General features: G+C 59.9%; 64 protein-coding genes (2 of these 64 running past the window's edge). 52 read left to right on the top strand and 12 right to left on the bottom strand.

The annotated features are described in order from the left end of the window. On the top strand, positions 1-197 hold the 3' portion of the coding sequence (locus EKM88_RS04600) for an HAD family hydrolase (protein WP_125703589.1). It extends 427 nt beyond the left edge of the window; the window shows 197 of its 624 coding nt (coding positions 428-624); the start codon falls outside the window, past its left edge; its stop codon occupies positions 195-197. Between the two features lie 255 nt (positions 198-452). On the opposite strand, the gene EKM88_RS04595 is transcribed toward EKM88_RS04600, so the two are convergent. Continuing rightward, entirely contained in the window at positions 453-1,778 is a 1,326-nt protein-coding gene (locus EKM88_RS04595; protein WP_164511992.1) for an N-acetylmuramoyl-L-alanine amidase, read from the bottom strand. A 196-nt stretch (positions 1,779-1,974) separates the two neighbouring features. Between EKM88_RS04595 and EKM88_RS04590 the strand changes: the two genes are divergently transcribed. The 11 genes from EKM88_RS04590 to EKM88_RS04540 all read left to right on the top strand — a co-directional run bounded on the left by EKM88_RS04590 (position 1,975) and on the right by EKM88_RS04540 (position 13,329). Next, positions 1,975-3,561 carry an ATP-binding cassette domain-containing protein gene (locus EKM88_RS04590; RefSeq protein ID WP_125703585.1) on the top strand — a complete coding sequence of 529 codons (1,587 nt, stop codon included), beginning with the start codon at positions 1,975-1,977 and terminating at the stop codon, positions 3,559-3,561. 18 nt (positions 3,562-3,579) lie between these two features. After that, complete coding sequence (locus EKM88_RS04585; protein WP_125703583.1) at positions 3,580-4,098, top strand: GNAT family N-acetyltransferase; 519 nt, start codon at positions 3,580-3,582, stop codon at positions 4,096-4,098. 252 nt (positions 4,099-4,350) lie between these two features. Next, positions 4,351-5,634, top strand: coding sequence for a histidine--tRNA ligase (hisS, locus tag EKM88_RS04580; RefSeq protein WP_125703580.1), 1,284 nt, complete (start codon positions 4,351-4,353; stop codon positions 5,632-5,634). After that, on the top strand, positions 5,634-7,439 hold the full coding sequence (gene aspS / locus EKM88_RS04575) for an aspartate--tRNA ligase (RefSeq protein ID WP_125703578.1): 1,806 nt from the start codon (positions 5,634-5,636) through the stop codon (positions 7,437-7,439). Before hisS ends, aspS begins: the two co-directional genes overlap by 1 nt. A 379-nt stretch (positions 7,440-7,818) precedes the next feature. Beyond that, complete coding sequence (locus tag EKM88_RS13235; protein WP_164511991.1) at positions 7,819-8,346, top strand: isopentenyl transferase family protein; 528 nt, start codon at positions 7,819-7,821, stop codon at positions 8,344-8,346. A 52-nt stretch (positions 8,347-8,398) separates the two neighbouring features. Then, positions 8,399-8,842: a peptide-methionine (R)-S-oxide reductase MsrB gene (msrB, locus tag EKM88_RS04565; RefSeq protein WP_164511990.1), complete on the top strand. Its 444-nt coding sequence runs from the start codon at positions 8,399-8,401 to the stop codon at positions 8,840-8,842. After that, complete coding sequence (gene msrA, locus EKM88_RS04560) at positions 8,832-9,365, top strand: peptide-methionine (S)-S-oxide reductase MsrA (protein WP_125703572.1); 534 nt, start codon at positions 8,832-8,834, stop codon at positions 9,363-9,365. Before msrB ends, msrA (EKM88_RS04560) begins: the two co-directional genes overlap by 11 nt. Positions 9,366-9,451: 86 nt before the next feature. Further along, the gene (locus EKM88_RS04555) at positions 9,452-10,360 is read left to right on the top strand and encodes a YitT family protein (protein ID WP_125703570.1); all 909 of its coding nucleotides are present in this window, start codon (positions 9,452-9,454) and stop codon (positions 10,358-10,360) included. 104 nt (positions 10,361-10,464) lie between these two features. Continuing rightward, positions 10,465-10,854: a hypothetical protein gene (locus EKM88_RS04550; RefSeq protein ID WP_125703568.1), complete on the top strand. Its 390-nt coding sequence runs from the start codon at positions 10,465-10,467 to the stop codon at positions 10,852-10,854. 5 nt (positions 10,855-10,859) lie between these two features. Next, on the top strand, positions 10,860-12,386 hold the full coding sequence (locus EKM88_RS04545) for a hypothetical protein (protein WP_125703566.1): 1,527 nt from the start codon (positions 10,860-10,862) through the stop codon (positions 12,384-12,386). Positions 12,387-12,417: 31 nt separating this feature from the next. Continuing rightward, positions 12,418-13,329, top strand: coding sequence for a deoxyribonuclease IV (locus tag EKM88_RS04540; protein ID WP_125703564.1), 912 nt, complete (start codon positions 12,418-12,420; stop codon positions 13,327-13,329). Between the two features lie 47 nt (positions 13,330-13,376). On the opposite strand, the gene EKM88_RS04535 is transcribed toward EKM88_RS04540, so the two are convergent. Continuing rightward, positions 13,377-14,207: a pyruvate, water dikinase regulatory protein gene (locus EKM88_RS04535; protein WP_125703562.1), complete on the bottom strand. Its 831-nt coding sequence runs from the start codon at positions 14,205-14,207 to the stop codon at positions 13,377-13,379. Positions 14,208-14,415: 208 nt separating this feature from the next. Between EKM88_RS04535 and rpsU the strand changes: the two genes are divergently transcribed. The 13 genes from rpsU (at position 14,416) to EKM88_RS04470 (ending at position 24,400) form a co-directional block, all read left to right on the top strand. Next, entirely contained in the window at positions 14,416-14,592 is a 177-nt protein-coding gene (gene rpsU / locus EKM88_RS04530) for a 30S ribosomal protein S21 (protein WP_054661478.1), read from the top strand. 138 nt (positions 14,593-14,730) lie between these two features. After that, a complete protein-coding gene (locus tag EKM88_RS04525) occupies positions 14,731-15,174 on the top strand; it encodes a GatB/YqeY domain-containing protein (RefSeq protein WP_125703560.1) in 444 nt (147 codons plus the stop codon). Between the two features lie 118 nt (positions 15,175-15,292). Further along, the gene (locus EKM88_RS04520) at positions 15,293-16,252 is read left to right on the top strand and encodes a PhoH family protein (protein ID WP_125703558.1); all 960 of its coding nucleotides are present in this window, start codon (positions 15,293-15,295) and stop codon (positions 16,250-16,252) included. 20 nt (positions 16,253-16,272) lie between these two features. After that, positions 16,273-18,402 (top strand): HD family phosphohydrolase, encoded by a 2,130-nt coding sequence (locus EKM88_RS04515; RefSeq protein ID WP_125703555.1) that lies wholly within the window; start codon positions 16,273-16,275, stop codon positions 18,400-18,402. A 12-nt stretch (positions 18,403-18,414) separates the two neighbouring features. Then, positions 18,415-18,873: an rRNA maturation RNase YbeY gene (gene ybeY / locus EKM88_RS04510; RefSeq protein WP_125703553.1), complete on the top strand. Its 459-nt coding sequence runs from the start codon at positions 18,415-18,417 to the stop codon at positions 18,871-18,873. Continuing rightward, positions 18,857-19,249: a diacylglycerol kinase family protein gene (locus tag EKM88_RS04505; protein WP_125703551.1), complete on the top strand. Its 393-nt coding sequence runs from the start codon at positions 18,857-18,859 to the stop codon at positions 19,247-19,249. Before ybeY ends, EKM88_RS04505 begins: the two co-directional genes overlap by 17 nt. A gap of 458 nt (positions 19,250-19,707) precedes the next feature. Then, positions 19,708-20,097, top strand: a complete 390-nt coding sequence (locus tag EKM88_RS04500) for a cytidine deaminase (protein WP_125703549.1) — start codon at positions 19,708-19,710, stop codon at positions 20,095-20,097. Continuing rightward, positions 20,094-20,996, top strand: a complete 903-nt coding sequence (gene era, locus EKM88_RS04495) for a GTPase Era (protein ID WP_125703548.1) — start codon at positions 20,094-20,096, stop codon at positions 20,994-20,996. Before EKM88_RS04500 ends, era begins: the two co-directional genes overlap by 4 nt. Continuing rightward, the gene (recO, locus tag EKM88_RS04490) at positions 20,996-21,778 is read left to right on the top strand and encodes a DNA repair protein RecO (protein WP_125703546.1); all 783 of its coding nucleotides are present in this window, start codon (positions 20,996-20,998) and stop codon (positions 21,776-21,778) included. The genes era and recO overlap by 1 nt, the downstream gene beginning before the upstream one ends. Before the next feature lie 114 nt (positions 21,779-21,892). Further along, positions 21,893-22,231, top strand: coding sequence for a PadR family transcriptional regulator (locus tag EKM88_RS04485; protein ID WP_125703544.1), 339 nt, complete (start codon positions 21,893-21,895; stop codon positions 22,229-22,231). Continuing rightward, complete coding sequence (locus tag EKM88_RS04480) at positions 22,218-23,048, top strand: DUF1129 domain-containing protein (protein WP_125703542.1); 831 nt, start codon at positions 22,218-22,220, stop codon at positions 23,046-23,048. The genes EKM88_RS04485 and EKM88_RS04480 overlap by 14 nt, the downstream gene beginning before the upstream one ends. A 12-nt stretch (positions 23,049-23,060) precedes the next feature. Continuing rightward, entirely contained in the window at positions 23,061-24,218 is a 1,158-nt protein-coding gene (locus EKM88_RS04475; RefSeq protein WP_125703540.1) for a MalY/PatB family protein, read from the top strand. Beyond that, complete coding sequence (locus EKM88_RS04470) at positions 24,215-24,400, top strand: hypothetical protein (protein WP_125703538.1); 186 nt, start codon at positions 24,215-24,217, stop codon at positions 24,398-24,400. The genes EKM88_RS04475 and EKM88_RS04470 overlap by 4 nt, the downstream gene beginning before the upstream one ends. A gap of 56 nt (positions 24,401-24,456) precedes the next feature. On the opposite strand, the gene trhA is transcribed toward EKM88_RS04470, so the two are convergent. Then, entirely contained in the window at positions 24,457-25,098 is a 642-nt protein-coding gene (gene trhA, locus EKM88_RS04465; RefSeq protein ID WP_125703536.1) for a PAQR family membrane homeostasis protein TrhA, read from the bottom strand. Between the two features lie 166 nt (positions 25,099-25,264). Between trhA and EKM88_RS04460 the strand changes: the two genes are divergently transcribed. The 16 genes from EKM88_RS04460 to EKM88_RS04385 all read left to right on the top strand — a co-directional run bounded on the left by EKM88_RS04460 (position 25,265) and on the right by EKM88_RS04385 (position 36,471). Further along, on the top strand, positions 25,265-26,107 hold the full coding sequence (locus EKM88_RS04460; protein WP_125703534.1) for a DegV family protein: 843 nt from the start codon (positions 25,265-25,267) through the stop codon (positions 26,105-26,107). A gap of 292 nt (positions 26,108-26,399) precedes the next feature. Next, positions 26,400-27,245 carry an SGNH/GDSL hydrolase family protein gene (locus tag EKM88_RS04455; RefSeq protein WP_125703532.1) on the top strand — a complete coding sequence of 282 codons (846 nt, stop codon included), beginning with the start codon at positions 26,400-26,402 and terminating at the stop codon, positions 27,243-27,245. Positions 27,246-27,247: 2 nt separating this feature from the next. Continuing rightward, a complete protein-coding gene (locus EKM88_RS04450) occupies positions 27,248-27,859 on the top strand; it encodes a YpmS family protein (RefSeq protein WP_125703530.1) in 612 nt (203 codons plus the stop codon). Between the two features lie 15 nt (positions 27,860-27,874). Further along, entirely contained in the window at positions 27,875-28,390 is a 516-nt protein-coding gene (msrA, locus tag EKM88_RS04445; RefSeq protein ID WP_125703528.1) for a peptide-methionine (S)-S-oxide reductase MsrA, read from the top strand. 2 nt (positions 28,391-28,392) lie between these two features. Beyond that, the gene (locus tag EKM88_RS04440; RefSeq protein ID WP_125703526.1) at positions 28,393-28,635 is read left to right on the top strand and encodes a YozE family protein; all 243 of its coding nucleotides are present in this window, start codon (positions 28,393-28,395) and stop codon (positions 28,633-28,635) included. Beyond that, on the top strand, positions 28,628-30,037 hold the full coding sequence (locus EKM88_RS04435) for a S41 family peptidase (RefSeq protein WP_404819959.1): 1,410 nt from the start codon (positions 28,628-28,630) through the stop codon (positions 30,035-30,037). The genes EKM88_RS04440 and EKM88_RS04435 overlap by 8 nt, the downstream gene beginning before the upstream one ends. A 139-nt stretch (positions 30,038-30,176) precedes the next feature. Continuing rightward, the gene (locus tag EKM88_RS04430) at positions 30,177-30,860 is read left to right on the top strand and encodes a hypothetical protein (protein ID WP_125703524.1); all 684 of its coding nucleotides are present in this window, start codon (positions 30,177-30,179) and stop codon (positions 30,858-30,860) included. Positions 30,861-31,066: 206 nt separating this feature from the next. Further along, positions 31,067-31,411, top strand: a complete 345-nt coding sequence (locus EKM88_RS04425; protein ID WP_125703522.1) for a hypothetical protein — start codon at positions 31,067-31,069, stop codon at positions 31,409-31,411. Next, positions 31,404-31,820 carry a hypothetical protein gene (locus EKM88_RS04420; RefSeq protein ID WP_125703520.1) on the top strand — a complete coding sequence of 139 codons (417 nt, stop codon included), beginning with the start codon at positions 31,404-31,406 and terminating at the stop codon, positions 31,818-31,820. Before EKM88_RS04425 ends, EKM88_RS04420 begins: the two co-directional genes overlap by 8 nt. A 171-nt stretch (positions 31,821-31,991) precedes the next feature. Then, positions 31,992-33,125, top strand: a complete 1,134-nt coding sequence (locus tag EKM88_RS04415) for a helix-turn-helix domain-containing protein (RefSeq protein WP_125703518.1) — start codon at positions 31,992-31,994, stop codon at positions 33,123-33,125. Beyond that, positions 33,115-33,321, top strand: a complete 207-nt coding sequence (locus EKM88_RS04410) for a PLD nuclease N-terminal domain-containing protein (protein WP_125703516.1) — start codon at positions 33,115-33,117, stop codon at positions 33,319-33,321. Before EKM88_RS04415 ends, EKM88_RS04410 begins: the two co-directional genes overlap by 11 nt. After that, positions 33,321-34,190, top strand: coding sequence for an ABC transporter ATP-binding protein (locus EKM88_RS04405; protein ID WP_125703514.1), 870 nt, complete (start codon positions 33,321-33,323; stop codon positions 34,188-34,190). The genes EKM88_RS04410 and EKM88_RS04405 overlap by 1 nt, the downstream gene beginning before the upstream one ends. Further along, complete coding sequence (locus tag EKM88_RS04400; RefSeq protein ID WP_125703513.1) at positions 34,187-34,537, top strand: hypothetical protein; 351 nt, start codon at positions 34,187-34,189, stop codon at positions 34,535-34,537. The genes EKM88_RS04405 and EKM88_RS04400 overlap by 4 nt, the downstream gene beginning before the upstream one ends. After that, positions 34,510-34,935 carry an ABC transporter permease gene (locus tag EKM88_RS04395; RefSeq protein WP_125703511.1) on the top strand — a complete coding sequence of 142 codons (426 nt, stop codon included), beginning with the start codon at positions 34,510-34,512 and terminating at the stop codon, positions 34,933-34,935. Before EKM88_RS04400 ends, EKM88_RS04395 begins: the two co-directional genes overlap by 28 nt. Before the next feature lie 119 nt (positions 34,936-35,054). Continuing rightward, positions 35,055-35,666 carry a hypothetical protein gene (locus tag EKM88_RS04390; RefSeq protein WP_125703509.1) on the top strand — a complete coding sequence of 204 codons (612 nt, stop codon included), beginning with the start codon at positions 35,055-35,057 and terminating at the stop codon, positions 35,664-35,666. Between the two features lie 139 nt (positions 35,667-35,805). Next, complete coding sequence (locus EKM88_RS04385) at positions 35,806-36,471, top strand: hypothetical protein (RefSeq protein ID WP_125703507.1); 666 nt, start codon at positions 35,806-35,808, stop codon at positions 36,469-36,471. Positions 36,472-36,588: 117 nt separating this feature from the next. Here EKM88_RS04385 and EKM88_RS04380 read toward each other — a convergent pair whose 3' ends face one another. From EKM88_RS04380 to EKM88_RS04370, 3 genes are read right to left on the bottom strand one after another with little or no spacing between them, the layout of a single operon-like run. Then, entirely contained in the window at positions 36,589-37,230 is a 642-nt protein-coding gene (locus tag EKM88_RS04380) for a nitroreductase family protein (RefSeq protein WP_225418428.1), read from the bottom strand. 23 nt (positions 37,231-37,253) lie between these two features. After that, entirely contained in the window at positions 37,254-38,093 is an 840-nt protein-coding gene (locus EKM88_RS04375) for an acetoacetate decarboxylase family protein (RefSeq protein WP_125703504.1), read from the bottom strand. A gap of 30 nt (positions 38,094-38,123) precedes the next feature. After that, positions 38,124-38,978 (bottom strand): SDR family NAD(P)-dependent oxidoreductase, encoded by an 855-nt coding sequence (locus EKM88_RS04370; protein WP_125703502.1) that lies wholly within the window; start codon positions 38,976-38,978, stop codon positions 38,124-38,126. 178 nt (positions 38,979-39,156) lie between these two features. On the opposite strand from EKM88_RS04370, the gene EKM88_RS04365 reads away from it, so the two are divergent. Then, positions 39,157-40,623, top strand: coding sequence for a PucR family transcriptional regulator (locus EKM88_RS04365; RefSeq protein WP_125703500.1), 1,467 nt, complete (start codon positions 39,157-39,159; stop codon positions 40,621-40,623). A 245-nt stretch (positions 40,624-40,868) separates the two neighbouring features. On the opposite strand, the gene EKM88_RS04360 is transcribed toward EKM88_RS04365, so the two are convergent. The 5 genes from EKM88_RS04360 to EKM88_RS04340 all read right to left on the bottom strand — a co-directional run bounded on the left by EKM88_RS04360 (position 40,869) and on the right by EKM88_RS04340 (position 43,211). Next, the gene (locus EKM88_RS04360; RefSeq protein WP_125703498.1) at positions 40,869-41,060 is read right to left on the bottom strand and encodes a hypothetical protein; all 192 of its coding nucleotides are present in this window, start codon (positions 41,058-41,060) and stop codon (positions 40,869-40,871) included. 148 nt (positions 41,061-41,208) lie between these two features. After that, positions 41,209-41,799, bottom strand: coding sequence for a DUF3278 domain-containing protein (locus EKM88_RS04355; protein WP_164511989.1), 591 nt, complete (start codon positions 41,797-41,799; stop codon positions 41,209-41,211). Between the two features lie 39 nt (positions 41,800-41,838). Further along, positions 41,839-42,405, bottom strand: coding sequence for a hypothetical protein (locus EKM88_RS04350; protein ID WP_125703494.1), 567 nt, complete (start codon positions 42,403-42,405; stop codon positions 41,839-41,841). Between the two features lie 49 nt (positions 42,406-42,454). Beyond that, positions 42,455-43,021 (bottom strand): DUF3278 domain-containing protein, encoded by a 567-nt coding sequence (locus EKM88_RS04345; RefSeq protein WP_125703492.1) that lies wholly within the window; start codon positions 43,019-43,021, stop codon positions 42,455-42,457. Then, positions 43,008-43,211 (bottom strand): helix-turn-helix transcriptional regulator, encoded by a 204-nt coding sequence (locus EKM88_RS04340; protein ID WP_125703490.1) that lies wholly within the window; start codon positions 43,209-43,211, stop codon positions 43,008-43,010. The genes EKM88_RS04345 and EKM88_RS04340 overlap by 14 nt, the downstream gene beginning before the upstream one ends. A gap of 325 nt (positions 43,212-43,536) precedes the next feature. Between EKM88_RS04340 and ylqF the strand changes: the two genes are divergently transcribed. The 9 genes from ylqF (at position 43,537) to EKM88_RS04295 (ending at position 53,901) form a co-directional block, all read left to right on the top strand. Continuing rightward, positions 43,537-44,388 (top strand): ribosome biogenesis GTPase YlqF, encoded by an 852-nt coding sequence (gene ylqF / locus EKM88_RS04335; RefSeq protein ID WP_125703488.1) that lies wholly within the window; start codon positions 43,537-43,539, stop codon positions 44,386-44,388. After that, entirely contained in the window at positions 44,372-45,133 is a 762-nt protein-coding gene (locus EKM88_RS04330; RefSeq protein WP_125703486.1) for a ribonuclease HII, read from the top strand. The genes ylqF and EKM88_RS04330 overlap by 17 nt, the downstream gene beginning before the upstream one ends. Before the next feature lie 100 nt (positions 45,134-45,233). Beyond that, a complete protein-coding gene (gene dprA / locus EKM88_RS04325; RefSeq protein ID WP_404819958.1) occupies positions 45,234-46,052 on the top strand; it encodes a DNA-processing protein DprA in 819 nt (272 codons plus the stop codon). A 138-nt stretch (positions 46,053-46,190) separates the two neighbouring features. Beyond that, positions 46,191-48,272, top strand: coding sequence for a type I DNA topoisomerase (topA, locus tag EKM88_RS04320; protein WP_125703484.1), 2,082 nt, complete (start codon positions 46,191-46,193; stop codon positions 48,270-48,272). Positions 48,273-48,452: 180 nt separating this feature from the next. Then, positions 48,453-49,760, top strand: a complete 1,308-nt coding sequence (trmFO, locus tag EKM88_RS04315; RefSeq protein ID WP_125703482.1) for a methylenetetrahydrofolate--tRNA-(uracil(54)-C(5))-methyltransferase (FADH(2)-oxidizing) TrmFO — start codon at positions 48,453-48,455, stop codon at positions 49,758-49,760. Between the two features lie 209 nt (positions 49,761-49,969). Further along, positions 49,970-50,866 carry a tyrosine recombinase XerC gene (gene xerC, locus EKM88_RS04310; RefSeq protein ID WP_125703480.1) on the top strand — a complete coding sequence of 299 codons (897 nt, stop codon included), beginning with the start codon at positions 49,970-49,972 and terminating at the stop codon, positions 50,864-50,866. A gap of 92 nt (positions 50,867-50,958) precedes the next feature. Further along, the gene (hslV, locus tag EKM88_RS04305) at positions 50,959-51,480 is read left to right on the top strand and encodes an ATP-dependent protease subunit HslV (RefSeq protein ID WP_125703478.1); all 522 of its coding nucleotides are present in this window, start codon (positions 50,959-50,961) and stop codon (positions 51,478-51,480) included. Between the two features lie 9 nt (positions 51,481-51,489). Further along, on the top strand, positions 51,490-52,893 hold the full coding sequence (gene hslU / locus EKM88_RS04300; protein WP_125703476.1) for an ATP-dependent protease ATPase subunit HslU: 1,404 nt from the start codon (positions 51,490-51,492) through the stop codon (positions 52,891-52,893). Between the two features lie 129 nt (positions 52,894-53,022). After that, positions 53,023-53,901: an aldose 1-epimerase family protein gene (locus EKM88_RS04295; RefSeq protein ID WP_125703474.1), complete on the top strand. Its 879-nt coding sequence runs from the start codon at positions 53,023-53,025 to the stop codon at positions 53,899-53,901. Between the two features lie 63 nt (positions 53,902-53,964). On the opposite strand, the gene EKM88_RS04290 is transcribed toward EKM88_RS04295, so the two are convergent. Next, positions 53,965-54,396 (bottom strand): CopY/TcrY family copper transport repressor, encoded by a 432-nt coding sequence (locus EKM88_RS04290; RefSeq protein WP_125703472.1) that lies wholly within the window; start codon positions 54,394-54,396, stop codon positions 53,965-53,967. A 235-nt stretch (positions 54,397-54,631) separates the two neighbouring features. Here EKM88_RS04290 and EKM88_RS04285 point away from each other — a divergent pair, with 235 nt between their 5' ends. Next, a protein-coding gene (locus EKM88_RS04285) for a TetR/AcrR family transcriptional regulator (protein WP_164511988.1) crosses the window boundary here: on the top strand, positions 54,632-54,962 show its 5' portion. Its footprint extends 236 nt past the window's final position; 331 of the gene's 567 nt are visible here — the first part of the coding sequence; it begins with the start codon at positions 54,632-54,634; the stop codon falls past the right edge of the window.

The raw sequence follows: 54,962 nt of genomic DNA, 5'->3' as shown, positions 1-54,962 counted from the left end.
CTATCAATTACCTCTTGCACCAATACCAGCTCAATCCGGCGCGCACCGCGATGATCGGGGACCGTAAGCTCGATGTGCAGGCGGGCCTGGCGGCCGGGGTAAGCGGCGTTTATTTCAACGTCGATGGCCTCAATGACGCGCCCATGGCCACCGTGCAGGTGAATCACCTGCGCGAGTTGGTGCCGTTGTTCGGCTAGATTTGTAGGTGAGGCGGCGTGATCAAGTCAGGTCCCGCGAGTTCAAAAGGCAGGGCGGGCTTGACGCCAACCAAAAGAGACTGAGACATAATTAACGGCCCAAGAATGAATCACAACTATTCCGGGATAGTACGAAACAAAAAGCGACGCCCTGGCCGTATAAGAGCGGCTCCCTACAAAACCTAAGTTCGGGTTTTTCAGGGAGCCACTCTTATACTCTGGGCTAAAACCGCTTTTTGTCTCAGCCTCTTTGCGTTACTGGTGATTGCCGGCCTTGAAGTAAGCTTGCAGCCCCTGCACCACGGCGGTGGCCATCTGCTGCTGATAGGCGGCGCTACTGATCAGCTTGAAGTCTTTGTCACTGTTGATGTAGCCCATTTCCATCAGGATACTTGGCTGGCGGTTATCGCGCAGGACTTCGTAGTTGGCATACGCGGTCTTGCGGTTCGTCAGTGTCAGCGCATTGCCTAGGGCCGTATTGACGGCAGTGGCGAGGGACTTGCTGGTCGTTGGATCGTAGTAGTAGGTGGTGAACCCGGAGGCCGTGTTGGGGTCCGGGGTCGAGTCGAAGTGAAGCGAGATGAAGGCATCGGCGTGCAAGGTGTTAGAGGCCGCGGCCCGCGGCGCGAGGTCGACGAATTTGTCGCTGTCGCGCGTGTATTCGACATTGGCGCCCTGGGCCGTTAGTGCCGCGCCGATAGCTTTCGCGGCGGCGAGGGTGTACGTCTTCTCGTACTTGCCACCGGTTGACAGAGCGCCGGAGTCGACGCCACCGTGCCCGGGATCCAGCAGAATGGTCGCCTCGGCCAAAGAGGTGGCGGACTTGGCTGCCTTATCTCCGGGGGTGGTGACGGTCCAGCTCGCCACGTAGCCGGTTTGCCCTGTGCTGGTTTTCACCTGATACCAGTCGTTTTCCTGGTTCAGCACCGTCAGCGTGGCGCCCTTAGCGACTTGGGTGGTGACCGGCGCGTTGATGCCTGCGGCGCTACGCACATTGGTGGCAATGGTCGTGGTAACGGTCAGCGTGCTGGTTTTGGCAGGCGTGGCTTTCTTGAGGTAGGTTTGCGTCGGGGCAGCGAGGGTGACGGTTTGGCCCGTCAGCATCAAGCCACTGGTTGCGACCCAGGCGGCCGTGTTTTGGTAGGTGATCTCGGTCCAGCCGTTTTCCTGGTACAAAATGTTGACCTTGGCGCCGGCATCAAGCGTGCCCAGAATCGCGGCGGTTGTGCCGGCGGTTTGGCGGACGTTGAGGCGACTCTTGGTCGTGGCCACGCGGGCACTGCTCGTGGTGGCCTCGTTTTGGTCGACCAACCAACTGGCCACCCAGCCGATCTTGTTGCCGGCGAGGCGAACTTGGTACCAAGCGTTCTCTTCCTTCAGGATGGTCAGTTGCGTGCCGCGCGCGACTTGGCCCATGGCGGTGTACGCCAAGCCCGGCCCTAAGCGGACGTTCAGCATGCTGGCCCGCACGGTCAGCGTGGTGTTGTTCGCCAGCACCGTTGTCGTGGCTAACGAGATCCCGATCACAAGCGCAAAGGCGGCAATGAGCGGCCAACGCCGAAGTTGTTTGAAGTGCATCACGCATCATCCTAACCGAAAATAGATTCTTAGGTTCAGTATACCAAGAAGCGCGCCAAAAGGGCACTGTCTGCGGCGTTTTCTGTGGCGTGGCAGCAGATTTTACTCGCACCGGTGGGGTGGGAAGACTATACTGAAGCCTAATTGAATTGTAATCGGTTTCTTGGAATGAATTCTCGGGGTAAAAAGGAGGCTAGTCATGCAGGCATTGATTCAACTGGGGCGACGCCGTGATCGCGGGGCGTTGGCGGCGTTAGCGGTGGGCAACACCTTCAGCAAGGTGGCACTTGCCTACACGATGGGATGGTTCGTGAACGCCGCGATTGCGCGAGATATGCGCCGTCTGCTGGTGTGTGGCGCTGGGGCCTTGCTGTCGCTGCTTGCGATCTACGTGCTAACGATGGCTAGTACGCGGTTGCAGGCGCGCATCGCGCAAGCGGCCACCCTGCGAATGAAACGGGCCGTCTATGACGCACAACTGTTTGATCAACGCACCGCCACACTAAACGCGGATGCGTTGCTGAATCTGGTTCAAACCACGATTCCCACGATCGCGCGCGACAATGTGCTCAGTCGCACCGCAAACATTGGCGCCAGTGTCCAAATTATCCTGTGTTCGTTCGCCCTGTTATTTGTCAATGTGCCGCTGTTTCTGGTGTGTTTTGCCGTCTCCAGTGTGCCGCTGTTGCTGAATCCGCAGATCAGACGCGGGTTTGGGCGCTACAAAGGGGCGCTCAACGATGCCGCGGAGCGCCAGGTGGGCGTCTTGACCGGCATTCTCGCCGGGATCCAGACCATCAACACGTTCGGTGCCAGCGCCGTGTTTGCCGCGCAGCTTCAGGGTGCTGACGACACGCTTGAGACGCGGCGCCGGCAGTCCAACGTCTGGGACGTGCGCATCGGCCAGCTTTCACTGCTTGTCAGCATGAGCGCCCAGATGATTTGCATGCTCGTGGCTGCACTGTACATCTTGCGCGGCGAGATCACGGTAGGGGCATTGACCATCACCACGCAGTTGCTGAATTATATTTTTCCCGGCATCAACACCTTCAACGCCAATCACCTCAAGACGGTGGCGACGCGGCCGTTGGTGGCGCGGCTCGCCACGATGATTCAGCCGGCGACCGCGCCAAGCACGCCGACCGCGTTTGTGCCTGGCGATCTCGTGCTGGAAGACGTTTCATTCGCGTATCCCGGCGCACCGGCCGTGTTGCAGCACTTTTCCACGCGGATCGGTCAAGGGCAGACGGTTGCGGTCATTGGGAAGAGTGGTGGGGGCAAAAGCACTTTGCTGCGGCTTCTCGATGGCACGCTAAAGCCGAACAGTGGGATCATTCGCGTAGGTGCGCGGCCGCTGGCCAGCTTCGACGCGGCGACCCTGATGCATCACATCGTCTACGTGAACCAGACGCCCGCTCTTTTTGAGGGCACTGTGCGCGACAATATCAGCCTGTTCGGCACGCTTGACGTGACCCCGATTATGCCGCTGCTGGCAGAGCTGGATCTGATCCCCTTGATGGATCAGCGAGTGACCCACCAAGGGGACGCTGTCTCTGGCGGCCAGAAGTTGCGGCTGTCGCTGGCGCGGGCACTGGCAAGCCGCGCGCCGGTCATCCTGCTGGACGAACCCGATAGTGGCCAAGACCCTGCCACCGCGGCGGTCATCGATCGGGTCATTCACGCGATTCAGCACAAAACCGTGGTGGTCGTCACCCACCGCTGGGAGGCTGACGTGCTGGCCCAGTATGATGCGGTGATTCACCTTGATGCATCGCAAGAAGATTAAAATCGGGAGGAATTCGCCATGACCATCACATTACGCCCGCTGACCCCTGCGGATGCGGACACACTTTACACCCTCGCCTACGGAGCCAACCGCGACTGGATGACGTGGGATGCCCCGTACTTTGCGCATCCGGTGCCTGACCGGGAGACCTTCGCGCGCAGCGGACTATTTCAGCTCCCGTTTGTCGCCGGGATCCTGGTTGACCAGACGTTGGTGGGCACTGTGACCGCTTATTATGAAGACGATGAGCTGAAGCGCTGGCTTGAATGCGGCATCGTCATCTATCAGCCCACCGGGTGGAATCACGGCGTGGGCAGCCAAGCGCTGCGGTTGTGGGCGCACCAGCTGTTCGCCCACACTGATTTGCCGCACTTGAGCTTGACCACCTGGTCGGGCAATGTACGCATGATGCACGCCGCCACCCGTGCCGGCTTTCGCGAGGAGGGGCGGCTGCGCCAGGTGCGGTTTTGGCAGGGGCGGTACTGGGATTCGATGAAGTACGGGATGCTGCGGGAAGAACTGCCTGAGTTGCGTTGACAAGCTGGGCCAAACAACGTATGCTGGTGGATAAATAAAGGTGCCCATGACGAAGTAGAAGAGGCCAACGCTTAGCGACCCGGGACGGTGAAAGCCGGGACCGGCCGAAAAGACACTTCCGAGGCAGACGCGCTCCGGTCGCCACCGTTATGGCTGAGTAAAATCACAAGGTGGTACCGTGCACTGCACCCTCGTCAAAGGGGGGGGCAGTGCTATTTTTTTGCCCGTCAACACAACATATAGGAGGAACTCATGAGTTATCAACGTCCAAAGGGAACGGCAGACATTCTGCCCGGTCAAAGCGAACTGTGGCAACAGGTCGAAACCATCGCGCGCACCGTGCTTGAGCGTTACCGCTACCGCGAAGTGCGCACACCGCTATTTGAAAGTCGCGAGGTCTTCACGCGCTCAAGCGGTGAGACTTCCGATATCGTGACCAAGGAAATGTACGATTTTGCCGATAAGGGCGACCGGATGATGGCGCTGCGGCCGGAAGGCACCGCGGGTGTCGTGCGAGCCTATGTCGAAAACAAGTTGTTTGGCCCAGAGTTCGCCAAGCCGTACAAGGTCTACTACATGGGTTCGATGTTTCGCTACGAGCGGCCTCAAAGCGGCCGCCAGCGCGAGTTCCATCAGATCGGGGTGGAGGCCTTCGGGTCCAACAGTCCGGCGTTGGACGCGGAAGTGATTGCGTTGGCCGAGGACCTACTGACGGCAATGGGGGCCAAGTCGCTCAAAGTCGCCATCAACTCGCTGGGAGACCCCGAATCGCGTGCGGCCTATCACCAGGCGCTGATCGACTACCTGACGCCGTTTAAAGATGAGCTGTCCCATGATTCACAGGTGCGTCTGACCAAAAACCCGCTGCGCGTGCTGGATTCCAAGGATAAGCACGACCAAGAAATTGTGGCCAACGCGCCTAAGATCCTCGACTACCTGACACCAGTTGCCAAGGCGCACTTTGACACCGTGAAGGCGTTGCTGGAAGCGCTCGGCTTGACCTACGAAGTGGACCCGGACATGGTGCGCGGGCTGGATTACTACAACCACACCATCTTTGAAGTGATGAGCAACGACCCCGTCTTCGGCGGCGGCTACACCACCATCTTGGGCGGTGGCCGCTACAACGGGCTCGTGGAGGAGCTTGGCGGGCCGGAAACGCCGGGCGTCGGGTTTGCCATGGGCGTTGAGCGCCTGATGCTGTTGATGCAAGGGCAGGAAGTGGCCGGGGACTTGCCGGTGTACATCGTCACGATCTCCGAGGACGCAACCGTGGCGGCGGCCCAGCTGGCGCACGCCATTCGCCTGCAGGGCTTTGCCGTGGACCTCGACTACATGGGGCGCAAGCCCAAGGCCCAGTTCAAGTCGGCCAATAAGGAAAACGCCAAGCTCGTGATGACGCTGGGTGAAAGCGAGCTTGAGGCGGGCACCGTGTCAGTCAAGAACATGGCGACGGGCGCGCAGGAAAGCATCAACCAAGCGGACATTGTTAACGACTTCAAGGCCGTGTTCGCGCAATTGACGGAGGCAGAATAATGAGCAAGCGCAGTATGTATGCAGGGGACGTCACCACGGCCAACATCGGCCAGACGGTCACCTTGAAGGGTTGGGTGCAAAAGCGCCGCAGCCTCGGGAACCTGATTTTCGTGGATCTGCGCGACCGCGCCGGGATCGTGCAGTTGGTGTTCTCCCAGGCATTTGGGTCAGACGCCTTGGCCACTGCGGAAAAGGTCCGCAATGAGTACGTGCTGGAGGTGCAGGGCAAGGTGGCCGCGCGTCAGCCGGAAGCGGTCAACCCGAAGATGAAAACGGGAGCCATCGAAGTTGAGATCAGCGCCGTCACCGTGCTGAACAAGGCCAAGACCCCGCCGTTTGACATCGACGATGACGTCAACGCGTCCGAGGAAACCAAGCTGAAGTACCGCTATCTCGACCTGCGCCGGCCGGCGATGCAGCAGGCGATTTTCACCCGCGCCAAGATCATGCAGGCGACGCACCGCTACTTCGACGACAACGGCTTCATCGACGTGGAAACGCCCACGCTGACCGCTTCCACGCCGGAAGGGGCGCGCGACTACCTCGTGCCGTCCCGCGTGTACCCGGGCAGCTTCTACGCACTGCCGCAGTCCCCGCAACTGTTCAAGCAGCTGCTGATGGGTGCGGGTTTTGACCGCTACTACCAGATCGCGCGTTGCTTCCGCGATGAGGATCTGCGCGGCGATCGCCAGCCGGAATTCACGCAGATCGATATGGAAACCAGTTTCTTGTCCGCAGAAGAGATCCGGAGCCTGACAGAGGGCCTGATCGCCCAGGTCATGCACGACGTCAAGGGCATCGACATCCAGCTGCCATTCGAGCGCATCGAGTGGCAGGACGCGATGGACAAGTACGGCTCCGACAAGCCGGACCTGCGTTTTGGCATGGAAATTCAGGACGTGTCCGACTTGGTCAAGGACTCCGACTTCAAAGTCTTTGCCAGTGCCGTTCAAACCGGCGGTCAGGTACGCGCCATCGTGCTGCCAGGTGGGGCGGAGAAGTACTCGCGCAAGAAGATCGACGAGCAGCAGGCCTACATCAAGCGCTTTGGCGCCAAGGGGCTGGCCTGGCTCAAGGTGACTGAAGCGGGCATCAGCGGCCCGATCGCCAAGTTCTTCGGCGATAGTGCCGCGCTGACCCAGGCGGTCGGGGCCGCGGCTGGCGACCTGATCCTTTTTGTCGCCGACCAAGCCAGCGTGGTCGCAGCCAGCCTCGGCTACCTGCGCACGCACTTCGGTCACGACCTCGACCTCATCGACGAAGACGCGTTCAAGTTCTGCTGGGTCGTCAACTGGCCGCTGTTCGAGTACGACGAGGGGATCGACCGCTGGGTCCCAGCGCATCACCCGTTCACAATGCCGAATGAGGAAGACGTCCACCTGCTGGACACCGACCCGCACGCGGCGCACGCGCAGAGCTACGACATTGTGCTGAACGGCTACGAGCTGGGCGGCGGCTCCATTCGTATCCACCAGCGCGAGATCCAGGAGAAAATGCTTCACGCGCTGGGCTTCACGCCGGAACGCGCGCAAAAGGCGTTCGGCTTCCTGCTTGACGCGCTGGACTTCGGTTTCCCGCCGCACGGGGGCCTGGCCATCGGGCTGGACCGCTTTGCAATGCTGCTGTCCGGGCGTGACAACATCCGCGATGTGATCGCGTTCCCGAAGAACAGCAAGGCCAGCGAGCCGATGACCAAGGCGCCGTACCCGGTGGCTGACAATCAGCTACAAGACCTCGGCATCGAGGTGCGCGCAGGGGTGGACGCCGAAGCGGCGCACGCCGGTGACGACGACTTGACAGAATAAGTGCGACAAGGGCTGTCCCGCAAAAGGTGGCAGCCCTTTTTGTATGACCAGAGCGAAGTGGCGCGGTGATAAGGGGTGGGCTTTCTACGCATGTCAGGCTGCCTTAGACCGCACCCTTATGCGCCACGCAGATCGACGAAGAGCGGAAAGAAGTAGGCACGCGCTGCTACGGAGCAAGGCAGAAAGCCCGTTGCCAGGCGCTCACGGTTCGAAGACCCCGGAAAAATACTGGCACCCGCACTTAGGCGCGAGTGGCAGGATGACTTTGACCCGTTCGTTCAAACGCAGGGAACGACCATCTGGCCAGCTTAGAAAACCTGCGCGCGTGTCCGCCATGTCGAGCGGCAACCGTGCGATAATCAGACCAGGAGGTGAGCGCATGCGCATTATGTTGATCGGCAACGCCGGCACCGGCAAGTCCACGTTCGCGCGCGCGGTCGCGGCGCAAACGGGCTGGCCGCTGCTCGCGTTGGACCGCGTGTGGCACACGATGGATTATAGCCACGCGGCCAAGTTGAAGTTTGCCCAGACGCAGCGCCAGTTCATGGCCGCGCACGCGGACTGGCTGATCGATGGCAACTACGGCGGCACGATGGCCCTGCGGCTGGCGCAGGCCGACTTAGTGGTGGTGATGACCTGTCCTCGCGTGGTGGCGCTGCTGCGGGTGGTGCGTCGCTCGCTAATGTTTCGGCGTGATCCGCGTAGCCGACCGGACATGGCACCGGGCTTTGTGGAACACTTTGATGCCGACTACTGGGCCTTTTTGCGTTACGTCTGGGCGTATCCCGTGCGCTATCGGGCGACCATTGCGCCCAAGCTTCGCACGATGCGGTCCAACCAGCGGGTGGTGGTGGTGCGCACCCGGCGACAGAAGCAGGCACTCCTGCGCGCGCTTACGAGCCGATAGATGGTGGACAATCAATTAGCCTGCCGCGTATAATGTGATTGAGGTGATGATAATGGCAACAGATGACGACTTGCGCCAAAAGCTGACGCCGGAGCAGTACGCCGTGACCCAGGAGGCGGCGACCGAGCGGCCGTTCAGTGGCGAGTACGATGATTTTGATGAGCCCGGGATCTATGTCGACGTGGTGTCGGGTGAACCGCTGTTTTCTTCCCAAGACAAGTACGATGCCGGCTGCGGCTGGCCGAGTTTCACGCGGCCGCTGGGCAAGCTGGCGGAGCACCGCGATCAGAGCTTTGGCATGGAGCGGGTGGAGGTGCGCAGCCAAGGCGCAAACTCCCATTTGGGGCACGTGTTCACGGATGGCCCGCAAGAAGCCGGCGGGTTGCGTTACTGTATCAATTCTGCCGCCCTGCGCTTTGTGCCAGCAGGCGAGTTAAAAGCGGCGGGTTACGGCGCCTACGCCCCGCTGTTTAAGGAGGCACACGATGGCAACTGACACGGCGATTTTTGCCGGGGGATGCTTCTGGTGCATGGTCGAGCCCTTCGACCAGCAGCCCGGCATCCAGTCCGTGGTGGCCGGGTACACTGGCGGCCATGTGGTCAACCCGACCTACGAGCAGGTGGCGAGCCACCAAACCGGGCACACTGAGGCCGTTGAGATCACTTTCGACCCTAGCGTTATCAGTTACGCGGAGCTAGTGGAAACTTACTGGCGGCAAACCGACCCGACCGATGCGATGGGGCAGTTTCAAGACCGTGGCGACAGCTATCGGCCGGTGATCTTCGTGAACTCACCGGCCCAGCGCGCCACCGCGGAAGCGTCCAAGCAGGCGCTGATCGCCAGCCGCCGCTTCGCTGACCCGATCGTGACTACGATCGAAGACGCCCAGCCGTTTTACCCGGCAGAGGCCGCTCACCAGCAGTTTTATCAAAAGCAGCCGTGGCGCTACGCCATCGAGGAGAACGGCGGCCGCGCGCAGTTCAAAGCCGCTTACTGGCATGATGATGCAAAAGCGTGAAAACGCGCCACTCAGGCGTTTTTACGTGCAAGCTCGAGGGGCTAACGTGGTATACTGAAGAAACCAAGTGATAAAAGAGGTTCAGTATGCAAGAGATCGAACGCCTGATTCGGCGGCACCAGAACTGGAGCCGGTTCACCGCCGCTATTTTTTACAGTATCTGTATCGCCATCGCCCTGAACATGTTCTGGGAACCCGGTGGCGTTTTTGCCAGTGGCATCACTGGGGCGGCGCAACTGCTTGCGACGGTGGTGCGCAAGTGGTTCAACTTCAAGCTGTTCGGCTTGGCGACCACCGATCTGTTCAGCACTGGCACGCTCCTGTTTCTGCTGAACATCCCGCTGTTCATCCTCGCGTGGAAACAGATCGGGCATCGCTTCACACTGTTCACGTTTTTGGCGGTCATCTTCTCAACGATCTCGATCCGGCTGCTCGGCGGTATTCGCCCGCTGACCACCGATCCGATCGTCTGTGGGATCTTCGGGGCCGTGGTCAACGGCCTGGGCACCGGGTTCGCACTGCGCAGTAACATCTCTACCGGTGGCCTCGACATTATCGGCATCGTCTGGCGCAAAAAGACGGGGGCCACGATCGGAACGGTCAACATCGCCGTCAACATCGTGATCATTTTCCTTGCTGGCTTCGTCAATGACTGGCCGCACGCGCTTTACTCCGCCTTGGCCATCTTCATCAACGGTAAGGTGATGGATGCGATGTACACCCGCCAGCAGCGGCTTCAGGTGATGATCGTGACCGAGCACCAAAAAGCGGTGGTCAGCGAGATCCAAACCACGCTGCGCCGCGGGATCACCATCGTCCACGATGCCGAAGGGGCCTTCCGCCACGAGGAAAAAACGATCCTCTTCACCATCATCTCCCGCGCGGAGATGTACGAGCTGGAGGAAGCAATGAAGCGGGCCGACCCTTACGCGTTCGTCTCGATCACCGAGTCGGTGAAGATCATGGGGCACTTCTACGAACCGAAGACAGATTGAGTGCACGATAAGGACTGGCGGCCAGGGGGGCGCCAGTTTTTTATCCCCCCGGGTCGGAATTTCGGGTAAAATATCACTAACAAGAAAGCCAGCGAGGTGACGGGATGGCACGTGTTCGACAGGCCCAATACAAGGCGGCAACCGAACTGTTGGCGCTGTTTGAAGATCAACACTTGTTCAGCGGTTACCTGATCGAGCCAGTGGGGGCGGTGTTGGTGCGCGCGCCGTTTGAGATGGACATCTACGCAAGTGCGCGCCGCACTTACCCCGATGCGCCAGCGTTGACCACACTGGCGGGGCTGCAGGCAGCCGTCCCGCAGCTGCAAGACCCTCAGGTGCTCGGCAATCTAATTTTCTCTCGGTATCGCGAGATCACGCATTGGTCCTCTGAGCACTTGGATGATCCCGAGAACCGCCAGTGGTTCATTGTGGCCTTGCGGCGACTCGTGGCGCTGACGCAACCCGGCACGGCTGCGCAAAAAAGAGAGGTGTGACACAGTTGGAAAAACTAGTGAAGGAAACCAATGTCTTCTTTGCACCAACGCTCGCCTTGGCGACCCGGTGGCGGCGATTATTTGACGCGATTCCTGCAGGTGGCAGTCTGCCTTTGATCGACTTGGCGCAGGAGTTTGACGAGTGCGGGTTTGCGCCTGACGGGTTTGCCGGGTTGGAAGACCTGCAACTCGCGGTGCCGCCGCTCTCAGACACCGCGGCTTGGCAGGCGCTGTTAGGTCAGCTGAACGATCTGGAGGTGCTGGGGGCGGCGATCGTCACCCAGTGGTACCGCGTCCAAGCCGCGGCTTCGGTATCGGCGGCCGCCCGCCAATGGTTCGACCTGGCGCTGACGCGGCTGATCGATCTCACTCGCCCGCTTGACGGGCTCAAGCAGGTGACGCTGGCGTTCGCCCGTGAGGCAGACGCACGACCCGAGGCAGACGCACGACCCGAGGCAGTCACGAATGAAATTGTGACGCTAGCAGAATCGGGCCGCGTCACACTGGTGCGGGTGACCGCGGCAGGGGTGAGCCAGACCCAAGCTGACCAGCTCGATGGGGCGACGATTGCGCGACTGCTTGAGACCCTTGCAGCGGCGATCCAACCGCTGACGATCACGCCTTGGCGCGATCAAATTTGCGCCCCCGCGCCGCAGACCTGGCAAGCCGCGCTCACGACGACTGATGGCCGCACGTTGGGCTACCGAGGGGCCGTGCTTGCGACTGAGGCCGCGGTGGCGGTGTCGGATACATTGCGCGCGGCACTGCTATTTGGGCGGCTGAGCCTTTTTGACGGGGATCCCGAGCGCCTCGAGCGGCTGGTGGCGACTGCGCACCTCACGCCGACCCATGAGGAAACGCTCCTGATCGACCGTGCGAGCCAGACGTTGAGCGTGACGCGAACGACCCCAGACGCGCGTGTGCGCCAATCGGTGCAAGGGGCCGCGGTGGTTGCACTGCTTCAAAAGGCGGACCAGATCAGCCTCGAAGCGACACTGCCGGCCGTACCCGCCACGGATGGGCTACTGGTGCGCAAAAAATTTCGGTACGCGGCGGCCACTGAGGTCGCCGGGACGCTGTCACTGGCGCAACCCGTGCGCCACTGGGCGGACTTGGCGGCGCTTGTGACTGATTGCTTGGCGACTTTGGCGCCGGCGCTGCTTGATGCCCGTGTGTTTGACCGCCATCCGCACCGCGAAGGGGACTATCTGTACTGTCGCGTGCGGTTCCACGGGGAGGGCAAGCCTTACACGTACCGCACCACCGATGACACCATGGCGATCGGTGATCGCGTGATCGTACCGGTGGGCCACAGCACCACGACCGGCACGATCGTCGCGTTGGACTACTTCGATTGGGCTAACGTGCCGTACCCACTGGACCAGACCCGGCTGGTGATCGAAAAAGCGCCGGCGACCGCCCCAGAACCGTTCGTTCGCGAAGTGCCGCTACCGCCGCCGCTTCCTGGCAACCAGCGGCTGCTGGAAGCGCGCGAGGTGACGCTTGAAGACGACGGCTCGGCTGATGATTGACTCGCTACCCGCCGCAATGAAAGGATGCCTAATGACCTCAGAACAATTATTGATCGGTGCCAATGTCAGCATGTCCGGCAAAGGGATGTTTCCCGGCGCCGTTGCGGAGGCGGTTGGCTACCACGCCACCACCTTGCAGTTTTACACCGGCGCCCCGCAGAACACGCGTCGCAAGCCGACCAGCGAGATGCGCATCCCAGAAGGCCTGGCCGCGATGCAGGCGGCCAGGCTCTCACACCTCGTGATCCACGCGCCGTACATCGTCAACCTCGGCAACACGATCAAGCCAGAGAACTTCGCCTTTGCGGTGGAATTCGTGCAGCAAGAGGTCGCGCGTGCCGACGCGCTACACGCATACACGATGCCGTTTCACCCCGGCGCCCACGTTGGGGCCGGGGCGCCGGCGGCGCTAGCGCAGATCACCCAGGGGCTCAACGAGATCCTGACCGCGGATCAACACGTCACGATCGCGCTGGAAACGATGGCCGGCAAAGGCACCGAAGTCGGTCGCACCTTTGAGGAGCTCGCCACGATCATTGACGGCGTGCAGTGTAACGAGAAGGTGATGGTGACCATGGATACTTGCCACATGAGCGATGCGGGTTATCCGGTCGCCCACGACTTTGACGGCGTCTTGAACACGTTCGATCACGTCATTGGACTGGACAAGCTGGCGGTGGTGCACGTCAACGATTCGCTGAATCCGCAGGGCGCGCACAAGGACCGCCACGCCAACCTGGGGTTTGGGACACTTGGCTTCGACTGCCTTAACGCGATCGTGCATCACCCACAGCTGACCGCGATTCCGAAGATCCTGGAAACGCCGTACGTGGGCAGTGATAAGAAAGCGATGAAGCCTCCTTACGGGGTGGAGATCGACTGGCTCACCACCGGCCGGTTTGACCCCGCCGCACTGACTGCACTGGGGGCGCCAAGGCAGTGAGCACACAAAAAGACATCCGAGTCGGATGTCTTTTTGTGTGAAACGACTTACTTCTTCGCCACGTCATCGAACGCGTCGAGGTTCATGTGTTCCAGGATCAGCATCGCGGTTTCCTCGATGGAGCGCTTGGCGGTATTGATGACCATGCAGCCGAGCTTCTCGTACAGGTCTGAGGCAAACTTCAGCTCTTCATCGACTTGGCCGCGTGCTGAGTAGGCGGTGTCCGGGTTCAGTCCGTAGGCGATCATGCGCTCGCGTCGGAACTCCATCAAAACGGAGGCGTCGGTGGTCAGGCCGACGATCTTCTTCGGGTCGACCTTGTAGATCTCAGCGGGGATGTGCGCGTTGGGCACCAGCGGGAGGTTGGCGACCTTCAGATTGCGGTTGGCCAGGAACAGCGACAGCGGGGTCTTGCTGGTTCGAGAGACACCAAGCAGCACGATGTCGGCCTCCAAGAAGCCCTTGGGGTCCTTGCCGTCATCGTACAAAACGGCAAACTCCATCGCGGAGATGCGGTCGAAGTATTTTTCGTTCAGGTCGTGCACCGCGCCCGCCACGCCGCTTGGGGTCGCGTGGGTCATGTCGGCGACAGACTGAACCAGCGGCGTCATCACATCGATGAAGGGCAGGTCGATCTGCTTGGCATAGTCCTTGCCAAGCTTTGCCAGCCCCGGGGTGACCAGCGTGGCAATGACGATGCCCTGATCCTGCTTGGCGGCATCCAGCGTTGCCATCAGCTTCTTTTCCTCATGGGTGAACGGGAACCGCAAGTAGTGCGCGGTTTGATCCCCGAACTGAGCGGCTGCGGCCTGCGCCAGCTTGAGGCCGGTTTCGCCGATGGAGTCGGAGATAATGTAGTAGTTGGTTTCTGTTGGCATAACGTCACCTCGTCGTTTGATACCGCTATCTTACCATATTTGGCGCAGGTTGCTGGGCAATCGCGGCGAGTTGCGTCAATTATTCCCTTTTTTCACGATAAACAGGGAATGCCGTATTGACGCGATTTTTTGCGTCCGGTATAATAGCTAAGAACTGTTGGCAATGAATCTGTCGGTGGTTACACAGTGTCGGAGGGAGGGATATCATATGGCAAAGACGGTCGTTAAGAAAAACGAATCTCTCGATGATGCTCTTCGGCGCTTCAAGCGCACCGTATCCAAGTCAGGTACATTGGCCGAATACCGGAAGCGGGAATTCTACGAAAAGCCAAGCGTGAAGCGCAAGCTTAAGTCAGAAGCAGCTCGCAAGCGCAAGAAGTTCTAATTGCGCATCATCGAACGCGACGTCAATTGGGCGTCGCGTTTTTGTGTGGCGTCAGAGGCCGGCGCAAGCCCGGTTCGATAAACGCCAGCAAAAAGGCTATAATCAGGTTATCTGAGCACAAAGAAAGGATCTGGACACATGGTATTAATGGATCAGTTGAACACCGATATGAAAGAAGCAATGAAGGCAAAGGATAAGCCGACGTTGGGCACGGTTCGGATGCTCAAGGCGGCGCTGCAAAACAAGCAGATCGCCAAGGGTGAGGCGCTGACGCCGGACGACGAAAAGGCGGTGCTTTCAACCGAGTTGAAGCAGCGCAAGGAAAGCCTGGCGGACTTCAAGGCGGCTGATCGGCAGGACTTGGTTGACCAGCTGGAAGGTGAAATCGCGGTGGTTGAGCGCTACTTGCCTAAGCAGCTGAGCGATGCCGAGGTTGAAGCGATCGTGGACGCCACCATCGCGGCCGTCGGCGCCACCGGTAAAAGTGACTTCGGCAAAGTCATGAAGGCCCTGATGCCAAAGGTCAAGGGTCAGGCGGACGGGGCCGTGGTCAACGGTTTTGTGAAGGCCAAGTTGGGCTAGTGAGTCCATTCAGGCGGCTGCGGCCGTCTGTTTTTGACTCGCGGCCATTGCGTCCCATCGCTCTGGCGTTTTATGCTAAAATGGTGGGAAAGACAACCTAAGTACTGGGGGCAACGAGTTGCCAGAAAACGCAACGGAAAAAAACATCACGCTGGCCGACGCCGAACAGGCGATCCAGCTGGCGGGCATCAATGATCAGCACTTCAAGCTGATCGAGGAAGGGCTGGACGTGCTGATCGCGCCGTTCGGTCAAGAACTGCGCATCAGTGGCACCACCGAGAATGCAAGCCTAGCTTATCAGCTGATCGAACAGCTGACGGCGCTGATGGCGCGCGGGATCAAGGTGGCACCGCAGGATGTGGCCAGTGCGATCAACATGGCCAAGCGGGGCACGCTGGAGTACTTCGCGGATATGTACAGCGAGACCCTGATCCGCGACGCTAAGGGCGCCCCGATCCGAGTGAAGAACTTCGGCCAGCGCCAGTACATTCAGTCCATCAAGCGCAACGACATCACCTTTGGCATCGGGCCGGCGGGGACGGGGAAAACCTACCTCGCCGTGGTGATGGCGGTGGCGGCGCTCAAAGCCGGTGAGGTCGAGCGGATCATTTTGACGCGGCCGGCGGTTGAGGCCGGTGAGAGCCTCGGCTTTTTGCCCGGTGACCTGAAGGAAAAAGTCGACCCGTACCTGCGCCCGATCTACGACGCCCTGCACGCGGTGCTCGGCACGGAACACACCAACCGGCTGCTCGACCGTGGGGTGATCGAGATCGCGCCGTTGGCCTACATGCGTGGCCGGACGCTGGACAACGCCTTTGCCATCCTGGATGAGGCCCAAAACACCACGCGCATGCAGATGAAGATGTTTCTGACTCGGCTGGGGTTTGGTTCCAAGATGATCGTCAACGGCGACATCACTCAGATCGACCTGCCAAACAATCAGAAGAGTGGCCTGATTCAGGCGCGTGACATCCTCAAGGACATCGATCATATCGGGTTTGCCACATTTGCGGCCAGTGATGTGGTGCGGCATCCGGTGGTGGCGCGAATTATTGAAGCGTACGGCGAAAACGCCTAGTCAGGCGTGGAGGTGAGCGAATGACGCGGCATATCAGACGTCCAGTGCTGACAGGGCTGGTGCTTGGCTTGTTCAGTGTGGCGTGCTTCCTGCTCCTGTTGTGGCAGGTGCTGCCGCAGCCGTTAGCGGTCAACGTGAACACGGTGGCGCGTCAGACCATCATCGCCACGCAGACGGTGCAGGATCAGGCGCGCACGCAAGAGGTGCGTACCGCGGCGAGAAATGCAGTGACCCCGGTGTACACCTATGACAGTAGCATTGCGGGTAAGCAACTGGACAAGTTGCAGCGCCTGCAAAAAGCGGTGGCAGCCACGGTAACCAGCGAAGCGACGGCTGCGCAGAAAGCTGGGGATGAAACGACTTACAAGGCGCCCACCGCCGCGGCGTTGACCCGCGCGTTCAAAGCTGCGTACCCAAAGGCGGATTACGACTATTTCTACCAGTACGACACGGCGTTTTATCAGGGGTTGTTCGGGTTGGATAAAGCCGACCGCGAGGCGCTGTTCACCGCGGCGACCAGCGCGTTGACCACTCAGCTGAGCGGCCGCATCGATCCCAGCACGCTGACGGATGCCAAGGCCAGTGCCAAGCAGGCGATCGCAACGGCAGACCTGACCGCGGGGGCTGCCCGCCTTGCGCTCACGCTTGTCGATACCACGCTGGTGCCCAACGAGCTGGTTGATAGCAACCAGACCAAAGCCAAGCAGGCTGCGGCCGTGGCCGCAGTCAATCCCGTCTTGATTCTGCAGGGGCAGGTCATCGTGCAAGAAGGGCACCTCGTCGACAGCACGGCGATGCACCAGCTGGCTGTGTTGGGGCTGACCAAGCGCGGCCGGCCCACGCCAGTCATCGCGCTCGCCTTGGTGGTGCTGGTGCAGCTCGGCATGCTGGCGGTGCTCTTAGCCCAGTACGCGCCCGCTCTGAGGCTTAAGTACGCCACGCTGTACGCGGCGTTGATGCTTATCATGCTGGGACTGATGCTGGGACTGCGCGTGATGACCAAAACCGGTCAGGTCAATCTGACCCTGTTACTGCCGGTGGCGGTGGTGCCGCTGTTGCTTCGGACGTTCATCGGGCGACGCATGGCACTCATCGGCGCACTGATGCAGACAATGCTGGCGTATTTTGCCTTTTACTCCACCACCGGGAACATTTTTACGGCCGGAACTGCGGTCACGTACCTGACCACAGGCCTCTTGGCCGTGATGATCTCGCATGACCGGCTGACGGATGTGTTCGGCCGTGTGGCCTTCTGGGTGCTGGGGGTCAACTTGGCGCTGACCCTCACACTGATGTTGCTGCAAGGCGCCAACTTTGCTCGGCCCGCGACTTGGCAGCAGCTCGGCTTCACGCTGGTTGGGCAGCTCCTCGGCTACCTGCTGGCCATCGGGGTCACCCCGTACCTGGAGTTGCTGTGGCACGATGATGCGCTTTTCACCCTCAACCGGTTATCTAACCCCAACGATCCGCTGCTCAAGCGGTTGCTGGAGGAGGCGCCGGGGACCTATCACCACAGCATGATGGTGGCGAACCTCGCTGCCAACGCGGTGGCCGTTGTGGGTGGGCGGCAGATGCTGACGCGCGTGGCGTGCTACTACCACGATGTCGGCAAGCTGACCCGACCGCTGTACTTCACCGAGAACATGCCAGCTGGGTACGTGTCGCCGCATGATGCGCTGACGCCGCAGCAGTCTGCCCAGATCATTTTTGCCCATGTCACAGATGGTGTAGCGATGCTCAAGGCGCGCAAAATGCCACAGTTCATTATCGATGTCTGCGCCCAGCACCACGGTACCACGCTGATGCAGTACTTCTACGTGACGGCCAAAAACGCGGACCCCACCACGGAAGAGCCGACGTTCCGGTATCCGGGGCCTAAGCCCCAGACACTGGAGGCGGCCGTGATCAACATTGCGGACACCTGCGAGGCCGCGGTGCGCTCGATGCCCCACCCTACCCCGGCTGGAATCCAGGCGTTCGTGCACAAAATCATCAACGCGCGCCTGGTGGACGGGCAGTTCGATGAGGCCCCGATCACCGTCAGTCAGCTCCGCCAAGTCGAGAAGTCGCTGAACGACGGCCTGGCCAGCACGTTTTATAACCGCATTGAATACCCGAAACTCAAAGACACAGAACCCGACGCAGAATAAGGAGATTGCCCCATGGACCTAGAATTGTTTGACGATGACAAGCGCTTGACCACCGCGCACACGGACCTGGTCAAAAAGCTGGTGGCCTTTGCCGGCACCGAGCTCAAGCTGGCGGACGACACGGAAATGTCGATCACCATCGTGGATGACGCCGAGATCAACCGGATCAACCGCGAGTACCGCGACACCGACCGCGTGACGGACGTGATCAGTTTTGCCATCGAAGAAGGCGACGAGGAGCTGCACGGCTTCGAAGACATTCCGCGCAATATCGGCGATCTCTTCATCGATCCCGACCAGGTGGCCCGCCAGGCGGAAGATTACGGCCACTCCTTTGAACGCGAGCTCGGCTACACCGTAGTCCACGGCTTCTTGCACTTGAACGGCTACGACCACATTCAAGCCGACGATGAGGCGGTCATGATCCCGCTGCAAGAAAAGATCCTGAGCGCCTATGGCCTCACGCGATAAGCGGATCGCCAAGAACCATCACTGGCTGGAGTCCGCCAAGCACGCCATGGACGGGCTGTGGGGCACCTTCTTGCATGAAGGCAACTTCCGGCGCGAGTCGGTGTTCGCGCTGGTGGTGCTGGCAGCGGCGGCGGTATTTCGGGTCAGCCGCTTCGACTGGTTCTTGTTGCTGATCGCGATTCTACTCGTCTTTCTTGCCGAGCTCTGGAACACCATCATCGAGGCCGTGGTGGACCTGGTCGTCGGCGAGCGCTTCGACGTGCGTGCCAAACGTATCAAGGACATGTCGGCCGGCGCCGTGCTGATCGCCGCGCTGATCGCCGTGGTGTGCGGGCTGTACGTGTTCCTGCCGGTGGCTTGGCGACTGGTGGGGTAGCGCCGGGGCGACTGGCTAGCGGCGCGAATTGTACCGGGATTTTGATGCTTCGTTACATTTTTTATTTTACGTCACGACGTAGTACAGACGAGCCTGTTACGTCGTGCAGCCCGTTTGGGGATTACTGCTTAAAGTTGACACTGAAATGTGTGTCAGCTAGGGCAGGTAATGGCGCGTTGTGAACTTGCTTGGCGTTTAGTGGGCGGTACGATTTGCGAACAACGTGCGGAGGCTCAGCCAGTGATACTGGAAGCGCAGGCGGGTGGCGAGCCAGCGTGAGATTGCTGTTAGTCGGCGTTCTTTGCCGGCTTACAGCAAGGGCGGGTCTGGAGACCGTACTTTGGCTCCAGAGAGCCCCACGCGTTCCGCCGCCACCCGCCGGAGCTAGAAGTATCGCTGGCTGGGCCGGAGCCGGTCAGCCACTTCACTCTGGTTTTTAAATAAAAGGGGGACTTTACATGGATGACTTGATTCAAGCTGCAATTGATCAGCGCGAGCGTGCGTATGTGCCTTACTCGCACTTTGCCGTTGGTGCCGCGGTGATGGTGGACGGCCACGTTTTTCGCGGCTGCAACATCGAAAACGCCAGCTACGGGCTGTCGCTTTGCGCCGAGCGCAACGCGATGTTCGCCGCGGTGATGGCCGGCTACACGCACCTGGACGCGATCGCGGTCGTTGCTGACACTCCGGGCCCAGTGTCGCCGTGTGGGGCCTGCCGGCAGGTGATGGCGGAATTCTTTTCGCCAGACGCGCCGGTGACACTGACTAATCTGCACGGGGTGACCCAGCAGACCACCGTGGCCGAGATCCTGCCCGGTGCATTCGAGAAGGGAGACATGTTCGCTTGACACATCATTCTGGCTTCGTTGCCATCATCGGCCGGCCCAACGTCGGCAAGTCCACGTTTATGAACCGCATTTTAGGGGAAAAGATCGCCATTATGTCCCCGAAGGCGCAGACCACGCGCAACAAGATCAACGGGATCTACACCGAGCCCGAGGCGCAGATCGTTTTCGTCGACACGCCGGGGATCCACAAGCCCAAGAACGCGCTGGACGACTACATGGACACGGCCGCGCTGTCGACGCTGAACCAAGTCGACGCCGTGCTGTTCATGGTGGCCGCCGATGAGAAAAAGGGCCCCGGCGACCAGTACATTCTGGATCAGCTGGCCCACGTGCACGTGCCGGTTTACCTGTTGATCAACAAAATTGACCTGGTGCACCCGGATGACCTGCTGCCGTTCATCGACGGTTTCAAGGACGCGCACGACTTCGCGGGCATCTACCCGATTTCGGCGACCGAAGGCAACAATGTCGAAGACCTGCTGCACGACCTGACCCAGGCCTTGCCGGAAGGGCCGCAGTACTACCCGGAGGATCAGCTGACCGACCACCCTGAGTACTTCGTGGTCGGCGAGCTGATCCGCGAGCAGATCCTGCACCTGACGCACGACGAGATCCCGCACTCCGTGGCCGTGCAGGTCGAACGCATGAAGGATCGCTCCGAAACCGGCAAGCTCCAGATCGAGGCCTACATCATCGTCGAACGTGACGGGCAAAAAGGCATCGTTATCGGTAAAAGCGGGGCCATGCTCAAGCAGATCGGCACCCGCGCGCGCCGCGAGATCGAAGGACTTCTCGGTGAAAAGGTCAACCTGAAGCTCTGGGTGCGCGTGCAGAAGAACTGGCGCGACAATAACGCCTACCTGAAGAGCCTCGGCTACAACATGAAGGAACTGCGGTAATGACCCGCGTGGACGCCGAGTTCGCCGGGCTGGTGCTCGCGCGCCACAATTACCGCGAATCGGACATGCTGGTCAAGCTGATGACCGACCGCTTTGGCAAAAAGATGTTTATGTTCAACCGCGCCCGCAAGCCCGGGTTTCGCATGGCGGCCGGTATCCTCCCGTTCACGCAGGGGCAGTACGTCGGCAGCATCAACTCCGATGGCCTGTCGTTCATGACTACGGTCAAGGACGCCAAGCAGTTTCAGGCGATCGCCGGGGACATCACGCTGAACGCCTACGCGACCTACATTCTGGCCCTGATCGACCAAGCGTTTCCGGATGGCGAGTCGCTGGGCCGCTGGTACGACTTCGCCGCCACGGCGCTCACGCTGATCGATGAAGGCGTCGACCCCGCGATCCTGACCAACATCGCTGAGGTGCAGCTGCTCGGCGCGTTCGGGGTGCAGCCCGAATGGCGCGGCTGCGTGCTGGACGGGCGCACCGACTTGCCGCTGGATTTTTCCGAGCAGTACGGGGGGCTGTTGTGCCAGGCGCACTGGGATCTCGACCACTACCGTTACCATGTGCAGCCCAAGGCGCTGTATCTGTTGCGGCGCTTCTCGGTGCTCGACTTGCATCAGCTGCACTCGATCCAGGTGTCAGATGCGACCAAGGCGGAGCTGCGGCGGGTGCTCGACCGCATTTACAGCGACATGGTCGGCGTCACCCCGAAGGCCAAGCGCTTCTTGGACCAGATGAGCAAGTGGCAGGATCAACTCCCGCCGCGCGCCCCCAAGTGAACTGCCCACGATCGTTGGTGGGCAGTTTTATTTTTTTGAGCTAAGTGGCTTTACAACTTAGCCGATCGGGTGTACCTTACTAAGTGGGAAAACAACCTAGAAGGCGGTGAGCAGATGAAACAATCACAACTGATCAAGGGTGTGCTGGAGGGGTGCGTCCTGAGCCTGATCGGGCCGGCGGAGGTCTACGGCTACGAGCTGATCCAGGCGCTGCGCGAGAACGGCTTCGAGAACTTGGTGGGGGGCACGCTGTATCCGCTGTTGGCGAAGCTGGAGCAAAACGGCGAGCTGATCAGCACCATGCGGCCGTCGCCGGACGGGCCGGACCGCAAGTACTACCGGCTGACGCCTGCGGGCTGGCAGGCGGTGCGCGACTTCAAGCTGCAGTGGGAGACCTTAGTGGGCCATGTCGAGACGATTTTGGAAAGGGTGAATACGGATGAGCAAGGCTGACGAGTACCGCGATGAAATGAACCGGCTGGAACCGCAGTTGACGGAAGCGGACCAGCAGTATATGAGCGACTTGCGGACCTACTTTGGCTTCGGGAGCTTCGGGTTCAATGAGGAGGCCCTCAACCAGGCCCTATTGAGCATGATGCAGGACCTGCTGGAGGCCGAGGCGGCCGGCGAGGATGCGCGCAGCCTGTTTGGCGATAGTCCCAAGGCGATGGCCGATGAGATCATGGCGACGCTGCCCAAGCAGCGGCTGCGCGACAACCTGCCACTGGTGGGCCTGATTGTCGGCCTGAGCTGGGTATTCCTGTTGCTGGGTGGCGGCAGCGCCACCAAGGCCGGGATGATGCTGAGCGGCTTCAGCTTCCTGCTGGTGCCGGTGGTTGAGGCGCTGGGCATCGCGGCCATCTTCGCGGTCATTCGCGCGACCGTTTACCCGCAAAACAAGTGGCTGCGCAAGCCGAAGGTCGCCGGTGGACTGGTGGGGTTGATTTTCATTGCGGTGATGGGCATCATGCTACTCTTGTATCTGCGCAAGCCGATAATCTGGCCGATCCTGGTGCCGACGCCTTGGGATTACGGCCTGCTGGCGCTGGTCACAGGCGGCTACCTCGTGTTTCTCGCGCGGGAAAAGGACGCCAACAATCTCCCGCTGATGGTGATGACCCTGTTGCTGGCCGGACTTGCCGCGTTCGCGCTGTACGATGCGCAACACCCCGTTGAGATGAACGCGCTGACCATCGGGCTGCTCATCGGGGCGGTCGCCGTCGTGATTGCGATCAACTGGTACTGGACCCGCAGCATGACCAAAAAGTAGGGAGGCCTGAACATGTTTGATTTTACCCATGCGCCGAACCGACGCGGGAGCGATTCGATCAAGTGGCGGGTGGCGCCGGGGGAGTTGCCGATGTGGATCGCCGATATGGACTTTGCCACGGCACCCAGCATCACCGCGGCCCTGACCGCGCGACTGGCGGATGGCGCGTATGGCTACGAGACGCCGGGCCCCGCCTATGCCGAGGCCGTATGCACCTGGTTTGACCAGCAGCATGGCGTGGCCTTGGCGCCGGAAGCGTGCCTGTTTGCCGCCGGGGTGATGCCAACGCTTGGCGCGCTGATCCGTGCGCTGACACCACGGGGCAGCGGCGTACTGGTGCAGGCACCGGTGTACAATCTATTCTTCGGCACGATCGAGGCGACTGGGCGTCAAGTCGTTCGCAGTGATCTGCGCCAGCGGGCCGGCCGCTACGCGATCGACTGGACCGACTTGACGGCCAAGCTCGCCGCCCCGACCACCACGATGATGATCGTCTGCAACCCGCACAACCCGATCGGGCAGGTGTGGGACAAGGCCACGCTGGCGCGTATCGCGGCGCTGTGCCAGGCGCATGACGTGCTGCTGGTGGCCGATGAGATCCACGGCGACTTAGTGCTCAGCGGCACGCCTTACGTGCCGATCGCCAGCGTGACGGATCAGGCCATCGCCCTGGTTTCGCCGAGCAAAACCTTCAACCTGGCGGGGTTGCACGCGGCTACGGCGATCGTACCGGACGTCACGCTGCGGGCGCAAGTCGCCCAGGCGTTGGCGACCTATCGCCTCGACGAACCCAACCTGCTGGCGGTGCCGGGCACCATCGCGGCCTACACCACTGGCGGCCCGTGGCTGGCGGCGCTGAAGGATCAGCTACGTACCAACATTGCTACAACGCGCACGACACTGGCGCAAACCCTGCCGGCGCTACGTGTGGTGCCGCCGGCCGCCACGTACCTGATGTGGCTGGACGTCTCGGCGTGGCACGAAAAAGCCACGGTGCTGGCCGACCAGCTCCGGGCGGCCACCGGCCTGATCGTGTCCGCCGGTGACGCGTACCGCGGCGATGGCAACCACTACCTGCGGCTGAACATTGCGTGTCCGCCGAATCGGTTGGCGGATGGACTGGCGCGGTTGGCGCGGGGGCTCAACGAACCCGGGGAGGCACACAATTGAAACGGGTCATCTTCACGGTAGAGGACGGCATGACCGCCTTCATCAGCTTCGTGGCGGGCAACCTGCTACTCTGGGACGAGACGGGTCAAGCGGTGTCACTGCGCGGGTCGCTGTTTGCCGTGATCGCGGCCACCTGTATCATCCTGATTCGCCTGGTGAAGGCCCCGTCCCACCACGACTAGACAGCAATGGCGCGGCCGCTTGCTCCAAGAGAGCAGGTGACCGCGCCAATTTTTGTTCAGACGAATAAGTAGATGGAAGCGTACATGCAGGCGCTACCTAGGATCACGAACAGGTGCCAGATGACGTGGATGTACGGGATCTGCTTTTGCGAGTAAAGCAGGGCGCCAAACGTGTAGGCGACCCCGCCACCCACCAGCAGCCAAAAGCCCAGCGGCCCGAGGTGTTGCCAAAGCGGCTGAATGCCGACCAGACACAGCCAGCCGAGCACAACGTAGATGCTGGTTTCGGCCCATTTGAGTTTGCCCATGAAAAAGCACTTGTAGCCGACGCCGGCCGCGCACAGCAGCCAGATGGCGATCAGGAGCCCAATCCCGAGCCGACCGCCGATCGCCACGAGGCAGTAGGGCAGGTAGGAACCGGCGATCAGGAAAAAGACGCCGGAGTGGTCGATCACCTGCAAAACGTGGCGCGCCTTGGTGAAGTAGAGGCTGTGAAACAGCGTGGAGGCCGTGTACAGCACGATCAGCGCGAGGCCAAAGCCCGTGAAGGTCACCAGCCGTAGCGGCGTGGTCGCCTTCATCGCGAGCGCCACTGTGCCGACCACCGCAAGGCCGAGCGCAAAAGCGTGGGTGACGGCGCTGCCCATCTCATTATTGACCGCGTAGTAGCGCGAACGCGGCTTCACTTGAAGTTGCATTAGAAGACCTCCTATCCGGTTTACTCATTCATGGTACCACGATAATCCATACGGCACAACATCATCTAGTTTTAAAAACTAAGTGACCAGTTACTGACAAACCCAACGGCCTTTGCTATACTAAAGAGGTGCGTTAGGACTCTATTGAAGAAAGTGTGGCAGTGAAATGACCAATATCAAACTTGTGACCGACTCCTCGATCCAGATGACGCCAGAAGAAATCGCAGCGTATGACATTCACGTGATCCCTTTGACCATCATGATCGACAGCACCGTGTATGTGGATGGCGAAACCATCACCCGTGATGAGTTCATGGCCAAGATGGCAGCGGCAAGCGCGCTACCGAAGACCTCGCAGCCGGCCATCGGGACGTTTCTGGACCTGTACGACGAACTGACGGCAGACGGCAGCGAAGTGCTGTCTATCCACATGCTGGAGGCCATCTCCGGCACGGTCAACTCGGCCCGCCAGGCCGCGGAGCTCGCGCATGGCAAGGTGACCGTCATTGACTCTGACTTCACCGACCGCGCGATGGCCTTTCAAGTGATCGAGGCCGGCAAAATGATCCAGGCTGGTAAGTCCGTCGAAGAGATCGTGGCGCGCCTCAGCGCGATTCGCGCCAACACCAAGCTGGTGCTCGGTGTGTCCAACCTCGAAAACATGATCAAAGGCGGTCGCCTCAGCCGTGTTTCCGGCATGATGGCCACGCTGTTGAACATCAAGGTAACGCTCGAAGTGACCGGCGGCGAGCTGGTGGCCCGCCAAAAAGGCCGCGGCATGAAGACCATTCATCGCTTTGTCGATGACGTGGTCGCTCAGATGGCGGCCTTGACCAATATTCAGGTGATCGGCGTTTCCTACGCCGGCGGCTTGGAGCTGGCAACCGGGGTGGCGGATCAGATCAAGGCAGCCTTACCGAACGTGCCGCTGATGCTGCGGCCAACCGATCCGGTGATCGCCACGCACACCGGTGACGGGGCCTTTGCGATTACGTGGTTCGTGGATTAGAATAGACATTAACGGGCAGGGGTGACCCTGCCTTTTTTTATACGAGCGCGAAGTGGCGCGCTTAGCTGAACGAGTAGCTTCGCCTAAGTGCTTGGGGCGTACTTGGCTCCGAGTGCTTAGGCGTGGCTAGTCGCTTTCGCGTTGCTTTGCGGCGCTCGACGAAGACCGGAAAGAAGTCAGCATGCCCTGCTGCGGAGCGAGGCAAAGCTGAACGGAATCATGCCCAGCCGCGGCAAAAACATCAGGCTGCGCAGTGAGTCGCGGCGCATCAATACCGTCAAGGAGGGCCCAGATGAAGTGGCGAAACATTGGAATGAATACACTGGTCGTGGGGGCAGTCACGCTGTTGACCTTCACCGGCTGGCAACTGTTCGGGCCGCGGCCGGCCACCACCAAGCTGTCGGGCCAAACACGCGCCGTTCAGGCGTTGAAGCTGACGGCGGTCGGCGACTCCCTGACGCACGGGGTGGGGGATGAAACCAACCGCGGCGGCTATGTCGGGCTGATCCAAACCGACCTGGAAGCTTCTGGCGACTACACCGTCAGCACCCAGAATTATGGCGTGACCGGCGACACGTCCACCCAGATCCAAAAGCGCGTTGACCAGCAGCCAAAACTGCAAGCGGCGGTGCGCCAGGCCGATATTTTGACGCTGACGGTGGGCGGCAACGACTTGATGCACGTCCTGCAGAACCATTTTCTGGACATTACCAAGGCCGACGTGACCAAGGGCAATCAGGCGTTTCAAAAACACCTGACCACGCTGGTGACGAGTCTGCGCAAGCTGAACCCAACCGCGCCGATCTACGTGTTCGGGATCTACAACCCGTTTTACGTGTACTTCCCGCAGCTGACGGCGATGACTGACAGCGTCAGCGCGTGGAACCAAGCGACCCAAAAGACGTTGGCCCAGCACGCCAACATGTACTATGTCGACATTGACAGCGTGCTGACCAAGGGTGGCGCCAGCACCGACACGGCGACCAAGAACAGCCTGCAAAAGGCCATTCAAGGCGCCAAGGACGCCAACCCGCTGATCTTCACACAGGATCATTTTCACCCCAACAATGCGGGGTACGCGAAGATGACCTCGCAGCTCTGGGCCGTCATGCAAAAAAGTCAGAAAGCGTGGGAATAATCATGCAACGCAGCACCCGAAAAGATTCCAAAACACCGCGCCACTTCAACGGCTGGCGACTCGCAACACTGATCCTGCTGGGCCTGATCCTGGGCTCCGGCATCTGGTTTGCCGTCAAGGTCGCCACGCCTTATGAAACGCCGGTGACGACCACCAAGGTGACCACCGGTGACCCAGCGCTGAGCGTGCGGCTCACCAAGCGCCAGGTCAACCGCATCGTGACCTATTACCTGAACGATTTTCAAAAAGACAGCAAGGTCAAGTACACGCTGACGGTCGCCGACCAGGCGGTGCTCGGCGGCGACTTTAAGTTCTTCGGCGCCACCATTCACTTCGAGCTGACGTTCGACCCGCTGGTGCAGGCCAATGGCGACGTGGTGCTTAAGGCGCGCAGCCTGAACGTTGGGAGCCTGCCGGTGCCGATCAGCTACGTGATGAGCTATGCCGGGCGCACTTTCAAGTTGCCCGACTGGGTCAGCTTGAATAGTAAGAAGCAAACCATTGTGCTAGAATTGAGCAAATTCAGCATGTCGAACGGCATGAAGCTGAAGGCGACCAAGATCGACCTCCCCAATGATGAAATCGACCTCGCCGTGTTCCTCCCAACTAAGTAATGTGAAGGTGATTGAATGTCTGAAACCGCAATTTTTGCCGGCGGCTGCTTCTGGTGCATGGTGCAGCCCTTCGAGGCGCAACCGGGCATCGAAAATGTTGTGTCCGGCTACACCGGTGGCCACGTGGCCAATCCGACTTACGCGCAGGTCAAGGCGCACGAAACCGGCCATACCGAGGCCGTCCAGATTACGTTCGACCCGGCCGTCATCAGCTACGCCGAGCTGGTCGACATTTATTGGCAGCAAACCGACCCAACGGACGCGATGGGGCAGTTCCAAGACCGCGGCGACAACTACCGCCCCGTGATCTATGTGAACTCGCCGGCTCAGCGCGCCACGGCATCGGCCTCGAAGCAGGCGTTGGCCGCCAGTGGCCGGTTTGACGCTCCGATCGTGACCACGATCGAAGACGCCGCGCCGTTTTATCCGGCTGAGCCCGAGCATCAGCAGTTTTACGCCCGCAACCCGCGGCGCTATGCGCAGGAACACGCGCAACGCCAAGCGTTTGTGGACGCCCACTGGAAGGAGTAATCATGCGCCAATCTTTTTACCAATTTCTCATGACCCTGCGCAACCCCAATGACCACGGGGAAGTGGCGAACTTCGCGCACAACGCGTTCTTAGACCACGGCTTCCCCAAGCAGGAAAGCGACTTTGATGCGCTGTCGAACTACCTTGAGCTGAACGGTAACTATTTGCCGAGCATGAGCATCTTCGACAAGGCCTACGCGCAATATCAAGCGCACGAAAACGTTGGGGGGCATTCGCATGGCTAAGAATCGCGTCCCGATCTGGCTGATGGCAGCTGGCATGAGTGTCACACTCGTTGCCGGCGGCGCCATCGGCTATGCCACCCGTGGTGCCGTTGACTCGGCGACCAACGTCTCGGTGCCCAAGGCTTTTGAGCCGGTGCTAGCCACCTACGCCACCGTCCAGAAAAATTACTACCAAAAAACCAGTGCCACGAAGCTGGCCAATGGCGCCATTGCCGGCATGTTAGATAGCCTCGGCGACCCGTACTCTACTTATCTACAAAACACCGAAAAGAGTTCGCTGGACAGCACGATCTCCGCCAGCTTCGGTGGCATCGGGGCCACCGTGCAACAGGAGGCCACCAAGCTGACTATCGCCAGCATCCTGCCGGACACCCCGGCCAAGGACGCCGGCATGAAGGTCGGCGACCAGCTGATCAGCGTCAACGGCAAATCCGTTGAGAAGCTCGACGTGACCAGCGCGGTTGACAAGATTCGCGGCAAAATCGGCACCCAGGTGAAAGTGACCGTCCGCCGCGCCGGCAAGGACATCACGCTGACGATGACGCGCGCCAAGATCACCACCGATACCGTCACCGGGAGCCTCAGCAAAACCGATCCGACGGTCGGCGTCATTACGATGGCAACCTTCTCCGAGCCAACCGCCAGCCAGTTCAAGAAGACGGTTCAGAGTCTCCGCCAGGACGGCGCCAAGTCGTTCGTCCTTGATTTGCGCGGCAACCCCGGTGGCATGCTGGAGGCTGCGCTAGAAATTGGCTCGATGTGCCTCAAGGATGGTCAGGCGATCGTTAAAGTCGAGAATCGCGCTGGTCAAACCGAAGTGTACAAGGCGGGCAAGTCTTACGACAAAGGGTTCAAGGTCACCGAGCCGCTCGCCATCCTGATTGACGGTGACTCCGCCAGTGCCAGCGAAATCCTGGCCGGCGCGCTGAACCAAGGGCGCAAGGCCCCGCTGGTCGGCACCCAGAGCTACGGGAAAGGCACCGTCCAAACCGTGGCTGACCTGAGCGCCACCGCCGAAATCAAGCTGACCGTGGCCAAGTGGCTCACCCCCAACGGCACCTGGATCAACAAGAAGGGGCTTACGCCGACAGACAAGGTCGATTACCCGGCCTACGCCAAGATCAGCATGATCACCGCCGCCAGCCTCAAGCAAGGCGCTGAAAGCGCCGATGTCAAGGCCGTGCAGCAGATGCTCGCGACCCTGGGCTTTGACCCCGGCGCGATCAACGGTTACTACGGTCCAACCACTGCCGCGGCCGTTTCTGCCTTCCAGACCAAAGTCGGCTTGCCGGCCACCGGCACCGCCGACAACGCAACCCTGTCCGCCTTGGTCGCGCAGCTTGCGGCGAAGTTCCAGGCCGATGACCCGATGATGGTTAAGGCCGTGGAAGTGGCGAAGTAAATAAATTGCTTTCATTGCGCGCGTTCACGTCTAAGTGAGCGCGTTTTTTCGTGAACTCACAGGCTTGCATCATCCTAGGCCAAGATTTCTAAGGTATAATCATCTTGATACAAGATAATGATAGGGGATGTGGGTGGCAATGAAGGAAATTCTGGTGACGCATAAAAAGTTTGGCGTGGGCGTTATTCTCGCGATGACAGCGGACATGGTCACCGTGAAGTTTCAAAGTGCGGGGACTAAACAGTTTGCCTTACCGCAAACGTTTGAAAATCAGTTTCTGGTGCTGAACGATGGGCGTAATGCGCTTGCGCTTTACGATGAGTTGTTTGGCCAGAGCGTGCAAGAAACTGCAACGCCACTTCCCGTCAAGGTCGACGCACCACTTGCAACTGAGCCTGAGATTGCATCGCTTGTCATCGGTCGAATCTATACGAACCGAGAGATTCAAACGACTTTTAAAGTGTCCACGCAAGGTGGGATGAGAAAATCCAACCAAACGCAGTCGCTTGTGCTGATCTCAAAGATGAGCAACGATCCAGAGCGCAATCCCTATGAAGATCGGTGGCGTGCAGATGGGTTGTTTCATTACACGGGAATGGGCAAGGTGGGCGACCAGAGCCTGACCTACATGCAAAATAAAACGCTGAACGAATCGGACCGGAATGGGGTCAGCGTCTACCTGTTTGAGACGAATCAGCCGAACCAGTACCTTTATCGCGGCGAAGTGCAGCTGGCAGGCCCAGCGTACGCAGCGCGCGAAGCGGATGCTGAAGGAAAGCTGCGCCGCGTGTACAAATTTCCATTGCGGGTAAAGTCAAATTAGACCTTGTTTTTGGCTCAGGATGTCGTATCATTCAAGCTAAAGAAGATCGTATGTATCAAGAGTGTTGGTAGTGGCTATGCACAGTGACCAACCGGCAACGTACCGAAAGGCAACGTGCCCCGCCATAGCAGGATGCAGATCAACCACTCGGTGGGTCGTGCATTTGATGTGCGACCTTTTTTAATTTTAAGAGTGGAGGAAACAACATGTTAATCTGGCAAAACGAACAGCTCACCACGGTTCAAGTGGGTGAAGATGCAGTGCAGGCATACATTAAGACAACCGCGCAACGCCGAGAAATCAACTGTGTGGGACTGCGAGATTACTGTGCGGCGCGGCAAGCCGCAACACCCGCACAGCGGGCACAACTGGATGCCGTGGTCAGCGCTAAGCTCGCACACGGTGTCGCCACCTTGGCGCTACCAGCGCGGACGTGGTACCAAAAACGGGCCCGGCAGATCACGCGCAACTGGCTGGCCGGCTTCGCCCAGTCAACGGACGTGCCAGCTGCGGTGCGCGCCGTTGCGGCGCAGGGAGGTATGTATGAGTAAGCCAAGAAGCAAGCGTAAGCACCGGCACAGCAAAGACCGGGTCACGCTTGAAGTACAGGTGCCAGCCGGGGTGGATCCAACGCCGTACTTAACGCGCGCAGCTCAGGAATATGTCCAGCAAATGATGGATGCGGCGATGGCACAAGCATTCGACCAGGCCAAGGCGCATATCAAAAAGCAGATTGATGCCGAGTTTATCCCGGCGTTTGAGGCGCAACTCGCGCGAAACCTTACCGGTGCTAGCGATGAGGCGGACGGCCCGCAGGCGACACCGGACCGAGACCACGATGACGCGCCGTTGCCCGGAGCGGCCGATGACAACGTCACGGCGCCCGACGAGGACGACTGGCTTGAAGACGAGCAGATGGCCTACGGGGATGATTGGGACGGCTTGGGCAACGACGACTGATCGCGCCGTCAACGGTAAATCACACATGGAGCGGTGTTCGCGCAGGCGGCACCGTTTTTTGCTGGCCGAGTCAACCGGCGGTTAACAAAGGGTTCACAAAGTCGCAAAGGTCTCGCTATACGCAACTTTGTTTCCCGCGTACAATGAAGTTATTGAAGGGGGGCCGACCCGATGGGATTGAACTTAGCATCAACGATTCGCGCACAGCGTAAGGCGCGCGGGGTGACGCAGCAGCAACTCGCCGATTTTCTCGGCGTGTCCAAGGCGTCGGTGTCAAAATGGGAAACTGGGGCGACGTTGCCGGATATCACGCTTCTCCCGCTGTTGGCCGGCTACTTCAACCTGACGCTTGACGCGCTAATGGCTTACCAGGCGAGCCTCAGTGCCAGCGCGATTCGCACGCAATACCAGACGCTTCAGGCCGCGTTTGCGCACGACAGCGCCGAGGTGGTTCAGGCGCAGATCGAGGCCACCGTGCGGCGCTACTACGCCTGCCCACCGCTGTTGGTGGCGATGGCGCAACTCGTGATCAACCACTACGACCTGTTGCCAGGGCCGGACCAGCCGACGAAGCTGACGCGCTATTTGACCCAAGCGGACACGTGGTTAACGCGCGCCCGCACATTGTCGCAGGACCCGGTGCTGATCGACAAAGCTGCTAAGCTATCCGCGTACTGTGCGCTATCGTTGCAGGACCCGGACCGGGTGCTGGACTTGCTGGGGCCGGTGCCGCAGGAAATGCTGCCGGGCGATAGCCTGATCGCGATGGCTTACCAGCTCAAGCAAAACCCGGCTAAGGCGATCGAGGTGACCCAAAGCGCGCTGTACCAGCAGGTCGCCGTGATGCTCAGTCAGCTGACCAACTACCTGGCGCTACTCGACAGCGGGGATCCACGCTTTACCGCCACCGTGGCGCGAGGACAGGCGCTGATCGCTGCGTTTGACCTCCCGCAGCTGAACCCACTGGTGACGCTGAACTTTTTGGGCGTTGCCACACTAGGGTGGGCCGCGCACCAGGCGGTGGATCGCGTCGTGCCCCTGGCACTGGCGTACTTGGACCTGTTGGGAACGCTGCGCCCGCCGCTGACGCTGCACGGCGATGCCTACTTTGACCAGATCGACGACTGGATCGCCCAGTCGAGCTTGGGGGAGACGCTGCCACGCGACCCGGCGCGGGTCAAGCGCGACCTGTGGCGGCTGATCGATGCCCACCCACTGATGGCGGCGCTTAGGCCCTTGCCAGCTTACCAACCCGTGGTGGCGCGGCTCGCCACGCTAAAGGAGACGATGACTGATGATCAATGATGCGATTCGCGACTACCTGCCGTTACTGATCCCACTGGTGCTGGCGGAGTGGGCACTGGCGATCACTGCACTGGTGAGCATTTTTCGCCAGACCCATTACCGCCGCGGCAGCCGCGTGCTGTGGGTCCTGCTGACGCTGTTCGTGCAGCCGTTCGGGGCGCTGGCGTACTTCCTGATCGGCCGGGAGGCGGCGTGATGGGGCAACTTGAGCTGACTGGCGTGGCCAAGCGGTTCGGTGCCAAGCAGGTGCTGACCGACCTGAGCATGCACGTGCCCGCCGGTAGCATCTACGGCTTCGTGGGTGCGAATGGGGCGGGTAAAACCACGACCATGCGCCTGATTCTTGGCCTTGACACCCTGGATGCCGGGACGATCCGTCTGGCGGGAGACACACGCACACCGATCGGCTACCTACCCGATGTGCCCGAGTACTACGGGTACATGACGCCGCGCGAGTACCTGACATTGTGCGGTCAGGTGGCCGGGTTGCGTGGTGGCGAATTGCGTACACGGTGTGGTGAGCTGTTGCAAACGGTGGACCTGCCGGATGACCGGCGGCGCATTCACGGCTTTTCGCGCGGCATGAAGCAGCGGCTCGGCATTGCGCAAGCGTTGCTCGGCCATCCGGCTCTGCTGATCTGCGACGAGCCAACATCGGCGCTGGATCCCGAGGGGCGTAGCGAGTTTCTGACGCTGTTGGCTAGTCTGCGCGGCGAAACGACCGTGCTGTTTTCGACCCACATTCTGAGCGATGTGGAGCGGATCGCCGACCACGTGGGGATTCTCGCGCAGGGCCACCTGCAAGTGGAAGGCAACCTGGCCCAGCTTAAAACGCGCTTTGCCCAGCCACGCATTCTGGTGCGCTTCGCCACGGCTGCGGCCGCTCAGGCAGCGCAACCCGTCCTGGGCGGTCGTGTGGTCGATGCAACCGTGACATTAGCCGCCTCGGCTGACGTGACGATGTCCACGGTGCTCGCCAAGTTGGCGGCAACTCAGGCAGATCCGGTCGCCATTACGCGCCAGGCCACAAGTTTGGAGGATATCTACATGGCGGTGACGAAATGAGACTGATCGGTGTGTTTTTTGGCAAAGAACTGCGCGAAGGCTGGCGCCGGTACCGCTTTTTGGTGATCGGACTTGTGTTCCTGATCCTCGGCCTGGAGAGCCCGCTGGTGGCCAAGCTGACGCCGGAATTGTTGAAGTCAGCGCTGCCGATCGCCGTCAGCGTGCCCACGCCGACTAGCCTAGATTCTTGGCAGCAGTATTACAAGGGCGTGACGCAGATCGGCATCTTCTTGCTGGCAGCGTTGTTCAGCGCTAGCGTCAGCGAGGAAGTCAGCCGCGGCACCTTGGTCACCTTGATCATTCGCGGCCGGCGGTCATTTTGGCCAAGTACCTGCTCGCCGTGCTGACATGGCTTGGCGCAATGGGGCTTGCCTTTGGCATCACCTGGGGCTACACGGTTTACTACTTTCCAGACGCGCGCGCCGTGCATCCCGTACTTGGGGTGCTGCCGTTGCTTGTCTTCGGTCTGCTGTTCATGGCGGCGACGTTGCTTGGGTCAACGCTGACGGCCAGCGGCATGGGTGGTTTCTTTACTGCCGCCGCACTGTACGCCGTGATGGCGCTTCTGGCGCTACTCAAGGACGTGAAGGACTGGCTGCCATTGCGGTTGGTCACCGACAATCTGGCCGTGGTCAAAGGGACCATGCCCTTGGCCGCTCTCGCCGGTGCCAGCGCGGTGACCGTCCTGCTCGCGCTAGGGCTGCTGATGGCGGCGATTGGGGTGTTCCAGCGCAAGCGGCTGTGAGCGGTGCGTGCAAGTCAAGGCACAACCCAGTCTCAAGTCTGATTGACACCCCTTGTGAAAGGGGTATCATATTGTCATCAGGCGTCACCGGTGAGTGACACCGCACTTGGAGGAGACCCATGGCACTGTTAGCACCGAACGAAGAAGAGATGAAAGACCGGGTGCGCGCGCTGGGCATCGAACCGAACGAGAACTTTTTGATGGCGCATCACCACAACAGCGTGGCTAAAGGCGTGGCGATGAATCTTGTCGGCGGCAATCTGCTGACTGCGCACTCGGAGCAACCTTTCCTGCTTGTTTTTACGCCGGAGGCCATTGTGGCGCAACGGCTCAAAGACGATCAGGTGAGCCGGTACGCCCATGATGACGTCACGAACTTCAAGCTGCGCGATGGGGCGGATGAGGCCCTCGTGATCGATTTCGATCATCAGGGGACGCATGTGAGCTTTTACGCGCACAAAGATGCCGCGATGCGCTTGAAGTATGTTGCCACGAACTTGCGCGTTTTACTGGCCAATCAGTTTTGCGGCTACGCAACGGATATGAGCCAAGTGGCGAACTCAGGCTGGGCAGCGTTCAAGTTTCCACTGCTGGAATCGCTACTGCCGCTCGGATTGCTGATCGTCGCGCTGACGATCCCCGATGCCCATCCCCTGAAGATGGTGGTGCCGTCAGTCCTGTTACTGGCATTGATCTGGTTGCCTAAAATTCCGCGCCCCAACCGACGCTAGCCCATCCATTGCCACATCGCGGATGTGGCTTTTTTTGTTGCGGTCAGTCCAAAAACTAGGCAATTTTGCGCGAACCAAGTAAAATAAGCGCAACGTAAACCTAGTGATGACTCGCATAACCCTTGGGAGGTTGGGCAAAATGACGTTGATCAGTGTACAGGCATTTTACGATTTAAACCTCAAGAACGGCTCGGCGCGCGACATCTATGACTTGATTCAATCCCTGCGCCAGTCGGTGTTGCGGCAGCGGCAGCGCCTCCCGCGTGAATTTGACGAGTTGGCGCACGCACCGAGTGTTCGAGTCGAAGACGCTGAGATGCTGGCGCGGACGCGCGAGTACCTCGCCGCCACCCGGGCGCGTTTTGCCGAGCTGGATGCGGGGACGAGTCCGATGACGAGCACCGAAATTCGGGATCTGCACTTTACCACGCGAATGGCTGCGCTCAAGCGGGCCACTTTCGACTTGACCGCCCATGAGCGCGGGCAGCGCGTGGTGGTCGAGCTGACACCGCAGACGCTACGCCGCTACAATTTGTACCTCCCGCTGACGATGCCGCGAACCAGTCAGCAGATCGCGGGCCCAACACCTATCCGCCGGGCGCAGTTTCGGCAGGCGCTCACCGCGATCCACCTCGGGGAGTGGGCTAATCGCTACGCGCGGGAGGCTGCAAGCCAAGTTCAGTGGCGGTTGGCGTTAGACTACGGCTTCGCATTTTTACCCGTCACGTTCAGTGGACGGGATCGCTTTCCTTACAACTTCACCAAGCTGATCGAGCTGTTCAACATGCCGCTACCCGCGGCGTAACCGCAGGTCGCTCACGACGCCAGCGCCAAACAAAGACAGACACCCGATGATGTCTGTCTTTGTTTGGTTGCATTGAATTGCCCGCGCGGTCTGCGGCGTGCCAGCGTCAGGTGGCGACTACAGGAACTCCGTCAGGGTCTGGCTATCGTAGCGCTGCGTCTTCAGCACTGGGACGTCCGCGGCTGGCCGCCCGATCGCGATGGCCATCACTGGCACGAAGCGAGCAGGATCCAAGCCCACAGCCGGCAGCACGGTCTTAAAATCATAGCCCGAGAATGGGTTAGCTTCGTAGCCATGCGCGCGCGCCACGAGCAGGAGTTGCATGCCGACCATGGCACCATCGATCGTGGCATCAAGGGTCAAAAAGTCGCGACCGGCATGCTCGTACAGTGGCAGGAAGGTGTTGAAGATCTGATCCAGCTTCTCCTTGGAAATCTTCCCAGCTTCATAAACTTTTTGCCACACGTCGCGGTAAACGAGGTGGGAGTGGGTATCGCCGGCGATAAAGACGATGGCAGACGCGGTGTCGACTTGTGGATAGTTGAACGCCATGGCGGCCTGCTTGAACTTTGCTTTGGCCTCCGGGGTGTCGATCACGACAAAGTGCCAGGACTGTAAGTTGCAGGCGGATGGCGCGGTGGTGGCACTGGCGATCATCGCCTGAAGCTCGGCGCGGGGAATGGTCACACTCGGGTCGAAGCGACGCACCGAGTGGCGGTCGAACATGACTTGCGAAAAATCATTGTTGGTTACTGGCATAATAAAACCCTCCTAGGATTCGATTAGTAGCTGGTCACAGCCGGATCGTAAATCCCGCGATCGTAGCGGCCGGTGATCAAAAACGGGGCGGTGGCCGTCGCATCGACCGAGGTCAGCGTCTCGGTCTTAAACATCGTGGACGTCTTGAAGTGGTACCAGGCCGCACCCAGCGGCTTCAAAACAGGCAGCTCGGCCAGCGGATCATCTTCGGTGCTGGTCAGGTCCAGCGTCAAGGCGCCGGCTTCCAGCGAATCGGTGAACGAGCGCATCTGGGTGGTGACCAGGGAAACATCGGTGAAGTGGTTGGCGCCTTGGTCGTCTTGCTTCAAAGCGTAGTTGAAGAAGAAGCTGTTGGTTTGCGTTTCCTGGTTCAGTGGGAGCATCTGGGCGAACTGTGGCATGAAGGACGGCTCGTTGATGGCGCCTTTTTGCCAGGTGGCGTGCAACAGCGTGTGGCCGTGGCGCGTCACGGTTGCCTCCGCCTGGTCACCGGTGCGACGCAGGGTGATGTCATCGGCGAGCTTCTTCGGGATGCAGGCGCCTTCGCGGCCTGCGACCAGCCCGGCCTCAGCGCCTGGCCCATGCAGCAAAAGCTGGAACGGGTAGGCGCCAACCAGCTTGTCTTGGTAGCTGACCAGCGCGTATAGCGTCTCTTCAAGGTACGGCGCGCCAAAGCTTGGCTTGCCCATGTTCACCACGTAGCCGACGACGATCGGCGCGACGACCTTGAGCGGCGCGGGCACCAGCGCCGCCAGCTTCGCAGGGTCGGTGGCGTAGGCTAAGCTCAGCCCGGCCTGATCATTCATGCTGGGGAGGGTCAAAAAGGTTGCAACGTTTTCATCTGTCACTTTAAAACTTGTCATGAGAGACCTCCTATTTCGTTGTTAGCTGGCTTACATGATCCCGTCCATCACATGGACGTCCGGCTTACCGTTGTGCACGATGCGGTCGACGCGATCGGCGATCAGCCCGTTGTACTCAGGGTGCGTGAGGATGTAGAAGGTGTCGTCTTCCAGTGCCTTGAACACCGTCGCTGCGATGGTATCGATCGGAGTGCCGTTGGTGATGACGTACTTCGCGAACTGCTGTCCTTTCAAAAAGGCCTCGCTTTGGTAGTATGGGTCGCTGGCATCCGTGTACTGCGCTGGCCGGTGTGACTCGGTGTGGTACAGATCGGTTTGCACAAAGCCTGGGCACATCACGTGCATCTGAATATCGGCGCCGATGCGTTGCAGGTCGTAGGCCGTGGCCTCGGTCAGGCCGACAGATGCGAACTTGCTGGCGTGATAGGCCGGCATGCCGGGGGTGTCGACGAGCCCGGCGATCGATGCCACGTTCAGAATGGCGGCGTGGGTCTTCTGCTTGAGCATGATCGGAATGATTTTGCGCATCGTATAGACCTGGCTCATGGCGTTCACATGCAGGATCCACTCCCAGTCACGCACAGGGAGCTCCCACATCCGGCCGGGCAGTGCGATGCCGGCATCATTGATCAACACATCGATTTGGCCGAATTCTTGCATCGTGCGAGCGATGGCGGCATTGATGGCGGCCTCTTGCGTCACGTCAGTAGGAAGCACGAGCACCGCGGCATCGCCAAGCGTGGCGGCAGTTTCCTTCAGCGCCGGTTCATCGATGTCGAGCAGCGCAAGCTTCATCCCGCGTCGCGCCGCTTCTTGCGCGATCACGCGCCCGAAGCCGTGGGCAGCCCCTGTGAGAAACATGACCTTGTCCTTGAAGTCTTTCATGCGATAACTTCCTTTCATCCTTGTCATCATTAAACGGACTTGAAATATTCACGGCCTTGAATACGCCTTTATATTAGCGCTTACATCTGCTAATCTGGGAGGTGGAAAAGTCACCCAATTCAAAGGCCAGCGCCGGTCAAACTCCCACCAGGGGCTTGCCCGGTGCGAGGAGGCGAGGATGCAACTGACAACGTTACTGAAGCAAGTCGTGCCACAGGCCAAGTGGAATGGGCCCGTCGAGCCGGCATTAACCGTCACTCAAGTGCGGCTGGTTGAGGGGCAGTGGTCTTGTCCCGACCCCCACACCATGGTCTTGCGCGCAACGCCAGATGGGGTGTCCTTGGGCGTGCCACGCGCCGGCGGTATGCAGTGCGTGGCCCATGTTGCGGCACGGTCAGCCGACCCAACCCTGCCGTTGCGATTACTGGATGCGTGTGGCCAAGCACTGGCAGGCGGGCCTGCATCAACTGAAGTGGTCACGACACTGGCGATCACCGCCTTGACGACCGATTTTGAAGCGGTGCTGGCACAGGCTGCCGCTGAGCTAACGGCGCCGCTCGCGCTCCTGAGTCTGGACGGGCAACACATTCTTTGCGCGACCAGCCCACTGCTCGCGCCGAGTAGCCACGTGGGGCGCTACTTGGCGAACCAGGTGCCAACACTGGATCCGGCCAGCTTCTACAACCACCTGTACTTGACCCGGCCGCACGAATCGCCGCTCCCGTTGCTACTGACCCCATTGGCCTACCGAAACGAGGCGCTGGGCTACCTTGCGCTAGCCGTGACAGATAGCACCTTGGCCCCGCAACAGTTGCAGCTACTGGCGCAACTGGCGCCGCTGTTCAGCGCCGCCGCAGTGCGGGCGCAGCTTTTTGCCCCCACGATCACAGCGCGGGACCGACTGGTCGATATGCTGCTGACCGCGCCAGTCACTGAAACGTGGGCGGCACAGTTTGCACGCCAGCACGCGACGCTTCCCGATGGCATGGTACTGGTCGAAGCACTGCCGCGCGCGCAGCAAACCCCGGCCACTTTGCGCGAGCGCCTCAAGTACCTAGGGACCCCGATGTTTGCGCAGCTCCTGATCACGGTGTATGAGGGGCGCTGCTTGGCCCTCATTAGCGTTGGCCTGCGCGAGCGACAAGGCAGGGCCTTTTGCGCCCAACTGACCAAGCTGGCTCAGCAGGCACGCTGTCGGCTCATTGTCTCGCAGTGGTACGCCCAACCCCAAGACACCGCGGCCGCCGCGTTGGTTTGTGCGCACACCGCGCAACTCGGTGGGGCAGGGGCCGTTGTGAACTGCGAGGACGCCTTTTTTGACCTCATGCTGACCCAGGTGGCAGATGGCGCCACGGTTTTGCCGTTTTTCATCCACCCGGCGCTTCAAACGCTCACTCGCCACGATGTTATGACCCACGGCGAGCTGGTGCCAACGCTACGGGCCTATCTGGAAGCCACCTGTAACCAAACGGAAACGGCCGCGGCTTTGTACATTCATCCCAACACGTTGCGCCGCCGCTTGCAGCGCATCACCAGCCTGACGGGGCTTGACCTCAAGGATGCCGAGACCTGTTTCAAGCTGGCCGCTAGCCTGAAGGTCCAGCGCTACTTGGCAGCCAATCACCTCGCGCCCAGCACCTCGTGAGCCGAACTGACTGTGGCCCAACCTCAAAAGCACCCGCCCAACAAGTTGCTGGGCGGGTGCTTCGAATTGAATCAAATCGTTCGCATTGAATGCGGCCGCGTGTCAGCACGCTTCACTCACAGGTGAGAAGGTGCGCGGCGTGGTCGCGGTGGTTAAGCGGCGGTTCGTCAAATCGCGGCGAGCCGCGACCTCCTGGCGATGATTGTGGCGCCTTCGGGCAGCACGAGTGCCTTGCTGACGCTTTGTCAGTCAACGAGTGTGACGTACTCCTTGATCAAGGCCAGTTTCCGTTCGTCCGAATCTGCCCAAGCAAACCGCTGGCGAAACGCAACGCCAAGGAACTTGTACGAACTGTTGTCAATCGCGGCCTCAACGGTGTGCAAGAGTTCGGCCACACTTTGCGTGCCTCGGGTAATAATTAAATCTGTTTCTGCCATAATCTTTGCCCTCCCATGATCAATTTTTGGCTTTGCGCACTCAAAACGATGCGCGAAGCTATGGGTTCAGTATAAATCCGTTTAAAACCGCTTTCAATCCCACTTTAGTCTGAATTCGCCTCAAATATGCGACCTTACAGCCCGTTCACTAATCGTCCTCTTTGATGACCCGAATACGGTGAACTTGGATCCCGTACATCAAGGGACAGAAGATCACCCCGAAAATCAGGCTCGAGATGAATTGATGCCCGTCCAAGAACGCGACGGTGAAAGGTTTTTCGTTCAGCGCGAACAAAACGCCCATCAGGTGGTACGTGAACACGACCAAAGGGGCGGTCAGGATGGTCCGCTGTAGCAGGCGCCGTTTGACGGTCGTCAGATGCTGTGGTGTGACTTCCGTTTGGTCAAGGCCATTGCGCCGAATCATGCGTGTCACGGTGGCGTAAACGATCCAAAGTGTGCCGGCGAGCTCGACGAAGATCAGGGTAAAAAAGGCGTCCTGAAAATCGCGAATCGGCCACGCCAAGCCTGCCACCATGACCACGGCCTGAAACGCGAGAAGGCCGATGACCGCGTTGATCGAGGCGCGGCCCAGCACCGCGAGCCGTTGTTCATCCAAAGGGCCCTGCGTGCCGAGGACATGCTGGATCAGTTTTTCTTGCCAATGCTGCTTCATCCGATTACCTGCTTTCTTAATGACGGGGGCGCCGCTGCCAAGGCCGCGTTTAATGCTTCGCATGCGTGTCATTCCTTTCAATTCATCCAACATTAGGCGCGATCAGTCTTGCGACCGACGTCGGGCGTTTCGGAGCTGCATGAGGCGCAGCGAGCCCCACTCCCAGAGGGTCAGCACGACTGATGCCGGTACCGAAAACAAGAGCACCTTTGATAGTTGCGACCAAGAGAAAAGGGTGCCAACCAGATTCCGATTGCCGTCAAACAGGGTCATCAGCGTGTACCAAAGGTGCAGGCTGAACGTCATTTCCACCCATCCGACGATCATGTGTGGGAGCAACTGCCGCCTGAGCAAATGAAATTCTTGCGCTGTCGTGTCGGCATTGATCCCCAAGCCTTCTTTACTGCCGGGTAAGGTGGCGAAGACCTGTGTGAATTCAATGACGAGCACGTTGACAAAGGCATCGCCAAGCAGAATTGTCGTGGGTGCCACCCCACCGATGAACAGTCCAAGCATGCCAATAGTGCTGCCGATCAAATACAGAAATAGCCACCCGATGACGTTGTTGGCGCCGCGGCGAAAGGTGGCCATGGCGTGTTCGTCAACCACCGGCGTAAAGGCAAAGAGAAATTGCGCGAGCCGGGTTCGCCATGTTGCAGTATGTCCCATTTTTATCCTCCTGATCTCATATCACCGCTGTGTTGCATGACGCGAAAGGCTAGTCGAGATCCTCATCCCGAGGGAGTGTTTGAATTTTGTTCTGAATATCCGCACGAACGCCAAGCGTCATCAAGCCAGTCCATAAGAGCCCACCCATGATGCCCAGCGTCCACCGCTGCCAGTGTTGCAACCCTCGAACAAGTGGCACCGCATGCCACACATTGTCTACCAACGCCAGTATCAGCACGAGCGTCACCGAAAAAAAGAAAGTGAACAGCAACCCGGCGCGCCATAGCCGGTGCAGACGAACTGCGCGGTATGCTGCAACCTGACTGCGCGTCATCTCAAGTGCCCAAATATTGGCTTTGCCGGCCCGGGACTCGATCCAGCCATATAAGAGCTGGATCGCCAGTAGCGTCGCAATCAGCATCAGGGTGAGCACCCGCTCAGGTGCAACTCGAAAGTACAGCATCAAGAGGGCAGCGAGCGAACTGACGATCAGGTACCCGTATCCCGCAAACAGCGCCGTCAGCGACAGGTCACCCACAATTTGCGTGATGCGCTCATCGATCACGCCAGTCAAGCTGTAAAAGAGTCGTATGCCGCGGTTTTTAGTTGGTGTCATTTGGTTTCCTCCAAAATAGCGTGTTTAGGTCCGTATCCAGTGCCCAGGCCAGCTTCAAACACAGGTCAAGGGACGGGTTGTACTTATCGTTTTCAATCAAGTTGATGGTTTGGCGCGCGACCCCGATCTGTTCCGCGAGGGCCAACTGCGACAACTTTTTCTGGCGTCTAAAGTCTCGAACGCGATTCATGAAGGCCTCCTCGTTGCCAAAGTGTCACATTTATCTGACAACAACAAGATAAGGCTTTCACGCAGCCCTGTCAACTATAAATGACTTTTTTATCGCCGTTTGACCCGGCGATCACACGGATACGCGGTCATCCGTGAACATAGGGCAGAAAAAAAGACGGAGAGATGCTAAAATGAAGACTGCGACTGATCGTCAGCGATGACACGTTTGGGCGATACGGTCAGCCAGGGGACGATGCCAAGGCTTTGCCCCATGCGTGTCCCATTTTCGCAGTTTAGACAAGCCCCACCGGCGTGAGCCCTTGGGAGAGTAGGAGGTCACCCACATGGGTACGATTCAATGGTTTCCCGGCCACATGGCCAAGGCCCGCAACCAGGTGCAAGAGAAATTAAAGCTGGTCGATCTGGTTTTAGAGGTGGTCGACGCGCGGGTGCCTGAAGCCAGCCGCAACCCGATGATGAACGAGATCGTCGGCGCCAAGCCGCGCATCATGGTGCTCAACAAGAAAGACCTAGCGGACCCCGCCAAGACGGCGCAGTGGATCGACTACTACCGCTCATTGGGCTATGAGGCGATCGCCATCGACGCGCAGCACGCCAAGCGCCTGAACCAGATCCCGGCCCTCGCGAAGCAGTTGATGGCGGCTAAGCTGGCCAAGCAAAAGGCGCGCGGCATTCGCAACCCCAGCTTGCGTGCGATGTGTATCGGGATCCCTAACGTCGGCAAGTCGACGGTGCTCAACCGGCTGATCAAGAAAAACGTGGCGGTCACCGGCAACCGCCCCGGGGTCACGAAAAACCAACAGTGGCTCAAGACGGACGAGACGCTGTCCCTGTTGGACACGCCAGGGATCCTCTGGCCCAAATTTGACGATGAAACTATCGGGATGAAGCTCGCGCTGACCGGTGCGATCGCCGACTCGGTGTTTCAGGAGGACACGGTCGGGCTGTACGGCCTGCAGTTCTTCCAGCAGGAGGCGCCCGACAAGCTGCGCTTCCTGTATCACCTGAACGCAGACGAAGTGACCCTGCCGGCCCATGAGCTGATGGTCGTTTTGGCCGGCAAAATGGGCTTCGGGGACAACTACAACCGCGCCGCGGAACGGATCATTTTTGATGCGCGGCAGGGGAAGCTGGGGCCATTCACCCTTGAGGTGCCAGATGGCGACGCTGAGTGAGCTCAAGGCGCTGCTGACGGCGCCAAGCGTGGACCCCGCACTGCTGGCCACGTTGGCGGCGGATCCGCGGGTAGGCGTGCAGCGCCTATTAGCGCAGTATGACCACCGCCAAGCCACTGCGCGGGCCGAACAGCTCGCAATGGTGGCGCGCACCCGCTTTGAGCGCGAGCTTTGGCCGCGCTACCCACACATTGCCGGCATCGATGAGGTTGGGCGCGGACCGCTGGCGGGACCAGTGGTGACGGCGGCGGTGATCCTCCCGCACACGTTTGACCTGCCCGTCAACGACTCCAAACAGCTGACGGCGCACGTGCGCGAAGCCCTGTTTCCGCAGATCATCAGCCAGGCGGTGGCCGTCAGCCTCGGCGTGGCCGATGCGCCGATGATCGACCGCGAGAACATCTACCACGCCACCGAGCTGGCCATGGGGGACGCGGTGCGCCACCTGCGCGTGCAGCCGGACTTCCTGCTGGTTGACGCGATGACGGTGCCGGTGCCCACACCGCAGCGTAAGCTGATCAAAGGCGATGCGAACAGCATCTCGATCGCCGCGGCCAGCATTGTGGCCAAGGTGGTGCGCGACCGCCTGATGACGCTGTACGATCAAATTTACCCCGGCTACGATTTTTGCGATAACATGGGGTACGGCACTGCCAAGCACCTGGCCGGGCTCGACCAGCTCGGTATCACGCCGATTCACCGGCTGAGCTTCGCGCCAGTGCGCATCGCTGCCCGCCAGCACTAAGCGCCCGCACCGCAATAACCGCACGTAGTCTTAACGTCAAGCGTCCTCGTTGGGTGGACGCTTTTTTGGCGTAATCTTTTGCCAAAGGGGGCGGCGCAAGATGAAGATTCGCGAGCTGATGGTACACTGGCACCTGTTGATGCACACGAAGGCCTGGACGACAGAAGATGCGCTGTGGCAGGCACTCGCGGAACGTGGGCTGCACGCCGATGATTCGGCGCAGGCGTTAGCCGACTGGGCGGGTGGGGCCAGCCTGCAAGCGGCGTGGGCGGATGAGCAGTGGCGGCATCAGGCCCAGACGCTGTATCGGCAGGTCCCGCTGCTGACGCGACTGGACCCGGCGTACCCGGCGCGGCTACGGGAAAGCAATCAGCCGCCGCTGGTTCTTTTCACGCGCGGCGCGGTGAGCCTGCTCGATCGACTCAGCCTGGGGGTGGTGGGGGCGCGGCAGGCGACGCGCTACACCCGTCAGGCGCTCAGCGAGCTGGGGCGCGGGCTGCCGGCACCAGTGATCGTCAGCGGGCTGGCAGCGGGCGCGGACACGTTTGCCCATGAGTACGCGTTGAGCCGCGGGTGGCCGACGATCGCGGTGATCGCCAACGGCCTCGACCAGGTGTACCCGGCGCACAACCGCGCCCTGCAGGCCCGCATCGCCGCAAGCGGCTTGGTGCTGTCGGAGTATCCGCCCGGGGTGTTACCGGCTCCGTTTCGCTTCGTGGCGCGCAACCGCATCATCGCCGGGCTAGTGCACGGGATCTTGGTCACGGAGGCCGCGCACAAAAGTGGGAGTCTGATCACCGCCAACTACGCCCTGCAAAACGGTCGCGAGGTGTTTGCGCTGCCCAATCGGGTCGGTGAACCGCTTGGCGTGGGGACGAATGAGCTGATTCAGGCGGGGGGCCAAACTGGTGCAAAATAGCGCAGATATTCTTGAAGAGTTGCGTTTTTATCACTGAACCGGCATATTATATAGAAGAAACGATTTGACAAACGTTTCAACCATAGAATATGATAGCTGTTGTTTTTGAGCAGCTTGCTCAGTGAAAGGAGGGCGCACATGACCGCCAAGAATTTGGTCATTGTGGAATCGCCAGCAAAAGCCAAGACGATCGAAAAATACCTCGGCCGCAACTACAAAGTGGTGGCGTCTTTGGGGCACATCCGGGACTTGCCAAAGAGTCAGATGGGTGTCGATGTCGAACACAATTACGAACCGAAATACATCTCCATCCGCGGCAAGGGGGATGTGATCAAAGACCTGAAGAAAGCCGCCAAGAAGGCCGACCATATTTTTCTCGCGGCCGATCCGGACCGTGAAGGGGAAGCCATCGCGTGGCACGTCAGCCACATCCTGAATCTCGATCCAACCGGCAAGAACCGCGTGGTGTTCAACGAAATCACCAAGGACGCCGTGAAAAACGCGTTCAAGACCCCGCGCAACATCGACATGAACCTGGTCGATGCCCAGCAGGCCCGCCGCGTTTTGGACCGACTGGTGGGTTACTCCATCAGCCCGCTACTGTGGAAGAAGGTCAAAAAGGGCCTGAGCGCCGGCCGCGTGCAGTCCGTCGCCCTGAAGCTCATCATCGACCGCGAAAACGAAATTCGCCAATTCACCCCTGAGGAGTACTGGAGCCTTGACGCGGAGTTCAAGAAGGGCACGAGCAAGAAGTTCGCGGCCAGCTTCTACGGCCTGAACGGCAAAAAGCATGCGCTGCCGAACAACGACGAAGTGCAAAAGGTCCTGCGCGAAATCGACAAGGCCAAGCCGTTTGACATCACCAACGTGGTCAAGAAGGAGCGCAAACGCTTCCCCGCTCCGCCATTCACGACCAGTTCGCTGCAACAGGAAGCCAACCGCAAGCTCGGGTTTGCCGCACGCAAAACGATGATGCTGGCGCAACAGCTGTACGAAGGGATCAACCTCGGCGGCAAGCTCGGCACCACCGGGCTGATCACATACATGCGAACCGACTCCACCCGGATTTCCAACGTGGCGAAGGAAGAAACCAGCCACTTCATCCACGAGGTCTACGGCGAAGAATATGCCGCCGTCAAGATCCGGCAGGGCAAGCTCCAAGAAGGCGCCCAAGACGCCCATGAAGCGATCCGTCCGACCAGCACGAACCGGACCCCGAAGAGCCTTGAGAGTGTCCTGGACAAGGATCAGATGAAGCTGTACCGCCTGATCTGGAGCCGCTTTGTCGCCAGTGAAATGACGCCGGCCGTCATCGACACGGTGCAGGTCACCATCACCCAAGGCGCCGCCACCTTCCGCGCCAACGGGAGTCAGACCAAGTTCGAAGGGTTCACGAAGCTGTATGTTTCCAGCCGGGATGCGGACACCAAGGATAACCTGCTGCCAGAGCTTAATATCGGCGACCAGGTGACGCTGGTCAAAACCGACCCAGCGCAGCACTTCACCCAGCCGCCAGCCCGTTTTTCCGAAGCGAACCTCGTTAAGGCGCTGGAAGAAAACGGCGTCGGCCGGCCGAGTACCTACGCGCCAACCATTGAAACCATCAAGAAGCGCTACTACGTCAAAATCACCGCCAAGCGCTTCGAGCCCACAGAGCTGGGCGAGATCGTCAACGACTTGATCAATGAGTTCTTCCCGGATATCGTCAACATCAAGTTCACTGCGAACGTCGAAGCCGAGCTCGACAGCATCGAAACCGGGGCCACCGAGTGGGTCACCGTCATCGACAAGTTCTACAAGCCGTTCGAAAAGGAACTGGCCCATGCCGAGGAAGGCATCGAGAAGGTGCAAATCAAAGACGAGCCTGCCGGGTTTGACTGTGATATCTGCGGCGCCCCGATGGTCATCAAGCTGGGCCGTTTCGGTAAGTTCTACGCCTGTTCCCGCTTCCCGGATTGCCGCAACACCAAGGCCATCGTCAAGGAAATCGGCGTCCTGTGCCCGAAGTGCGGCCTCGGTCAGATCGTTGAGCGCAAGTCTAAGCGCAACCGCGTCTTCTACGGCTGTGACCGTTACCCCGCCTGCGATTTTGTCTCTTGGGACAAGCCAGTCGGGCGCGATTGCCCCGTTTGCGGCCACTACTTGATCGAAAAGAAGTCCCGTGGCGGTCGCCAAGTCGTCTGCCCGAACAACGACTACAAAGAAGTCGTGCAAAAGTAAGGGGCGGCTGGGGCAATCGGCCTTAGTTGGTCAACGGGCTAAGCACGACTCAGAAGCAACCCAAGTCCTGCCACTGGGTTCCAGCCTTAGCCTGCTGGAACCGGAAGGGCAAGCCGGTGGACCCGGCCGCCTCATCCCTTAATCAATTCTTCGGCCTCTCGGGGCCACAAGGAGGACACTATGCCAACAGTGAACGTGATTGGTGCCGGCTTGGCCGGCAGCGAAGCGGCGTGGCAAATTGCCAATGCTGGTGTTGATGTGAATCTGTACGAAATGCGCCCGGTGGCGAGCACCCCGGCGCACCATACGGCCAATTTTGCGGAGTTGGTGTGCACGAACTCGTTGCGCGCCAACAGTGTGACTAATGCAGTTGGGCTGCTCAAGGAAGAAATGCGCCGGCTGAACTCGGTCATCATGAGTAGCGCGGACGCGACCGCGGTGCCTGCGGGCGGCGCGCTGGCGGTTGACCGTGAGCCGTTTGCCCAGCTCGTGACCGAGAAGTTGCGCAGCCATCCCCGCATCCACGTGATCAACGAGGAACTGCGCGATTTTCCGGCCGGCATCACCGTGGTGGCGACGGGTCCGCTGACCGCCGACGCCTTGGCGGAACGCATCGTGGCGCTGAACGGCGCCGACGGCTTGCACTTCTTCGACGCGGCGGCCCCAATTCTTGACGCCAACTCGATCGACATGGACATCGTGTACAAGAAGTCGCGCTACGACCGTGGTGAGGCCGCGTACCTGAATTGTCCGATGACCAAAGATGAGTTTTTCGCCTTCCAAGAAGCCCTAGTGCAAGCCGAAGTGGCAGAGGGGCACGGCTTTGAAAAGCTTGAGGTCTTCGAAGGCTGCATGCCGATCGAAGTGATGGCCAAGCGCGGCCCACGGACGATGCTGTTTGGCCCGCTGAAGCCGGTTGGCCTGGCCGACCCACGAACCGGGCGCGACCCGTACGCGGTGGTGCAACTACGCCAGGACAATGCGGCAGCCAGCCTGTACAATATTGTGGGCTTCCAGACTCACCTCAAGTGGGGCGAGCAAAAGCGCGTGTTCCGCATGATCCCCGGCCTGCAAAACGCCGAGATCGTGCGCTATGGCGTGATGCACCGCAACACGTACATGAACTCGCCGAAAGTCCTGCACGACACCTACGAAAGCAAGCTGCGTGAGGGGCTGTTCTTCGCCGGCCAGATGACCGGGGTGGAAGGGTATGTGGAATCGGCTGGCAGCGGCCTGATCGCGGGGCAAAACGCGGCGCGCCGCGCGCTGGGTCAGCCCCTGCTGACATTCCCGGACACCACCGCACTGGGGTCGATGGCGCACTACATCACCCACACCAGCGACAAGCACTTCCAGCCGATGAACGCCAACTTTGGCATCATGCCGGCGCTGGCCACACGCATTCGCGACAAGCGCGAGCGCAACCAGGCGCTGGCCGACCGCGCGCTGGCCGACTTAGCCAACTTTCACGCAACGGTGACGGCGTAGCCTGTAAAGGTCCTCTGAGGAGGGCCTTTTTGTCTCCCTAAAGCGCACTGAACGGACCTGGTCGGGTTGCCTAACTACTTGGGGCACATTTGGCGCCGAGTGCTTTGGCATCATCAGGTCTGCGTGCCTGACGACACACGTCAAACCTGCGGACCCGCGCGGTTGTCGGCGTTGACGCGATGTGATAGGGTGTAAACGGAGGTGGGCACATGGATCAAATTCAGGAGTTCTGCCAGTACCTGCTGGTGGAGCGGCACTATTCACCCGAAACCAAGAAGGCCTATCAGGAGGATCTGACCGGCTTCAAGCAGTTTCTGACCGATAACGGGGGCTTCACCAACTTCAACGCGGTTGACCGCCTGGATGTGCAGACGTACCTTGCCAGCCTGGCCGAGCGCGACCTGGCCCGCTCAAGCGTTGCGCGCAAGCTCTCCAGCTTGCGTAGCTTCTACCGCTACCTGATCCGCATGGGGGAGGCCAAAAGCGACCCATTCGAAACGATCGAAACGCGCAAGAGCCATAACCACTTGCCGGACTTCTTCTACGAGGCCGAGATTCAGGCGCTGTTCGCCGTGGTCGATGGGCCAACCCCACTTGATCAGCGCAACTCGGCGCTTTTGGAAGTGCTGTACGGCACCGGCATCCGGGTCAGCGAGTGCGCCAACCTGACGCTGGATCAGATCGATTTTGACCTCGGGCTCCTCCTGGTCCACGGGAAAGGCAACAAGGACCGCTATGTTCCCTTCGGCCGCTATGCCGAAAAGGCCCTGCACCGCTACCTGGACGACGGGCGGGTGGTGCTGATGGCGAAGCTCGATAAGCGCCATGCGCGCGTCTTCGTTAACCAGCACGGGCGACCCATCACCGCGCGCGGCATTGAATACATCTTGGACCAGCTGGTGCAAAAAACCAGCCTGACCGGCGGCATTCATCCCCACATGTTGCGGCACAGCTTTGCCACCCACATGCTGGATCACGGGGCCGACCTGCGCACGGTGCAGGAGCTGTTGGGCCACGCGAGCCTGTCCACCACGCAGATCTACACGCACATGACCACCGAGCACCTCAAGTCCGACTACATGAAGTACTTCCCAGAACACAATTAGGGCTTAAGCCGGATGCTCAAGTGGCGCAGGGTGCGTACACTAAGAATATGACAACGCGTCGCATAATTGCGGCTTTAAAGGAGCAGACAGACATGACAACAATCGCAGCAGTACGCAAGAACGGCCACACCGCCATCGCCGGGGACGGCCAAGTCACCCTGGGCGAAAAGGTGATCATGAAGGGCAACGCGCAAAAGGTGCGGCGCATCTACGGCGGCAAGGTCGTCATCGGTTTTGCTGGCGGCGTGGCGGATGCCTTCACGCTGGAGGACTGGTTCGAAAAGAAGCTGGAGAACCACGCCGGCAACCTGCGCCGCGCCGCCGTCGCCCTAGCTCAGGACTGGCGCAAGGACCCGATGCTGCAAAAGCTAGAGGCCATGATGATCGTGATGAACGACACCGATCTGCTGCTGGTGTCGGGGTCCGGTGAAGTGATCGACCCCGACGATGACGTGGTCGCCATCGGTTCCGGTGGCAATTATGCCCAGGCTGCGGCCATGGCCATGATCCAGCACACCGACATGGCCGCCACGGACATCGCGCACGCCGCCATCGACATCGCGGCATCCATTGATATTTTTACCAACCACAACATCATCGTCGAAAGCTTCTAGGAGGCCCTTATGAGCGTCAAAACCCCAAAACAGATCGTTGAAGCCCTGGATCAGTACGTCATCGGCCAAACCGCCGCTAAGCGCGCCGTGGCCGTGGCACTGTACAACCGCTACCGCCGGATGCAGCTACCGGAGCAGATGCAGCAAGACATCACCCCGAAGAACCTGCTGATGATCGGGCCCACCGGGGTCGGCAAAACCGAGATCGCCCGTAGGTTGGCCAAAATCGTCAACGCCCCGTTCGTGAAGGTCGAGGCGACGAAGTTCACCGAGGTCGGTTACGTCGGGCGCGATGTCGAATCGATGGTGCGCGACTTGGCCGACGTGGCGGTCAAAATGGCCGAAGACACCGCCTTTGCGCAGGTGCGCGGCCGCGCCGAGCGCGAGGCCAACAAGCGCCTCGTGCGCCTGCTGGTGCCCGCCATCAAGAAGGAAAAGAAGTCGACCAACCCGATGGCCGACATGATGAGCATGCTTCAGGGCCTGCAATCCGGCGAAGGCATGCAGCCGCAAGCCCCGCAGGAGGAGCTGACGGATGACATTCGCAACCAACGCCTGACCGTCGCGGAGCAGCTTGAAAAAGGCCTGCTGGAGGACCGCGAGCTGACCGTCAGCGTGGCCGATGAGAAGAAGCCAGCCGGTGGCAACGACATGTATGGCCAGATGGGCATTGACCTGTCCGAAACGCTGGGCGCGATGATGCCCAAAAAGAAGGTCGAGCGCACCATGACCGTGCGGGAGGCACGCGAGGTCTTCATCCGCGAGGAAAGCGCCAAGCTCGTCAACCACGCTGACATCTACCATGCGGCGATCCAGGCCGCCGAAAACAACGGGATCATTTTCATCGACGAAATCGACAAGATTGCCGCCGGTGACAAGCACAACTCAGGGGAGGTCTCCCGTGAAGGCGTGCAACGCGACATCCTGCCGATCGTCGAAGGGTCTCAGGTGGCGACCAAGTATGGCCCGCTCAACACAGATCACGTGCTGTTCATCGGTTCCGGCGCGTTCGCCACGGCCAAACCGTCTGACCTGATCGCCGAACTACAGGGGCGCTTCCCGATTCGCGTGGAGCTTCAGGACCTGACGCAAGACGATTTCGTGCGGATCCTGACCGAACCAGACAACGCACTGGTCAAGCAGTACATCGCGCTGATTCAAACCGACGGCGTCAAGCTGACCTTCACCAAAGAGGCCATCGATGCGATCGCCGCCATCGCCATTCGCGTCAACCACGATACCGATAACATCGGCGCTCGACGCCTCGCCACCATCCTTGAAAAGCTGCTGGAGGATGTCTTGTACGAGGGGCCTGATATGCAGATGGGGGACATCCTGGTGACGGAAGAATACGTGACCAACAAGGTGGGGAATATTGCGGCCGATAAGGACCTGACCCGTTACATTCTCTAAGCCCGCAAGCCGTTGCCACCGGGCGCGATGGGCATTGGCCCTTGAACGAAAAGCGCTATCATGGTATAAAAGAGAGGCGCTGACCGTTATTGGTCAAGACCAATTTGATGAACGAGGAAGAATGGACACATGGTTACTTTACACAACGACTTCTTGACCGTCACCGTGGCAGAACACGGCGCGGAGATTACGAGCATTCAAGACAACCACACCCAAACAGAATATATCTGGCAGGCCGACCCCGCCGTTTGGAAACGTCATGCCCCAGTGCTGTTTCCCATCGTTGGGGCATTGAAAGACGACACCTACACATACAACGGCAAGCGTTACCACATGACGCAACACGGCTTCGCCCGCGACCGCGACTTCACCGTGGCGATAGCAACAGCCACCGTGGCGACGCTGGTGCTGACGGATGACGAAAGCAGTCGGGCCATTTTTCCGTTCGCATTTCGGTTCGAGGTGATCGTGGCACTTGAGAATAACTCAGTGAAGGTGACCTACCATGTGACGAACCCGGATGAGGAGGAAGCCCTGCTGTTTTCCGTGGGGGGTCACCCGGGCTTTAACATCCCGCTGACCGCCGATACGACCTTCACGGATTACTATATGGCCTTCAGTCCGCGCAAGTCGCGCGTGCAGATCCCGCTCAAGGCAGGTGCCGGCATCGACTACAAGAACCGAACGCTGGCCGCAACAGACACCAACCTGCAGCTCTCGCACGACTACTTCAAGAACGACGCGGTGATTTTTGAACTCAACGGCAAGAGCACCTTCGCCATTCGCTCAGACAAGACCAAGCGCGGCGTCGAGCTATCCGTGGCGGACGCGCCGTTCGTGGGCGTCTGGAGCCCGTACCCAACCACTGGCGAGTTCGTCTGCATCGAACCTTGGTGGGGGATCGCGGACACGATCGATGCCACCGGGCGCCTCGAAGACAAGCTGGGCATCAACACGCTTGCACCTGGCGAGGACTTCGCCCACAGCTACACCATCACCATTCACTAACGCCCCACAAAATACGGCGCCCGGAATGCAAGAAGGCATTCCAGGCGCCGTATTTGTGTGCTGTTAACAGTGCGCGTGGTTGGGGAGACAGTCACAGGCGATGGTCGCAGGCGCGTCAGGCAGTTTCTGCGCCAGTGCGGCTTGCAGCGCTTCAATGTCACTGCGCGCAAGCGGCGTCTCCTGGATGAGATCAAGGAGGACGCCGCCTTTTTTCATGCCACACAGGTGCGCGAACAGGGCGCGGGCGGATTCCTGCATCGCCGTGCTTTCCGGCACCACGGCTTGGTAGGTGAAGCGCCGGTCCACCCGCTGCGTGGTCAGCATCGACTTTTTGACCAGCCGGCTTAGCAGCGTCTTGATGGTGGACGCCGACCAGTCGCGCTTCTGCTGAATCAAGGCAATGACTTCACTGCTGCCGACTTCACCCATGGTCCAAACGATACGCATGAGTTCCCATTCGGCCGGGGTCATGACGGTGGCATCAGGCTGTGCCATTCAAATTCCTCCATTTCGGTGTTGTTCTGGTTCAAGCATACCGGTATCGTCTACATCTGTCAACGGGCGGTCATTCGCCCAAAAAAGGGGGAGAAGCGCGACAACTTCCGTTAGTTAATCAACTACTGGTTATAATTAGACATGTGTATATAATCCGTTTGATCGGCGCCGGCTTTGCGTCACTGTGCTAGAATGTGTTCATTAAGAGACTGATGTTCATTATCGAAACGGGGGGATGACCATGGATCGACGGATCGAGCGCACGCGCCGCGCCCTACAAAATGCTTATGTGGCGCTTCGCCGCCAGCAGCCGACCGGTACCATTTCGGTGGCGGCGATCACAACGCTGGCGGATGTGGGCCGCGGGACGTTTTATCTGCACTACAAAGACGTTGCGGCGCTTGAGGCCGCCATTGTGGCGCAAATGACGGCTCAGTTGGTCGCCCAGCTTGAGCCAGCGAAAGTGAAACGGGTCGGCAACAGCTACCGTCAGTGGCTGGGGGCGATGCTGGCTTGGCTACGCACCCAACGGCCGCTTTTGGATCTCATCTCGGCCACTGCACAAG

Origin of the sequence: Lacticaseibacillus daqingensis (assembly GCF_003946115.1) — a bacterium.
Classification (GTDB): Bacteria; Bacillota; Bacilli; order Lactobacillales; family Lactobacillaceae; genus Lacticaseibacillus; species Lacticaseibacillus daqingensis.
This window is presented reverse-complemented; position numbering and strand designations above follow the sequence as displayed.

What these genes read in the sequence shown, in the direction of transcription:
- EKM88_RS04425 (WP_125703522.1), top strand. Translation starts at nt 31,067, where the DNA reads ATGTTAATCTGGCAAAACGAACAGCTCACCACGGTTCAAGTGGGTGAA.
- EKM88_RS04345 (WP_125703492.1), bottom strand. Translation starts at nt 43,021, where the DNA reads ATGACACCAACTAAAAACCGCGGCATACGACTCTTTTACAGCTTGACT.
- EKM88_RS04365 (WP_125703500.1), top strand. Translation starts at nt 39,157, where the DNA reads ATGCAACTGACAACGTTACTGAAGCAAGTCGTGCCACAGGCCAAGTGG.
- rpsU (WP_054661478.1), top strand. Translation starts at nt 14,416, where the DNA reads ATGGCAAAGACGGTCGTTAAGAAAAACGAATCTCTCGATGATGCTCTT.
- EKM88_RS04350 (WP_125703494.1), bottom strand. Translation starts at nt 42,405, where the DNA reads ATGGGACATACTGCAACATGGCGAACCCGGCTCGCGCAATTTCTCTTT.
- msrA (WP_125703528.1), top strand. Translation starts at nt 27,875, where the DNA reads ATGTCTGAAACCGCAATTTTTGCCGGCGGCTGCTTCTGGTGCATGGTG.
- EKM88_RS04555 (WP_125703570.1), top strand. Translation starts at nt 9,452, where the DNA reads ATGCAAGAGATCGAACGCCTGATTCGGCGGCACCAGAACTGGAGCCGG.
- EKM88_RS04480 (WP_125703542.1), top strand. Translation starts at nt 22,218, where the DNA reads ATGAGCAAGGCTGACGAGTACCGCGATGAAATGAACCGGCTGGAACCG.
- msrB (WP_164511990.1), top strand. Translation starts at nt 8,399, where the DNA reads ATGGCAACAGATGACGACTTGCGCCAAAAGCTGACGCCGGAGCAGTAC.
- EKM88_RS04585 (WP_125703583.1), top strand. Translation starts at nt 3,580, where the DNA reads ATGACCATCACATTACGCCCGCTGACCCCTGCGGATGCGGACACACTT.
- dprA (WP_404819958.1), top strand. Translation starts at nt 45,234, where the DNA reads ATGAAGATTCGCGAGCTGATGGTACACTGGCACCTGTTGATGCACACG.
- EKM88_RS04535 (WP_125703562.1), bottom strand. Translation starts at nt 14,207, where the DNA reads ATGCCAACAGAAACCAACTACTACATTATCTCCGACTCCATCGGCGAA.
- EKM88_RS04430 (WP_125703524.1), top strand. Translation starts at nt 30,177, where the DNA reads ATGAAGGAAATTCTGGTGACGCATAAAAAGTTTGGCGTGGGCGTTATT.
- EKM88_RS04400 (WP_125703513.1), top strand. Translation starts at nt 34,187, where the DNA reads ATGAGACTGATCGGTGTGTTTTTTGGCAAAGAACTGCGCGAAGGCTGG.
- EKM88_RS04355 (WP_164511989.1), bottom strand. Translation starts at nt 41,799, where the DNA reads ATGCGAAGCATTAAACGCGGCCTTGGCAGCGGCGCCCCCGTCATTAAG.
- topA (WP_125703484.1), top strand. Translation starts at nt 46,191, where the DNA reads ATGACCGCCAAGAATTTGGTCATTGTGGAATCGCCAGCAAAAGCCAAG.
- EKM88_RS04500 (WP_125703549.1), top strand. Translation starts at nt 19,708, where the DNA reads ATGGATGACTTGATTCAAGCTGCAATTGATCAGCGCGAGCGTGCGTAT.
- EKM88_RS04415 (WP_125703518.1), top strand. Translation starts at nt 31,992, where the DNA reads ATGGGATTGAACTTAGCATCAACGATTCGCGCACAGCGTAAGGCGCGC.
- ybeY (WP_125703553.1), top strand. Translation starts at nt 18,415, where the DNA reads ATGGACCTAGAATTGTTTGACGATGACAAGCGCTTGACCACCGCGCAC.
- trmFO (WP_125703482.1), top strand. Translation starts at nt 48,453, where the DNA reads ATGCCAACAGTGAACGTGATTGGTGCCGGCTTGGCCGGCAGCGAAGCG.
- EKM88_RS04525 (WP_125703560.1), top strand. Translation starts at nt 14,731, where the DNA reads ATGGTATTAATGGATCAGTTGAACACCGATATGAAAGAAGCAATGAAG.
- EKM88_RS04440 (WP_125703526.1), top strand. Translation starts at nt 28,393, where the DNA reads ATGCGCCAATCTTTTTACCAATTTCTCATGACCCTGCGCAACCCCAAT.
- EKM88_RS04410 (WP_125703516.1), top strand. Translation starts at nt 33,115, where the DNA reads ATGATCAATGATGCGATTCGCGACTACCTGCCGTTACTGATCCCACTG.
- recO (WP_125703546.1), top strand. Translation starts at nt 20,996, where the DNA reads ATGACCCGCGTGGACGCCGAGTTCGCCGGGCTGGTGCTCGCGCGCCAC.
- EKM88_RS04550 (WP_125703568.1), top strand. Translation starts at nt 10,465, where the DNA reads ATGGCACGTGTTCGACAGGCCCAATACAAGGCGGCAACCGAACTGTTG.
- hslV (WP_125703478.1), top strand. Translation starts at nt 50,959, where the DNA reads ATGACAACAATCGCAGCAGTACGCAAGAACGGCCACACCGCCATCGCC.
- EKM88_RS04295 (WP_125703474.1), top strand. Translation starts at nt 53,023, where the DNA reads ATGGTTACTTTACACAACGACTTCTTGACCGTCACCGTGGCAGAACAC.
- EKM88_RS04375 (WP_125703504.1), bottom strand. Translation starts at nt 38,093, where the DNA reads ATGACAAGTTTTAAAGTGACAGATGAAAACGTTGCAACCTTTTTGACC.
- EKM88_RS04540 (WP_125703564.1), top strand. Translation starts at nt 12,418, where the DNA reads ATGACCTCAGAACAATTATTGATCGGTGCCAATGTCAGCATGTCCGGC.
- EKM88_RS04450 (WP_125703530.1), top strand. Translation starts at nt 27,248, where the DNA reads ATGCAACGCAGCACCCGAAAAGATTCCAAAACACCGCGCCACTTCAAC.
- EKM88_RS04390 (WP_125703509.1), top strand. Translation starts at nt 35,055, where the DNA reads ATGGCACTGTTAGCACCGAACGAAGAAGAGATGAAAGACCGGGTGCGC.
- EKM88_RS04590 (WP_125703585.1), top strand. Translation starts at nt 1,975, where the DNA reads ATGCAGGCATTGATTCAACTGGGGCGACGCCGTGATCGCGGGGCGTTG.
- EKM88_RS04405 (WP_125703514.1), top strand. Translation starts at nt 33,321, where the DNA reads ATGGGGCAACTTGAGCTGACTGGCGTGGCCAAGCGGTTCGGTGCCAAG.
- EKM88_RS04290 (WP_125703472.1), bottom strand. Translation starts at nt 54,396, where the DNA reads ATGGCACAGCCTGATGCCACCGTCATGACCCCGGCCGAATGGGAACTC.
- EKM88_RS04420 (WP_125703520.1), top strand. Translation starts at nt 31,404, where the DNA reads ATGAGTAAGCCAAGAAGCAAGCGTAAGCACCGGCACAGCAAAGACCGG.
- EKM88_RS04505 (WP_125703551.1), top strand. Translation starts at nt 18,857, where the DNA reads ATGGCCTCACGCGATAAGCGGATCGCCAAGAACCATCACTGGCTGGAG.
- EKM88_RS04455 (WP_125703532.1), top strand. Translation starts at nt 26,400, where the DNA reads ATGAAGTGGCGAAACATTGGAATGAATACACTGGTCGTGGGGGCAGTC.
- xerC (WP_125703480.1), top strand. Translation starts at nt 49,970, where the DNA reads ATGGATCAAATTCAGGAGTTCTGCCAGTACCTGCTGGTGGAGCGGCAC.
- EKM88_RS04370 (WP_125703502.1), bottom strand. Translation starts at nt 38,978, where the DNA reads ATGAAAGACTTCAAGGACAAGGTCATGTTTCTCACAGGGGCTGCCCAC.
- EKM88_RS04515 (WP_125703555.1), top strand. Translation starts at nt 16,273, where the DNA reads ATGACGCGGCATATCAGACGTCCAGTGCTGACAGGGCTGGTGCTTGGC.
- EKM88_RS04460 (WP_125703534.1), top strand. Translation starts at nt 25,265, where the DNA reads ATGACCAATATCAAACTTGTGACCGACTCCTCGATCCAGATGACGCCA.
- ylqF (WP_125703488.1), top strand. Translation starts at nt 43,537, where the DNA reads ATGGGTACGATTCAATGGTTTCCCGGCCACATGGCCAAGGCCCGCAAC.
- EKM88_RS04340 (WP_125703490.1), bottom strand. Translation starts at nt 43,211, where the DNA reads ATGAATCGCGTTCGAGACTTTAGACGCCAGAAAAAGTTGTCGCAGTTG.
- hisS (WP_125703580.1), top strand. Translation starts at nt 4,351, where the DNA reads ATGAGTTATCAACGTCCAAAGGGAACGGCAGACATTCTGCCCGGTCAA.
- EKM88_RS04380 (WP_225418428.1), bottom strand. Translation starts at nt 37,230, where the DNA reads ATGCCAGTAACCAACAATGATTTTTCGCAAGTCATGTTCGACCGCCAC.
- EKM88_RS04330 (WP_125703486.1), top strand. Translation starts at nt 44,372, where the DNA reads ATGGCGACGCTGAGTGAGCTCAAGGCGCTGCTGACGGCGCCAAGCGTG.
- EKM88_RS13235 (WP_164511991.1), top strand. Translation starts at nt 7,819, where the DNA reads ATGCGCATTATGTTGATCGGCAACGCCGGCACCGGCAAGTCCACGTTC.
- EKM88_RS04475 (WP_125703540.1), top strand. Translation starts at nt 23,061, where the DNA reads ATGTTTGATTTTACCCATGCGCCGAACCGACGCGGGAGCGATTCGATC.
- hslU (WP_125703476.1), top strand. Translation starts at nt 51,490, where the DNA reads ATGAGCGTCAAAACCCCAAAACAGATCGTTGAAGCCCTGGATCAGTAC.
- msrA (WP_125703572.1), top strand. Translation starts at nt 8,832, where the DNA reads ATGGCAACTGACACGGCGATTTTTGCCGGGGGATGCTTCTGGTGCATG.
- EKM88_RS04385 (WP_125703507.1), top strand. Translation starts at nt 35,806, where the DNA reads ATGACGTTGATCAGTGTACAGGCATTTTACGATTTAAACCTCAAGAAC.
- trhA (WP_125703536.1), bottom strand. Translation starts at nt 25,098, where the DNA reads ATGCAACTTCAAGTGAAGCCGCGTTCGCGCTACTACGCGGTCAATAAT.
- EKM88_RS04435 (WP_404819959.1), top strand. Translation starts at nt 28,628, where the DNA reads ATGGCTAAGAATCGCGTCCCGATCTGGCTGATGGCAGCTGGCATGAGT.
- EKM88_RS04485 (WP_125703544.1), top strand. Translation starts at nt 21,893, where the DNA reads ATGAAACAATCACAACTGATCAAGGGTGTGCTGGAGGGGTGCGTCCTG.
- EKM88_RS04360 (WP_125703498.1), bottom strand. Translation starts at nt 41,060, where the DNA reads ATGGCAGAAACAGATTTAATTATTACCCGAGGCACGCAAAGTGTGGCC.
- aspS (WP_125703578.1), top strand. Translation starts at nt 5,634, where the DNA reads ATGAGCAAGCGCAGTATGTATGCAGGGGACGTCACCACGGCCAACATC.